The following is a 57671-nucleotide window of genomic DNA, read 5'->3' as shown; positions in this document are numbered from 1 at the left end:
CTTCATCTTCGTCCACTTTTTCGATGGTCGCTTCCCAGTCCTCCTCCCCATAGATCTCAGTCAGCTTCTCGGGGGTTAGACCGGTTGGAAGACCATCATACACAATTTCGCCAAAGCGGAGGCCGACGACGCGCGGAACAAACATCTGGGCAAGCGCCACGTCATGAATATTGATGATCGCCGCTAATCCCCGCTCCTGACATAGTTCGGTGATTAGCCGCATGATCTGACGGCTGGTTTTCGGGTCCAGCGATGCAGTCGGTTCATCGACCAACAACAATTTTGGATTTTGAATCAAGGCACGGCAAATGCCGACCCTTTGACGTTGACCCCCAGACAGTTCATCGGCCCGTTTGTCAGCCATATGTAACAGTCCCACTCGGTCAAGCAGGCGGAAGGCCTCGTCCACATCCGACTGCGGATACCGACGCAAAAAGCTGCGCCAGAACCCCACATACCCCAGCCGTCCAGATAACACGTTTTCCATAACCGTGAGACGTTCGACCAAGGCGTATTCCTGAAAGATCATGCCCATCTCGCGGCGTGCTTTGCGCAAGGCGCCCGACCCGAGATTGGTCAGGTCCACATCTTCCAAAAGGACGCCCCCGCTTGTGGGTTCAACCAACCGGTTGATACAGCGGATCATGGTCGATTTGCCCGCGCCCGAAGGCCCGATCAACGCAAGCACCTGTCCTTTAGGCACTGCGAGATCAATGGCCTTTAGTGCCTGATCCCCGGTTTTGTATGTTTTCGTCAGCTTTTGAAGACGCAGCATAAAAATGCCTCTGATACGGGTGAACAGCGGGCCCGTTCAGGCCCGCCGGATTATTGCAATATCACTGACAGGCGTAGGAAACGCCATTTGCTGCGTCGATCTTTCGAATGACGTCCCAGAATTCCTGATATGTCATTTCAAGGAATTGGCCCTCGTTCGACTTCGAGAACTCAGCCTCAAGTGTCGTGCCTTCCCAGTCAAAGCTGAAGAAAGCATTGCGGATTTTCTCCTGCAACTCGGGCGTGAGGTTGTAAACAGTGCCAAATCCCGTGGTTGGGAAGGTCTGCGATTTGTAGATCGTAATGACATCTTCTTCGTTGATCACGTCACGTAAAATCATCCGCGATTTTACCGAGTTCGCGATTGAAGCTGCCAGGTAGTCCTTGTTGGCAACCCCCAGGATCGAGTTGTCGTGCTTGCCCGAGTAAACAGGTTCGAAATCGCGTTCGGGCAGGAGATCAAAGTCGCTTTTTAGGATCGCCGATGGTGCCTTGAAGCCTGAATTGGATGTGGGCGATGTAAATGCCAGTTGCTTGCCCTTGATGTCTTCAACCTTTTCGATGCCCGAGCCTGGATAGGTTATGATCTCCATTTCATAGCCGAAATTTCCGTCTTGCGAGGCCATGATCGTAAACGGCCGGAACCCGGCGCAGTTCACCGCCAGTGGGTTGGAACCGGTGTTGAAACCCGCGATATGCAAACGCCCCGAGCGCATCGCTTCGATCTGGGCGGCGTTGTTCTGAACCGGGAAAAAGACGACGTCCTTGCCGGTTTCAGCTTTCAAATGCTCAAGAAAGTCCGACCACGCAGTTTTGTAAACGGCGGGGTCTTCGACAGGCGTATAAGCAAAAATCAAGGTGTCAGGATCCATTTGCTCGGAGGGGTCTGTGGGAATATCTGCGATCAAATCCCCGTCGGCGTCGCAAAACCGCTCGTCCAGGTCACCGCGTGGACAATCCTGCGCCGAGGCAGTCCCAGAAAGCGACAATAACGCAATTGCGGATGCCCCAACCAATAGTTTGATGTCGATCTTCATGTTTTCCTCCCAATTATATGCGGTTTATGTAAGCCGCTGTTAGTCATTCCTTTTCATTCTTACCCGGCGATGAGGATATCGACCTCGGCACCGTCAATTATATTAAGCAATTCTCCTGTCGGTTTTGTGTCGGTGACTATGGAATCCAGCCCGGTAAGATCCCCTACCTGAGCCAGGCCTCTGCGCCCAAATTTTCCTGAATCAATGAGAAGGTGGCGTTTCGCGGCACGTGTCAGCATCATCCTTTTTACTGCTGCAAAACCTCGCACTGTCTCAGAAGGACCTTCAGCTGAGAAACCTGATGAACCGATCATGCACCTGTCGACGTTGAAACGAGACAGGAATTCCAATGTCTCGGTTCCGATCGTTGCAGATTCAGTCGCCAAATATTCTCCGGGGCAGAGCAAGACTTGGGCGGGGCTATGCCCGAGGGTCATTGCTATGGGAATTGAATTGGTGATCACCGTGCACTGGATGCTCAGATACGCAAGCGCGCGCGCCATCTCGATGGTCGTCGAGCCGGAATCGACCATGACGGTTTCGCCGTCCTGAATAAGTCCTGCCGCGCTAATGCCGATCCTCTCGCGCTCTTCGATTTGCGCGCTGGTTCGTTCTTCCAGGCTTGGATAGTGGCCTTGCATTGGGGCTGATGCCCCGCCATGCGCGCGCGCGATCAGGCCTTCGTTAGACAGGGCGTCAAAGTCCCGGCGCACTGTCTCATTCGAGACATTGAAACGCTGTGCTAAATCGTTGATGCGGACGTGAGGACGAAGTTTCAATTCCAGCAGAATCTGCTGGCGCCTGTCGGACTTTTTGACCCGACCCTGACTCTTTTCAGATTTTTTGCCGCGCGTTTTTGTTTTGGACATTCAACGACTCGAATATTTTCAGAATTTAATTCTGTGGGATTTCGGGCATTTTGCAATAATTTTTGTTGCATAATCCTCAATCCGTTGTGAAAATTCACAAGACATCAAAGATTTCAAGGGACAGAGCAATATAGGCAGGCTGATAAATTTCTTAAAAAAGACCGGGAGCGTCGCTGGTTTCTCTTGGCGAAGTTGGCGGATGCAAAAGACCCGACGCATTATCCAAAGGTTTTGACAGACGATCAGGAAGCCCCGACTGTCAAAGAGAGATTTCGTAAGGCTGCACGAGGACGGGCATTGTAGAACCGGGAAACCCGGACGCATTAAACACTAAGGGAGGAAGAATAATGAAGAAAGTGACATCCACTGCCGTCGGATCGATGATTGCCCTGGCGGCGTCTTTGTCGGCGGCGCAGGCGGAAAAGTTGACCTTCTATTGCTCGGCTCAGGAGGATTGGTGTCAGCTTATGGCGCGCAGCTTCGAAGATGCGACAGGGATCGACGTAAATATGACCCGGAAGTCATCGGGCGAGACCTTTGCGCAAATCCGTGCCGAAAGTTCGAACCCAAAAGGTGACGTTTGGTGGGGTGGTACCGGTGACCCCCATTTGCAGGCGGCCGAAGAAGGCCTGACGATGGAATACGTGTCGCCAATGCGTGACCAACTTCATGATTGGGCGATTTCTCAGGCCGAAAGTGCTGGCAACAGGACGATCGGCATTTATTCGGGTGCGCTTGGATATGGCTACAATGCCGACCTTGTTGCCGCGAACAATCTGCCCGAACCTGCCTGCTGGAAAGACCTGTTAAAGCCGGAATACAAAGGTCACGTTCAGATGGCGAACCCGAACTCGTCAGGGACGGCATATACGACGCTGGCTTCAATGGTGCAGATATTCGGTGAGGATGAGGGCTTTGATTTCATGAAAGGTCTGCATTCGAACATCAACCAATACACCAAATCAGGCTCGGCTCCGATCAAGTCTGCCGGTCGTGGTGAGAACACCATCGGCATTGTCTTTATGCACGACGCGGTAAAACAAGCCGTCTCGGGGTTCCCGATCAAGGTTGTGGCACCTTGTGAGGGCACTGGTTACGAAATTGGCTCCATGTCGATTATCGAAGGTGCCCGCAACGAGGAAGAAGCCAAGAAGTTCTATGATTGGGCGCTTTCGCCCGAAGCTCAGAACCTTGCCTTGCAGGTCAATGCGTTCCAGGTGCCATCGAACAAAGGTGCTGAAACATCTGAAAGCGCCCCTGACATGAGTCAGATCAAACTGATTGACTATGATTTCAAGAAGTATGGCTCGTCTGATGAGCGCAAGCGGCTGCTGCAGAAATGGGATGAAGAGGTTTCGGTTCTGCCGCAATAAATGACTGACAAAGCAACAAAAATGACCCATCCGGTCCTGATATTCTGGATCATCGCCGGGTGGGTCGGATTCTGCCTGCTGCCTTGGTACATGGTCGACGGGGGCCTCTGGTCGTTTGAGTGGCTTGTGGACGGATATCCGTTTGACGAAGACTATGCGCCTGCGGCTTTTCTGATCGGACAAGGCGAGAAACTCTGGCTTGCTCCGCTTCTCATCACCCTGTCCCTGCCACTCTTGGTACTGCCGCGCGCCAAATCTGACCCATTTTTTGCCCGCATATTGATCCTGTCCGGCGCGCTCGGCTTCGGCTGGTTGATCGCTCAGGGATTCAGTATCGGTATCAGAGGCTTCAACTTCGCTTGGTTGGAGGCGGTGTTTGGCGAACTTGGCGACCGCCAATTTGGGATGGGCTACGGCGCGATGATCTGCGCAACCAGCTTCCTGTTCCTGCTGACCCAAGGCATCGCCGCGCGAGGTGCCATCAACGGAGACGTCTTTGTCGTCAGCGCGATCGGCGGCGTAATCACCATTGTCACAGCCTTTGTCTTTTTCCCCATCGCCAAGATGCTGTTTGCCGCCTTCGTGACCGAAGACGGGGCCTATTCCGTTGCGGTTTTCTTTTCAAAGTTCTTCGATGACAGGCTTTGGGGCCTGGGTTGTTTCTGGGGTGCCAAATGTGGGGCAGCCTGGAATTCACTGTTCCTCGCCATCCTTGTTGGCTTCATCACAACAGTTTTGGGGTTGTGCTTTGCGCTGGTCGTGACGCGTTCGGGTATCCGCTACAAGCGCGCGCTGCGGGCTTTGACCGTCCTGCCGATCATCACGCCACCTTTTGTAATTGGCCTTGCACTAATTCTGCTTTTTGGTCTGTCCGGTTCGGTCACCCAGTTCTTTGCCGAGCTTTTTGGCACGCAGCCAACGCGCTGGCTTTATGGTATGCCCGGTATTTTGATTGCTCAGACGCTGGCATTTACGCCTATCGCCTTCCTCGTTCTGATTGGCGTGGTTGAAGGTGTCTCACCTTCGATGGAAGAAGCAGCCCAGACGTTACGGGCTAGCAGATGGCAGACCTTCAAGACCGTTTCGTTGCCTTTGATGCGCCCAGGATTGGCCAATGCTTTTCTTCTGGGGTTCATCGAAAGCATGGCGGATTTCGGCAACCCCCTTGTGTTGGGGGGCAACTTCGATGTGTTGTCGACCGAGATTTTCTTTGCCATTGTCGGCGCTCAATACGATCAGGGGCGCGCTGCGGTTCTGGCCATGGTGCTTTTGTTCTTCACCCTTTCCGCTTTTTACGCGCAGCGCATTTGGCTGGGTAAGAAAAGTTACACCACCGTCACCGGTAAAGGCGACGCAGGCGTACACCCTCTGATGCCAAGCGGCCTTTCTGTGCCTGTGCTGGTTGTGGCCCTAGGTTGGGGTTTGTTCACGATTATCGTCTATGCGATGATCGTCTATGGCAGTGTCGTCGAGCTATGGGGCGTCAACAACTCACTTACGCTCAAACACTATGTCACGGCTTTCTCCGTTCGCTTCGAAGAAGAGGGCATTCGCTGGACCGGAGCAGCTTGGGACAGTTTCTGGACTACCATCACCATCGCTGCCATCGCCGCACCCTTGACCGCCGCCGTTGGGCTGGTAACGGCCTATCTGCTGACCCGGCAGAGTTTTGCCGGCAAGAACGCTTTTGAATTCGGCACCATGCTGTCATTCGCGATCCCCGGCACTGTGATCGGCGTCAGCTACATCCTTGCCTTCAACGTTCCGCCAATCGAAATCACTGGTACAGGCGTTATCCTGGTTGTCAGCTTTATCTTTCGCAACATGCCGGTCGGCGTCCGTGCGGGTATCGCCAGCATGTCGCAGCTTGACCGTAGCCTAGATGAATCTTCGCTGACCCTAGGTGCGAACTCGTGGCAGACGTTTCGAAATATCATCCTTCCACTTCTTCGTCCGGCGATACTGGCGGCGCTTGTCTACAGTTTTGTTCGCGCCATGACGGCGATTTCCGCCGTCATCTTTCTGGTCAGCGCGGAATACGACATGGCGACCAGCTATATTATCGGGCGGGTCGAGAATAATGATTACGGTCTGGCCATCGCCTATTCGACAACGCTGATCATTGTGATGCTGGCGGCCGTCGGACTATTGCAACTTCTCGTTGGCCGGGTCCAGATCGGCCGACGCACGCTGCTGGGAACGGAGACTTCGCCATGACCGACAGAAAAATCGGCTCAAAGGCCGCCCCGGTTCGCTTTGAAAATGTGTCGAAAGTGTTCGGCAAGGATGTCGTCGCGGTCGACAACATCAATCTTCATGTCGAAGCAGGAAAACTTGTCACGTTGCTTGGCCCCTCGGGCTGCGGGAAGACAACGACACTGCGTATGATCGCTGGGTTAGAGATGGCAAGTTCGGGCAAGATCTTGATTGGTGATCGTGACGTCACAAAGCTGCCCGCAACTGACCGGGACGTATCAATGGTGTTCCAGTCCTACGCACTGTTCCCGCACATGAGCGTACTGGAGAACGTGATGTATGGCCTCACGTTCTCGGGCTTCGCTAAGAACGAGGCCCGCAAGCGCGCTTCTGATGGGCTGGAGTTGGTTGGCCTTAAGGGGTTCGATAACCGTCTGCCGTCAGAGCTGTCCGGCGGCCAGCAACAGCGTGTAGCCGTCGCACGCGCACTGGTTCTTGAGCCGCAAGTACTGCTGTTTGATGAGCCGTTGTCCAACCTTGACGCCAAGCTTCGCCGTCAGGTTCGTGAGGATATTCGGGCAATCCAGCAAGACCTCGGTTTAACAGTTGTTTACGTGACCCACGATCAGGAGGAGGCACTGGCGGTCTCGGATGAGATTGTTGTCATGCGCAACGCAGCGATCGCTCAGATGGGCACTCCACGCCAACTTTATGATGCCCCGAATGACCGGTTTGTTGCCGATTTCATCGGTGAGGCGAATCTTTTGAACTGCCAAATCGTGGATACAGATGGCGACATGGCAACCATCGAAATCGAAGGCTACCGCCACTCGCTGCCACGCCGCGGCTTGTCCAAAGGGACCGCAACCATCGCCGTGCGACCCTCACGCCTGGTGATCGGTTCAGATCAAGGTATTCCAGCCAAAGTGGCTAAGGCGACCTATGTTGGCGTTCGGATGGAATACACGCTGATCGGTGCATTCGGTCAGGTTTTTGCCGTCCACGATGATGTCGATGCGCCGCTTGAACCTGGCACCGAAATCAGGATGGGCTTTGCTGACAAAGGGCCCGTGCTTTTGCCGGACTAAATGCCGAAACTTGTGCTCATCACACATCCCGAGGTTTATATCGATCGGGTCGTCCCGATAACAGAGTGGGGCTTGAGTGCGACGGGCCGCAAACGCGCTACTGAATTTGCATCCAATGAAGTCTTGTCGAAAGTCGCACAGATTTGGACCAGTGGCGAGCGAAAGGCCCGTGAAACAGGCGAGATCCTTGCAGCACCACGAACGCTACCCGTAAATTACCACTTGGGTCTTGGTGAAAACGACCGCAGCGCCACCGGTTATTTGCCTCGGGACGATTTCGAGGCAGCAGCTGATGCATTCTTTGCTCAGCCGGAAATGAGCTATCGCGGTTGGGAAACAGCTGTCGAGGCGCAGATACGCATTCATCGGGCAGTAACAGAGATTGTCCAGATGCATGGTGCCGGGGATCTTGCAATTGTTACGCACGGAGCGGTCGGCACGTTGTTGTGGTGCGCACTTTCGTATTGCTCGATTGACCGCAAATACGACCAGCCCTCACAAGGCCATTTCTGGCAGGCAGATTTTTCGACGCTCAAACCTGCTTCACATTGGATTTCGTTTGCGTAGACGTTAAGCGTTCCAGGCGTTTTCTGCGATTTCAAGCAACGTCTCGAAAACATCCGGAGTACCCACTATTACGCGCCCACCTTCTCGGATCATAGCATCGGCGTTCTGATCCTCAACAACGCCACCCGCTTCCGCGACCAGCAATTGTCCAGCCAGACAATCCCAGGCGTTCATGTGTTCCTCCACATAACCCAAGAGGCGTCCGGCAGCGACGTAGGCCAATGAAAGCGCTCCGCTGGCGTTTCTGTGAAACATAGCACCATGCTCGATCAGATTCTCGACTACAGGTAAAACATGGCGGGTCTTGACCCGGTTCGAATACCCTACGGCGACTGTTCCGTCCCGCAACGCCACCCCTGACGCGACTCGCATTGGTGATCCGTTGAGTGTCGCTGCTTCTCCGCGCGTTGCCACAAAAGTTTCATCCGCATTTGGATCACGGATCACGCCGACCGCTGTTTTCCCTTCGGTGACACCCGCCAGGACAATAGTCCATGCAGGTATGCCGTTGACGAAATTAGTCGTTCCATCGATAGGGTCAATCACCCAGTCAAAGCCACTCTCGCCTGCTACCGCGCCGTGCTCTTCACCAAAAACCCCATCTTTGGGCCACACCTCCGCAATCCTTTGACGAATGAATGTCTCGACATTCCTGTCCGCCTCGCTGACCCAGTCCTGAGCGCCTTTTTGATCAACGACAAGGTTACCCCGATCCGCGAAATACCTTTGGGCTAATACCCCAGCCTCCTCGCAGACCGCGACAGCAAAATCTTTGCGTTCTGAAAGTCGAGACATGGATGGTCCTCTTAGGATTGGAGAATTGCCATGCAACATTGCAGGCTAAGCGAATGCCTTGCAATCACAGAGTCGTACCGCTTCTGTCCGGGAGCTATTTAGGTGCCGCAAACTTGGAAAGTTTAGTCTTAACGATCTCTTCCGCAATCGATCTCCAAGTCGATAACTCAGTATTTTGTCTGCATTTAGGTTCAGAACCAACTGGCGCTGGGGCAATTTAACCTCTGAAATGCCCGCCGTTTGAATGTCGGCTTTCTTGCTGGCGCCTACATCGGTTCGCGCTCACAGCGAAGGTCAGCTTTGCCGCCCTTGCTGTTTTTCGCTGCTGTCGCAAAGCGTCCAAAGCGGCCTTTCGTTCTGAAAGGGCAAGGGCCGTTTTGTCTCGCATTGCCACCATTACAACTTGTCGCAGCGAAGGTCCGAGTCGCATCTTTCACGCCCAAAATATGTCTGATTAACCACCAGCCACCCAGCCTCACTCCCCGAACTCAAACTGAGACGATCTCGGTTCCACGTCTGCCCAATGCCTGTTTTCCGGCAGTTTTTTCGCCCGTCGCGCAACATCATCGAAGGTAACGGGTTTGAAGTCCCAGACATCAACGCAAACACTCACCGAGTTCCGCGTGCCACGCCAGTTGTTATGGACATGACCAAAGAACTGCAACGCCCCTCTGCGGGCGTGGTTCTATGTGACCATTGGGTAGTGGCAAAGTGTATTCAACTGGTTTTGCGGGCCGTCTCGAAGTTCCTTGTAGTTCGAAACGGAGTCCCAGGGTAAATCCAGTGTTGGCTCCAAATCATGGTTCCCAATCACCAGATGTCGCTCTGCTCCTGGAAGTTGAGTGAAGATTGTCTCGACGTATGCGCTGTCTTTCGCCTTCGCGCCAAAGGCAAAGTCTCCCAAAACGCATAGGTGATCGTCAGGTTTGACCAGATTCCACAGGTTTTCCAACAAGGCCGCATCTATCTGGGAGACGGATGAGAACGGACGATCGCAGAAGCGAATAATGTTCTCATGGCCAAAATGGGTACTGGCAACGAGGCATCGAACCGATCTGGGCAGTCGTCGGCACCAATGGAAAATGTCAGGGCAAAGCCTTTGTCGACTTCCAGCATGACGTCAAAATCAGCGACATCGACCAGGCCCACCTCGAAGGCTATGTATCGGTTGAGCACCTGAAACGGTACACTACGACGGGGATGGCGACCGACCAAGGCAAGCTTTCTAACGTCAATGCGCTGGCGCGTATGTCAGAGCTTCGGGGAAAGAAAATCCCAGAAGTCGGAACCACAACCTTCCGGCCTCCGTTTACTCCGATCTCAATGGCTTCTTTGGTTGGCCACGAACATGGAAAGCACTTCCAGCCAACGCGGCTTTCGCCAATACACCACTGGCATGTCGAGAATGGCGCCAAGATAACCGAAGCCGGGGCCTGGATGCGGCCTTGGTACTACGCGGAGGCAGGCGAAGGTCTCGACGAGGCCTATATTCGCGAAGCAACTCATGTGCGCGAGAATGTTGGGATGGTTGATGTCTCGACCCTCGGAAAAATCGCTGTTCAAGGCCCCGACGCTGCTGAATTCCTGAACCGGATGTATGTCAACGGATGGAAGACATTGCAGGTCGGACGCTTGCGCTACGGCGTGATGTTGCGTGAAGACGGTTTCGTCATGGACGACGGGGCCACGGCGCGTTTGGGTGAACATGACTACTTCATGTCGACCACCATAGCGAATGCCGCAAAGGTCCCGGCTTTTTCGGAACATCTTCTGCAAACCGCCTGGAAAGACCTGAAAGTCCATGTGACCACTGTAACGGATCAATGGGCTGCCATCGCTGTGGCAGGCCCAAAATCCCGCGACTTGTTGTCGAACGTCTTCAAGGGTGCTGATCTGAGCCGTGAAGCACTGCCCAACAATCACTTTACTTATGCCAAGCTTGATGGGGTCGAGGTCCGAATTCACCGGATGCCGTATTCTGGTGAGCTGGCTTATGAAGTGTACATCCCGTCGGGCTATGCTCGCGCAGTTTGGGAAACTCTTCATGAACAAAGCCAGAAGTATCGGATCAAGCCTTACGGCACGGAATCCATGAGCGCGCTGAGGATCGAAAAAGGGCACGTTGCCGGGCCCGAACTTGAAGGCCGGACAACGACGAAGGATCTTGGCCTCGAAGCGTTTGCATCATCGAAGAAGCCGTTTGTTGGCTTGATCTTGCGGAAACGTCCGGTCTTGAAAGATCCGGAACGTCCGACCTTGGTTGGTCTTGAAATCGACGGTGCTACGGGTACCAAATCCGGTTCCATTCTCTTCCCGGAGACGGGGGAGACAAAGGGGCATGGCGATGGGCGAGTCTCTTCCACCACCTACTCGCCTGCTCTGGGAAAAAACATCGCCCTTGCCCTGTTGAAAAACGGCTCATCCCGGAAAGGTGAAACTGTCCGTGTGGTGAACTTCGTTGGCGATGAGACACTGACTGCAAAGGTGGTGTCGCACCACTTCTTTGATCCGAAAGGAGAGCGGCAAAATGCTTGAGCTAAAATCCTCCCTTAACACAAAGCTTCAAGCAGGCCGCCTCGGCGCACAGGGCGACACCGGCATTACGCTGGGCGAGCGCCCTGTGCGCGATCTGTGGCAGATCGCCGGGTGGCAGGAGTTTGAGACCGCGGCTATCAAGGTCCTGTCGGATCTCGGTCTTGGCGGGCTTGGAAGCTATTCTCTTGCGTCAATGGCAAAGGGCCGAACCACATGGCGAATTGCGCCCGACAAAATCCTCATCGAAAATACCGGGAATCTGTCTGACTACATGTCCGCAGATCTCGCGACGCTTGATCTATCGCACGCTCGGACGGTGATCTCGCTTTCGGGACGTAAGTCTCGGGATGTTCTTTCGCAGCTGATTGCGGTCGACGTCTCAGATGATGCCTTTCCCGAAGGGCGGTTTTTGCAATCCGGCATTCATCATGTGGGCGAGCTGATCCAATGCGTCGGTGACAACGCATTCGAGATCTATGTCCCGGTTAGCTGGGCAGAAACGGTGTGGGAAGCCATCTGCGAAAACGCGATGCCCTACGGAATTGAGATTATCGCCGAATAAGTGATCTTGAATGGTCTCGCCCAACGGGCGGGGTCAATTTTCAATTTGTGGTTCTAACCACGCTGAATTTTTGAGGGGGCCGATATGGAAACCGTCGAACTGCGTCTGGATGAAATTGAAGACCTCGCCCGCTCGGTTTTTGAGCGGAATGGGTGTGATGCCGACAACGCAAACGCACTTGCGCGCACGGTAACGACTGCCGAAAGAGATGGCTCAGTTTCCCATGGGCTGATTCGCATTCCCGGATATGTTGCGTCATTGCGAAGCGGCAAGGTGAACGGAGCGGCAGTGCCCAAAATTTTTAACCGAACTCCCGCCATCATTTCCGCAAATGGGGACAACGGGTACGCGCCGCTGGCCATCGAACGGGGTATTCCGAAGCTTGCCAAAGCCGCAAAACAATTGGGTGTTGCGGTTATGGCACTTACTCATTCTCACCATTTTGCCGCGCTATGGCCTGAAGTTGAAGCTCTGGCCGATCACGGGTTGGTGGGTCTGGCCTGCGTGAATTACACACCTGCGGTCGGACCTTATGGATCGAGACAACCGTTATTTGGTACCAATCCGATGGCATTCGCCTGGTCACGTTTGAACAAGCCACCTGTTGTTTTTGACATGGCGACGGCGTCAATGGCGATCGGTGACGTAAAAATAGCGGCAAGGGATGGGCATGCCGTGCCATCGGGGACATGCCTGGACAAAGAGGGAAACGATACGACCGATCCGAACGCTATTTTGGATGGGGTACTCCTTCCGTTTGGCGGTCACAAAGGATCAGCTATCGCTCTCATGGTTGAGTTACTGGCCGCAGGTGCGATCGGGGAGCGCTTTAGCTATGAGGCTGCTGAAGCCGACAACGGTGATGGTGGCCATCCTCGCGGAGGGGAGATTTTCTTGGCTTTGTCACCAGATCTGCTCGCGGGACGCGATTGGCAAACCCATAGCGAAAAATTCTTACGCAAGTTTGAAGCGGCCGATGGCGCTCGCCTCCCCGGCCAAAGACGCCACCGCATGAGAATTTCAGATCAAATGCGTCTGGTGAACACGGCGCTTCTCGAAAATACTCATGCACTAAAGTGAGACAATCGGATAAGCAAGGATGCTCACAAACGGCTTCGCATCCGTTCTCGTCACCGAGCGCAACACTTGCCATGACTGCTGCGATATCCTTCTTGTTGTTGGCCTTGCGACAAAAAAAACCGTTCTCGACGACCAACCTCCCGATCTCGGCGTGCAGCTCTTTTACCTCCGCTTCGCTCGGGCCGTCAGGTTTGCCGCCCCGAGCGAACACATCCGCCATGCCTTCGACTGCCTGGCGCTTCCATGTGCTCACCTGGTTCGGATGCACCTGTTGCCGCGCTGCGATCTCCTGGATCGTCTTGTCGTCACGCAGCGCCTCAAGCGCGACCTTGGCTTTGAACTGATCTTTAAACTTCCGGCGTTTCACCATCTCGTATCCCTCCAAAAGGTACGGGATACACCCTAGCCAACTGTCCGGATTTCCAAGACTATTTCATTCCGAGATATCGGACAGCCAGCAACCCATTCTCAGTCCCACAAGCTGAGGTGTCAGTCAGATCAAGTCTGAAGTTTTACAGCTCAGCTACTGCTCTGCGATTCTGCCGAACCCTAAGTAAATCGCCGGCACTTTGTCAGTGAGCCAAACGCCATTGTCGGCACAAAAGAATTCAAAACCGTCCTCGAACATGCGTTGCGCATCAACACGCAATACGATGGGTCTTCCGTGTCGTTGCCCAACGCGTTCAGCTGTATCCGGGTCCAGCGAAAGATGAACCTGCTTGCGGCGTCCGGGGTTCAACCCGTCGGAAAATATCGCATCCAAATTTGCGCTGGCCGTGCCGTTGTATAGTTCGTCCGGCGGACATTGAGGTTCTAGTCCCAGATCCACATCAACTGAATGGCCCTGAGCTGCTCTGATGCGCTGGCCATCATCAGACAGGGTGAAGCGTTTCTTATCGTTACTCTCGACAAGCTGAGTGAGTTCGTCGCGGCTTAGCTTGCGATTGGCTTTTTTCAGTTTCCGCAGCAAATCATCAACACGGGCCCACCCGTGCTTATCAAGCTGGAGACCGATCTCTTCAGGTTTGTGCCGAAGCACCAGACTCAGAAATTTGCTTTCTCTGCTCATCTCAACACCTTCACAACTCCGGCCAGGCAATTTCATCATGCGAGAGCGGCAGGCGATTGGCCAGTTCTTCCATGCCGAAGAGCACCTCACTCCGCCTGAATATGCGTCCACCACACTCTTCCGGCATTTGGATAAACGGAACTCGCTCAATTGTGAGTTGGTCGCCGACTTTCCGCGTGCTGCCCCCAAGAAACTCAGCATAGTGCTTTGCAGGAACATAGCGCTCAATAAACTGATCGACGGCGTCATACGACACCACCTGCACCGACTTCCGGGACACCGGATGACGCGCTCAAAACAGTTTCAGATGACCTGTATCCACCAGATAGCGGAGGGCAGATGCGTTGACACCAAGGAACCCCGCCAGAGTCGATCGCAGATAGGTTAAGCCTGTCCGCTTTGGGCTGCGACCTGCCGAATGCGTACGCAGCGACCTGTCGGATCAGAAATGACGGCTCAGGGCTCAATGCAGACATTGCCTCCCTGCCCTTCCTGTATCAAAGTTGGCGGAACAGGCTTCCAAGAATGGTGCCAATGACGGCTTTGCGGACTTTCCGGTTATTCAGTCTAAACGTATGAAGGCAGAAGAATGGAACAAATCGTAAGATGGGCAATTTGCTCGCAGTCACAATGGGTGTTGCAAGAGCGAACCAGGCTGAACCTGTTCAATACACGTAACCATCGAACTGAAGCTTGTCACACGAACCATAAATAGTGGCCTCAGCAATTCTCAGAGCTTAAGCGCCACTATCAATCCAAATAATACTCGACCAGTGACCACCAATTCGTGTCTGGATCATAGGCAGAAATTTCAGCTACAATTCAGAGTGTCTCCGGACCAAAATCTGCCTTATAAACTATGCCGTTTTCGCCAACCAGAAAGGAATGAATACCAGTTTCTCCGTATTCTACCGTTATTGCCAGCAAGGCATGTCCTGCAACGAAGTGATCCCCGACATAATAGGGGTAGGCAACGGGCGCAACCTTGGTCATCGTTTCACCTTGTATTCAAGGTCCACTAGCCCGGACGGGAATGGGGTCGACGTCACCAGCTCCAGATCAATGTCCGTGTCATTGGAGTCAAATATCCGAATGCCGTCGCCGAGAAGGATCGGGACGACGGTTATTTTCATTTCCTCGACAAGACCCGCCTGAATAAATGATCGAATAACCGCGCCGCCATCGACATATGCCCGTTTCAAACCACGCTTATCCAGCGAGCCCATCAGGGCTTTGGGCTCAAGTTTTGAAACCTCGACCCTGCCGCGCAGATCCTCCGGAATATCTTCGTCAGTCATTGTGCGGCTCATCACGATGCAGGGAATAGTATACGGCCAGTCTCCGAAACCCAGCACGGTACGAAGCGAACCGGATCCCATGATGATCACATCCATGCGGCCCTGAAACGCGGCAAAGCCGTGATCTTCGCCCTGTGTCGCTTGCTTGTTCAGCCAGTCGAGCGAGTGGTCGGGTCTTGCAACAAAACCGTCCAGGCTCATGGCCATCATGATGTGTCCGGTTGTCATATCGGTGTCTCCGTGACTCTATGTTATACGCCGCATAAAAATCGAGTCGATGATGTTACAGCCAAATGTGGTCAGGATTGGTTGGTCAGCCATTCCGAGAAGGCGGCCACGGCCTCCGTCGCAACGGTGTTATGTGGCTGAACAAGAAAGTATCCGTAGTCGGGCAGTTCGATGTCGGACAACCGGAACAGCCGTTGCGCCTCTAGATCAGCAGACACGAGGTCATCCATCAAGGCGATGCCCTGCCCGTCGATGACGGCTTGCACGCGAACATTGGGGTCGAGGACGATCAACACATCTTGACGCACATGCTGAGGCAAATGTGCGGAGATCAGCCATTCGGACCAGGCGTTGCCGTTGTCCCGATCCCTAAGAAACGTAAGCTGTGATATGGCGACATCCATTCCCAACTCCGCAACTATTCGAACCACGGAGGCATTTCCAACGGGATAGGGCGGCAATGGCATGAACGGGGTCACCTTGCCCTCGCTCCAATCCCCTTTTCCCCATCTGATCGCCAGATCAACATCCTGCATCTCGTGATTAGAAAACTGGATCATCGGCTGAATGCGCAACTGCACATCCGGGTGGCGTTGCATGAACGTCATCAGGCGCGGAGAAAGCCAGCGCGCCGCAAAATAGGTCGACACGCCAACGGTCAGGGATCGCGAGGTTCTCCCCTTCAACTCCAGAATACCGGCTTCAATTTCTTCATACCTAGACTGGCATGCCACCAACAGTTTCAGCCCTTCCTCCGTCAGGGTAACACCATGCGTCGTTCGGCGGAACAGGACCATCCCCAGGTCAGATTCAAGCGTCTTAATCTGATAACTGATCGCGCCCTTGGTCATGTTCAGCGCTGCGGCAGCGTCCGAGAAACTTGGATGTCGGGCAATCTCGGCGAACAGCCGCAGGAGATCGTGATGATGAAAGTGATGGCGCATATCCCTGTTGTATAAAACATTTGAACGCGACGGCCAGAATTCTTCATTTCCAAACACGCACGAACCACCAATCCTGTCAGGGAACAGATAATTTGGAGCTACGCATTTGAGTGCTTTGAACGTCACCATGGAAACGCAAATACCGACAGTGCGCCGCAGCCGGTCCCGTTGTGATCGGTCGTCGTGTCTTGACACGATGTCCCCAGGCGCTCCGTTCACGACGCGAAAGATACTTGCACACGAATTGCTGAACGACGCGGTCTTGACGCGGATCGAAGACCAGGCGGACTAGATTCTAACAAAGATAGGCGTCGAATTCCGGGGCGATCACGAAGCGCTCGAATTGTTTGCCGCGCCCGGCGCCCGTGTCGACGGGGAGCGCGTCCGTTTTGAACCGGGCCATGCGCGCGCGCTTTGTGCCACGGCACCGCCCGAATTCAGACTGCACAGCCAGGATCCGGCCAAAACTGTGACCCTTGGCGGCGACAACGTTGTTCTGATGCCGGGATACGGGTCGCCCTTTGTCAGCGATCTGTCCAAGGGCAGGCGATACGCAACGCTCGAAGATTTCCGTAACGTTGTGAAACTCACTTACAGCTCCCCTGCCCTGCATCATTCACGTGGAACCGTAGTTGAGCCGACGGATGTACCCGTGAACAAGCGACATCTGGATATGGTGTCGGCCCACCTCACTATGTCGACCAAGCCCTTTATGGGATCGGTCACCGCGCCAGACCGCGCGCAGGACAGTATCGAAATGGCGCGATTGGTCTTTGGGCACGATGTGATGGAGCGCGACGCCGTGATGCAAGCCAATATCAACGTCAATTCGCCGCTGGTGTTCGATGACACCATGTCGTCGGCACTCCACATCTATGCAAATGCGGGTCAGTGCGTATGCGTCTCTCCAGCGATCTTTACAGGGGCCAAGGCAGCCTACCTCTGCGCTCTGATCGATCAGGGCAGGATCGCCGACGATGCCATCGTGTCGAACAATGGCGACAATGAATGGATGATTGTGCACTGCTCCGGCGACACCATGGCGCTGCTGGAAGCCTCAGCGGCAGGGCGCGACGTCCAGATCAACTTTATCGACGATCTGCATGACCTTTCGGTGCATGGCCCTGCTTCTTTGGAGATCCTGAACGCCCACACGGATATCGACCTGGCCGAATTGGCTTATTTCGATCACACACCGGCAACACTTTTTGACCATCCCTGCCGCATCTCGCGCACCGGCTATTCTGGCGAACGTGGTTATGAGATTTTTGCAGATGGAACGGTGATCACGGACATCTGGGGCAAGCTCGTGCAGGTGGGCGTCATGCCCTGTTCCTTTGCTGCTCTGGACAAGGTGCGTATCGAAGCCGGGCTGTTGTTTTACGGCTATGACATGACCGCGGAGAATACTCCATGGGAGGTCGGCCTCGGCTTCACCGTCAGCACAACCAAGGCCGATTATCGCGGAAAAGCAGCTGTCGTGGCGGCAAAGGGGGCCGAAAAAGTAAACAATGTGTGCTTGGACATAGATCACCCCGACATGGTGCCCGGTGGTGAAACGCTGTCACTGGATGGTGAACCTGTCGGCGTAATCAACAGCCCCTGCTACTCACACCGGATGGGTAAATCCCTTGCCCTTGCGCATGTTGTTCCAGGACTGGCCGTTGGAACGAAGCTGACCATGTCAGGCGGCGGCCTGAACACGCAAGCAACCATCGCAGCACTCCCTATCTACAATCCAACGAAACTTCGCACCCACGAGTAAGACGATCGTTGCGAGTTGCTGTAGAGCGCGGCCCATTCCGGACATTCAGCGCACGCCAAATCTGGCAACCCCGGCATCCCGAAATCGGCCATTCACGCGCGGCGCAGCAATTTCGAGAAGTTAACGGCTGTAACGCAGGACTAACGGCCATTACCTTTTAAAACATTAACGTCCATATTACCCTAGAACGTCACAGAAAAGCCCTGCTAGAATGTTGCTCTATTCAACTTTAAGAAAATGGGCTGGCGAAGAACGCCAGCTCTACGCAATTGGTGCGAGGATCGTGAGAATTAGCCAAGCGGTTTGTATACGACCGCGTCAATCTCGACCTTGGCGTCTACCATGATTTGTGAACGAACCGTGGAGCGTGCTGGGCCTCCGTTGGGAAAATAGCTCGCATAGACCCGGTTGAACGTCCAAAAGTCGCGTGGATCATCCAGCCAGACACCGACTTTTGCGATGTCATCCAGGGTGCAGTCAGCCAGCGCCAGAGCCGCCATCAGGTTCTCCATCGTTTTCCGGGTTTGCGCTTCAATACCGCCCGCTTCGATTTCGCCGTTTTCTTTCATCGCAACCTGTCCGGAAATGAACACAAAATCTCCGGCTCTTACCGCAGGTGCAAAGGGAAGCGGTTGCCCGCCTGCTCCAGTTCTGTCATCGCCCAAACGCGCGATCTTTTTCTCAATCATTGAAGTGCCTTCCTTCTGTTAGGGTTTTCCGTAAGGAATTGGATCCACGGCGCCATAGCCCGTGGTTGATAGGGCTGCTCCCCGGTTCGCGAGCTCAGCTGATTTCAGGACATCTTTGCTTTTCAGGTAGGCAGACAGGAATATTCCGTTGAAACAATCTCCGGCACCGGTGGCGTCAACCGCTCGAACCACTACACCGGAGATAGTGTGTATGCCTTGCCCCTCAGACACAGAAACGCCGTCCGCGCCAAGTGAAAGAGCAACAACTTCAGGACCCAGATCATGGTAGAAGCTGATGATTTCCTCAGGGCTGTGAAGACCCGTCAATTGGCGGGCATCATCGAGCCCTGGCAAGACAATGCTGCACTTGCGCATTGCTTCGTGGGTTATCTGTCGCGCCTTGTCCAACGGCCATAGAGCCGTGCGTAAATTGGGGTCGAAGGCAATTTGAATACCTGACGCTTGCGCGGTTTGGATTGCATGTTGGGTTGCTGACTTTAACTCAGGACTTACCCCCAAGCTGATCCCAGAAGTATAGAACATCCGGGCATTGAGGATCACATCATCTGGAACCTGAGCAGGCAGCATCCGGCTCGCGGCAGAGCCTTTCCTACGATAAACAAAATGGTGCCCACGTTCATCATGAAAGACAAAGTATAGCCCGGTATCTTCGCCTAAAGCGGACTGCACATGTTCGTGGTTTACGCCTTCTCGGGACCACAAACCCCTGAGTTTCTCACCGAAATGATCACCTCCGATGCATGCGATCAAAGCGACGTTTGTCCCTTGTCTTGCAGCAGCCACAGCAACGTTAGAGACATCGCCACCGAACCCGCCTTTGAACGAGCCATTCGGGCAAGCGGTCAACTCGAAGAGGGGCTCTCCCAAACATATGAGGTCAGCCATAGTGCACCTTATTGATACCCGTCGCCTTCAGAAACTATGGGCAGTGTTTGCGTCAGCTATTGAACTTTGCCACGTGCCGCGACGGGAACTTGTCCCAACGCGTGATCTCCACGAATGGTTTCAATCTGGTCCACCATGTTAGTGACGACACAGGCATGATTGGGAACGATCCGGACACGCTCGCCAACTTTCAGGTCGATTTTATCTGCCACCAGCACGCCGTGCTCCTCGGACAGGCCCTGAACCAAAATATCCGGCCGACCAATCACGTATCCATGGCCTTCCAGTCCCAACAGGTCAGAGGTCAGCACCTTTGATCCCGCATCGATAACGGCACGATTGTTTGCCGGGACCGAGATCACCGTGGCAAGAACGCTCAATGCACAGTCCTCCCAGGTGCAAACACCCCGTGCCTGCAATGAACGGTCGTTATAGATGTAAGTGCCAATCCTGTATTCGGTTGCAACGGGAGCATCCTGCGCTTGCCACATGCCCGGCGAACCACCATGGGAAACGACGCGTACAGGCAGCCCGACCTCTTCGATTTCATGTTTGGCCTGGGTGAGCCATTCCTGTACCTTCGCCTCCTGTTCTACAGGCGGATAGGTCATAAGGCCGAGAAACGAGACGCCCGGCTGGGCATCGATGTAGCGCGCGAGATCCCTTGCCTGCTCAGGCGTGGTTACGCCACATCGTTCCGCGCCTGTGTCACATTCAACCAACACTCCGAGCGGGTTTGGAGCATCCGCAAAGAACCGCGCTAACCCGTCTACAGTTTCTTCGTTGTCCGCGACAACAGAAAGGCTCACCTTTTCGGAGAGGGTGCGCAATCGCGCCAGTTTGGCGTCGCCGAGAATGTTAAAAGTAATCAGCACGTCATCAATGCCGCCGTCAGCAATCATTGCCTCGGCCTCACTCACTTTCTGGCATGTTATGCCAATTGCACCAGCCTCTAGCTGCAGTCGCGCCAGCATAGGAAGTTTGTGGGTTTTGATGTGCGGTCGAACGCTGAGTCCGTGTTTCGCACAATGCTGTTGAAAGCGGTCGATGTTTGCTTCGGCAATATCTAGATCGACCAGGACAGCCGGTGTGTCGATACCGGCAAAAATCATTCCACAACCTCCTTGTGAGGGTTTTTGACGATGGGCCAAATTGGACGTGTCAGGTTCTTGTAATGTGTTTTGGTGGGATCATTCGGATAGGGGCCTTCGACGGCGGCATAGATAATCTCAGAAGCGACGTCGGAGAACGCGCCGTGGAAGTGGTTTGTGGACTTTACGACCAGTATCTTCTTGTCAGTGATATCGATGCCGAGGTTGGTGAACAGGTCTGGCGAAAATGCCTGACTTCGGTTTGAATTCAGAACAACCTCGATCCCACCCAAACGTATGACAGAGCAGTCTCCCATCGGAACAACGGATGCACCAAAACTCTGAACCGCATTGCGCTGGTTGCGAACCACCGTAACCGTAGCGTCAATTGGCTTCCCCGCCAGAGCTGATGTCTTACCGCCAAAGCGAAGGTCGAACACTGCACCTTCACCGGCTGCATGGCAAAGGCGAACCGCCATAGGATCCCAAATCGTGCCGAATGCAACGGATGTGAGTTTCTGAGCAATAGCTTCTTCAATAATGAGCGTTGAATCCCCTGCTACGCCTCCACCGGGATTGTCCCAAACGTCCGCTACGACCACTGGTCCGCGCGCAGTTTTCTGAGCCTCACACAATGCCTCAGTGGGGGTCAGATAGTTCGGCTTTGTCTGCCCGCGAAAAGAGAACAACTCAGCCCCCAGTCTCTGAGCAATGCGATCTGCCTTGGTCTGGTCATTGTCGGTCAGTACGACGATCTTGGCACCAAGGTCGGGGGAATCCCCTGCCATGAACCCATGAATGACGGAAGCAGAGAGAACCTCACCATTTGCCTCCATATGCTTCAGTAGATCGACAAATCCGCGCATGGGTTCCTGACTGGTCGGCAGAATATCCAACATGCGCACGTCAAAAACCGAAGTGACGGGCCGGATTTCGCCTTTGATAGTTCGCAACGTCAGGTCGACGCAGGCCTCTCCTGCTTCGACAAAATCAGTATGTGGAAACTCTTTGAACACAGTGATCACGTCAGCGTTGGCTACTCGTCTGTCGCTGAGGTGGCTGTGAGGATCGAAGCTCGCTCCGATGACAGATTCCGGCCCGACAATTGCTCGAATTGCTTCGATCAATTCGCCTTCGCAATCCAGACAATCCTCGGAGATCATCGCTCCATGCAGGCCTAGGACAACGCCGTCCAAGGGCATAGCAGTCGTTACCTGATCCAGCACCTCTTGTTTCAAGCGTGCCCATGTCTCGCGATTCAACAACCCACCGGGCTCTGCCCATGCAGCGGTTCCCTCAATCAACTCCAGCTCATTCGACTGCGCCCTTTTCCTCAATGCAGGAAATACTGCACTGCAAAGCGTTGGGGTTACGGGGTGCTTGCCTGGAGGTGCATAAAAGCTCTGCTCAAAATCGGAAAAGTCCGTACGCAGGGGAGAAAAGGTATTCGTTTCGGTTGCGAGGGACGCACAGAAGACCCGCATGTTCAATCCAATTTGTTGCTTGGGTCGGAGACCAAAAGTTGGTCTCCGACGAGTTGTGCTGCCAGTTGGTTCCAGCAGTCAGGGAGGATCAATCGAGGTAGGACGCGTTATTGGCGTTCTCTACCGCGGCCTTGAAGCTTGCTAGAAGCTCGGCCGACTTTTCATCAAGGTTTTCCTGAACATGTGCTTCAAATGCAGGCTGCGTTGCAGCTGCCATGGAGCTTCGCTGTTCGTCAGTTAGAGCAGTGACCTCAATCTGATCCATCAAGCCCGCAAGGCCGCGATCTGACGCCTCAATGATACGCGACAAGCCACGGCTGGCCGTAACGCAGTTTTCAGCGGCTGTGCGGATCGTCGCTTGCTCTGCCTCTGACAGGCTTTCATAAAAGGCACGATTCATCATGAAGGTGTAGGGTGAGAACAGGTGATTGGTCAGCGTCATGTATTGCTGAACCTCTGCAAAATTAGCGAATGAGATGATCGGTACAGGATTCATCTGACCGTCAATCACTCCGGTTTGCAGCCCGGAATACACTTCACCCCAGGACAGTGGATAGGCTTCCGCACCCAACGCCTGAATGATCTTCTGATGTGACGGCAAGGTCATTGTGCGAATGCGAATGCCATCAAAATCCTTCAAGTCTGCGATGGGGCGTTGCGAGTTGGTTACCGCAAAGAAACCACCGGTGTCCGGGAAGCCCAGAACCACCACATCGCTCAACTCTGCCTCGATATCAGCGGCCAGTGCCTCACCGAACTCGCCATCAAAGACCTTGTAAGTTGATGCGTTGCCGTTAAATGCAAAGGGCAGGTTCAGCACGTCGATACGCGGGTAGTAGCTGGCCAAGGCACCAGTTGAGGTCAGGGTTGCCTGAATGATCCCGTCCCGCATCTGTTGAACGTGTTCTGCTGCGGAACCCAATTGGTTGGACCCGAAGACCTCAACAGAAACACTACCATTGGTGCCCGAGTTTACAAGATTTGCAAAGACAGCCGTGCAGGCATGAGCTGGGTTTTCAAACGGGTCAGTTTTGTTGTCGTGGCCAAATTTTATCACCCCACCTTCAGCCAATGCGCTGCTAGCAAGCATGGTCGCAGTCAGCGCCGCACCTGTCAGAATTTTTTTCATGATACTTCTCCTGTTGATTTGGTTTTTGTGGCGAAACTACTGGGCAAAGCCCAACATCCGGGGAAGCCACAGCGCTGCGTTCTCCCAGAAAGCAAAGACGAAAAGGATCGCAATTTCTGCTATTAGAAACGGGAACAGTTTGATTGAAATCCGTTCCAGCTTTTCGCCGGTCACGGAGGATAGAACAAACAGGCAGGCACCCACCGGCGGCGTCATCAATGAGATGTTCAGAGCCAGCACAAATATGATGCCGGCGTGGATCGGCTCCAGTCCGACTTGCTCTGTCAACGGTACAAGGACAGGGGCAAGGATGATCAGAATGGCTGTGATATCCATCACCATACCGACTACCAGCAGCAAACCAATGATGATCGCGATTACAGCATAGCGGTTGTCAGAAAGACCCAGAACGGTTTCGGCAATCAGTTGCGGAATGCGTTCAAAGCTCATCCACCAACCGAGGATTCCGGCAAAGGCGATTATTACGAAAATTACCCCGGTGATGCGCGCGGTACGCACCAGCATCGCGTAGAAACCTTTGAAGGTCAGCGAACGATAGACGAAAACCCCGATAAACATGGCATAGGCCACAGCAATCGATGCTGCCTCCGTCGGGGTGACGATACCGCCCAAGATGCCACCCAAAATGATCACAGGCATTGCCAGGGCGGTCAGAGAGGAAACGAACGTATCCCAGATCTCGCGCGGGGTCGCTCCGCGCAACGCTTTGGGTAGGTTTTCCCGTTTGCCGCCAATTGCGATCACCGCCATGCAGACCATGCAGATCACTAGGCCTGGCAGAACTCCGGCTGCGAACAGGCCTGCAATGGAAACGCCCATTAGCGACCCGTAGACAACCATTAGCCCCGATGGCGGAATGGTCGGGCCGATGATGGACCCCGCGGCCGTGACCGCGCAGGCATAGTCGCGTTTGTAGCCCTCTTTCACCATTGCTGGCACAAGCGTCCGGCCAAAGGCCGCCGCGTCCGCTGTCGCCGAGCCTGTTAATCCGGCAAAGAACACTGACGCCAACATGTTAGTATGGGCCAGCCCACCCCGAAACCGTCCGACCAAAACCTGCGCAAGTTTCACCAAACGACTGGTGATACCGATATCATTCATGATCTCACCGGCCAGAATGAAGAACGGCATGGCGAGAAAGGGAAAGATGTTGAGGCCGTTGAATATCTTACTGGGACCAATCGCAAGAAACTGCGTTCCTCCCATATCGATCAACCCAACAACGCCGGCAAGGCCAATAGCAAAACCAATAGGCATTCCACACAGAATGAGTGCAACAAATACGATTGCGACAATCACAGTGTTTCCTCCGCCTTTACGGCAAAGGGCGGTTCGTCAATGTGCGTACCCAAGTCACGAAACAGGACAAGTATCAGCTGCACAGATGACAAGGCCGCTGCGACGGGAATGGCCGCGTAGAACGGTGCAAGGCTTGCCCCAAATATCATTGCTTGCCTTGGCGCTCCGCTTTCCACGAAACTGATCCCAAAGAACGCAACATACAAAAACAAAGCCAACGCCAATACATCCATCGCGATAAGAAGAGCTCGCCGTAAGCGAATTGGGAGCATCATGACGAATGCCGTGAGACCGATGTGATCTCTGCGCGCAATACCAGATGAAACCGCGAGCAGCGCGGCCCAGATCATCAAATAGCGGGCCAACACTTCTGGCCACGGGAGTTGCCAGTGGAAATAATAACGGTCAATAACGCCAAGCCAGACATCCAGAACCAGAGACAGCATCAAAGCTGCGACAATGCCTTCAACGACTGAGTTTATCCTTGAACTTGCGCTGGCGAACCAGTCCGACATTCGTATTCCTCCCCAGGATCCGAATCTGTAACTTGGTTACACAATGCGTGATACTTGGTGAAATATCAACGACAAAATGTAACTTAGTTTCTCTTTACACCGCAAATAGGGGATTTCATGACGAACTTCTTGCCCATATACATCAATTTATGTAACTAAGTTTCATGACCAGTCATAAGGAAATTACCAACTTGCCGAACGAATCTCGCCCCGTATCAGATGGTAGTGCCCCTCCACTTAAAGGCAGAATTGGAGCAGTCGATTTGATTCCGGCACTGCACAATTCAGAAACTAAACTGGCAGTTCAGGAGCAGAAGGTCGCCGATTACGTAAAGGACCACCTCAACGAAATCAGCGCCATGACCATCGGGGATCTCGCGCAACGCTGCTCGGTCAGCAAGCCAACCGTGGTTCGGTTCTGCCGCAGCCTCGGCTGTGAGGGATTTCGAGATTTCAAACTCCGCTTGGCTCAAAATGTCGCTGTAAGCGCACAATATCTGTATAGAAACGCCAATGACGAAAGCCCTGACGCAGATACCGCGATTGACCAAGTCCTTGGGGCTTTGTTTGCGACCTTGGACGTAATGCGCGGTCAAATCGATACGGCAAAACTCGAAGAAGCGAAGAACGCCTGCCTGGGTCGACGACAAATCCTGTTCTCAGGAATAGGTGGGGGCTCATCGCTCGTCGCCCAGGAAGCTTCTAACCGTTTTTTTAGACTTGGGATTCCATCATTCTTTGTGAATGACAGCTATGTCCTACAGATGCGTGCCGCCGCGCTCGGAACCGAAGACGTACTCTTCCTTGTTTCGGCGAGTGGTGAAGCCGACGCAATCGTTAGTGCGACCGAAGTCGCCAATGGTTATGGCGCCACCACAATCTGCATCACAAAGCCCAATACGAGGCTATCCGACATATCCAAAATTGCTCTTCTCACGGAATTGCCTGAGGACAGTGACATTTACAAGCCTACAGCCTCGCGATATGCCCACCTCGCCATTGTAGATGCATTAGCCATGACCGTGGCGCAGGAGATGACCGGTGAAACAAAAGAGAATCTGCGGCGAATTCGAGCATCGTTGACGGCTTACCACGGAAGAACTGGCCCACAGCCTTTGGGTGACTAATCTAAGAACGATTAACTTCAGATCAGAGCAGACCAGACATTGGTGCAGCCCGCAGCACCGGTCAAAATGGGTTTTCCGATAACCTTGGGGGCAGCGCAGCATCAAGCGAAACCACTGGCCGCCTCGCCATCATGCACGGCCCAAAGCGGAACTTGGCTGTCCGCCCGAATGCTGCGGTGCGGCTTCTGCTTAGCAGACTTTCATGAGTTCTAAGTCAACACGCAAAACAGGTATCACTGACGCATCAGCAGGGAATTCAGAATAAAATCTTCAGTACACCCAATGACCCTGGTCATTGGTATTTCTGACAGCACACTACGGTATGCGCTGCCTTCCAGAACCTCTATCACCAGCTGTGACGCCTGAAGCGGATCAGGAACAGCGCGCAAATCACCGTCTGTAATCCCTCGTCTAACAACCGTCTCCAGAGCGTCAGTCAAGCTGGAGCGGTTCTCGACAAACAGCCGCGCGATGTCCGGTTGTCGAACGGCTTCACTCGAAATCTCCAACGTGAGAATAACATTTTCCGGCGCAGCCAGGTATTTGGCGTAGGCCCTGATGAACTTTTTCAACACTTTGGGAGCGGGCGTATTTGAGTTCAGGATTTTCAAAAACGGTTCCATCTCGCGGCGTTCAAGCATTGCGATTTCCACAAGCACGTCATGTTTTCCGCGAAAATGGTTATAGAGGTTTCCAAGGCTCACGCCCGCCCGCGTTGCGATATCGCGGACACCAGTCTGATGATAGCCGCGCTCAAGGAAACACATCACCGCGGCCTCCAGAATCTGGTTGCGACGCTTGGCTGTTGCCTTTTCCCGGATTGAACCCGGCTTTTTGGTGTCTTCGGACATTTTATTTTTTCATATTGAACGAACGATCGTTCATAATATATGACACTTTACCGCATACCACAAGGCGCAATGGATTCGGCGGCACGGGAAAGACAGGACTATGACGGACAAAACCCTGGACACTAAGCAAAGGCCAGCCCGACGATGGCTCTGGATTGGACTATCGCTGGCACTGTTTGTCGCAATCGTCGTCCTGTTGTTTGACACCGAAGATACAATTGCTGTTCAGGCAACAAACACCTCACCTCCGCCACCGACCGTCTCTGTCGTCAGTGTTGCCCCGGAAACCGCGCAGGCGCGGGTTTCGGCGTTTGCCGAAGTGCTCCCTCGGTGGGACGCCGAGCTACGATCTGCCGTGTCCGGGCGCATAACCGCAGTGCATGCTGCCGCTTTGGCCGGCACACAGGTGGAACGGGGCGATCCTTTGTTTTCAATCGAAAATGCACCTTATCAAAGTGCTGTTGCTACGGCCGAGATGGAGCTTGAGCAAGCGGAACTGGCATTATTGCGCGCGCAGAACAACGTAACCGTTGCACGACGACAGTTCGAACGGGATGAAACAGAACCGCCAAACGAGCTGGCTGTGAACCTGCCGCAATTGCGCATCGCCGAAAAAACCGTTGCGGCGGCGCAGGCACGCCTGAACGCAGCGCGCAATGAGCTGAAGGACGCGGAAGTTGTTGCCCCGTTTTCGGGATTTGTCACCCATCGCTTCGCCAGCCTTGGCCAGACGGTCAACCCGGGCGATGCCCTGATACACCTCTCGGACGACTGGCAATTCGAGCTGGTTGCAGAGTTCAGTCAGGCGGATTGGGCGCTTTTGGATCACCCGATTTCTGGCGCCACTGCTGATCTGATACAGCGCTCGGGCGGATCCTTAGGGCAGGCTCAAGTCCGACGTGGAGGAGGGTTTCTGGACCAAAACACACGGCAAGTGCGCGTCTTTTTGGACATCAAAAACCCCGGTGAAGGCATTCTCGCCGGAGATTTCCTGCGGGTTCATATTCCCGGACGCCGGATTGCAGACACCGTGACCCTGCCGGAAAGCGCCCTGACCCGTGCGGGGTACATCTGGTTGGTGGATGATGAGGACCACTTGCAAAGGCTCAGCCCGAACATCCTGTTCCGCAGGGAAGGTACAGTCACAATCGTAGCCCCCGATGGGACCGGCCCGTGGCGCGTGGCCAGAACACCGCTGGCTTCATTTCTGCCGGGTCAGCGCGTGACACCGCAAACGAATGAGGGCTGAGCTATGCAAGCGCTGACATCCTGGTTTATCCGTAATCCAGTCGCAGCCAATCTGATGATGGCGCTGATCCTGCTCCTCGGGGTGCAGACGCTGCTGAACATCAGGATCGAAGGCTTCCCGCGCATTCCGCCGGAAAGCGTCACAATCGCGATCGAGTTCCCTGACGCAACAGCGGAGCAGGTCGACGAACTGGTGACGCAGAAGGTCGAGCAGGCGCTTGAGGGACTGGAAGGGGTGCGCAGTGTCACCTCGCAGTCGCGAAACGACCTGAGCGTGGTCACAGTCCGCCGTGCGGGTGGTCAGAAACTGCAGGCCGTTCTGGACCGGGTGCGCATTCGGATCGACGGGTTGACCGATCTGCCTGAAACCGCGCGCCGACCGGTGATCGAAGCTTCGGGGTTTAATTTTCCGGCGCTCTATCTGAACCTTTATGGCGAAACGGACCCGGCCACGTTGCAGAGCCTGGCACAACGCCTCAAGGAAGAGTTGTTGGCACAACCAGAACTGTCACGACTGCAGATTTGGGGTCTGATCCCGCGGGAATTGCGCATCGAAATCGATCCGGCGCTGCTGCGCCACTATGGTCTGACCGTGTCGGATGTGACCCGCGCCATCGAAGGGAATTCGTTGTCATTTCAGGCAGGTCGCCTGCAGACCGAGGGCGGCACGATCTATCTGCGGGCTGATGATCGGGCAAAATACACGCCTGAATACGCGGCCCTGCCGATCATTGAACGCGACGACGGGTCCTTTGTGCCTTTGGGCGACATCGCCAAAATCGAAGACGCATTTCAGGACGGCGAATACCTGTTCCGCCTGAACGGCAAACCAACCGTCGGGATGGAGGTTCTGGTCGGGCAGAAAGAGAACCTGCTGGAAATCAGTGATGTTGTGCGCAGCACGGTTGATGAGTTCGACCGCCAGTTGCCGTCGCAGGTTCAAGTCGAGGTCTGGGGGGACAGCGCTGGCTATATCTCGGATCGTCTGGCGCTGTTGCGGTCGAATGGAGTGCAGGGGTTGATCCTTGTGACTTTGATGCTGTCGGTGTTCTTGAACGTGCGCTTGGCCTTCTGGGTCGCTATGGGCATTCCCGTTTCGGTCATGGGGGCGATTGCGGTCTCGGGCTCGAAATGGGTGGATTATTCGCTGAACGATGTGACGACTTTTGGCCTGATCATCGCCTTGGGTATTCTGGTCGATGACGCCGTTGTGGTCGGCGAAAGCGTTTTCGAAGAACGCCGCAAGGGTAAAGAGCCGATCAAAGACACGGAACGTGGCGTGCATCGCGTGGCCGTCGCCACCGTCTTTGGCGTGCTGACCACAATTGCGGCTTTCGCTCCAATGCTGCTGATCGACAACCCGTTGGGCAAAGTGCTGGCCGGGTTCTCTGGTATCGTGATCCTGACGCTGATCTTCTCGCTTATCGAAAGCAAACTCATTCTGCCCGCCCACTTGGCACAGGTGGCGATGCGGCAAGAGCGCAGCTATCTGCTGACCCGGCTCTGGGGTCGGGTCCAGGACGCGGCTCAAGGTGGGTTGTATTGGGTCCGGGACCACATTTACCAACCGATGCTCCTTGCAGCAGTGCGCCAGCGCTACGCCGTCCTGATCCTGTTCATTGCCGCTGCAACGCTGGGGCTTGGCCTGATGTACAAAGGCAAGGTCAGGACCGTATTCTTCCCCGAAGTACCCGGGCAAGTCATCACCATGAACCTTGAAATGGACGCCCGTGCGCCTTTCGCGCTGACCCGCTCGAACGTGAACCGGATTGAACGCGTTCTGAAGGATCTGAACGCAGAGCTTGCCGATAACGCAGGCATGGCCACGCCGCCCGTTCCGACGGTGTTCACAATCATAAACAGCGCAGGTAGCGCACAAGTATATGCGGAGATGATTCCGGTGGCCGAGCGCCCGGATGTCCCGATCCTCTCCGTTGTCCGCGAATGGCGCGACCGGGTCGGTGAGGTCGAAGGCGCGACCGAGTTGGAGTTCACAGGGTCAGAGACACTTGCCGGGGGGTTCCGCATTCGACTGGCGTCAAGGGACGAAGACCTGCTGCAACAAGCCAGCGCCGAAATGAAAGACTTTCTGTCGAGTATCGAAGGCGTGGCGAATGTTCGGGATGGGCTGGCGGGCGGCCAACCCGAACTGAAACTCCGCCTGCGCCCGGACGCGCGGCACCTTGGGTTCAACGCCGAGGCCCTGGCCAGACAGATTGGCTATGGGTTTGGCGGGGCCGAGGTGACCAAGGTCCGGCGTGATGGGTCCGAAGTCCGCGTGGTCGTGCAGAACGCGCGGGAAAACCGCGATACGCTCGCCGATCTGATGCAAACCCAGTTGCGCAGCGCGTCTGGCGCTTGGGTGCCGCTCGAAACGGTTGCCGAAATCGAAGGCGCGTACACCTCTGACACCATCGATCGCCGCGACGGCAAGCGTATGAACCTCGTGGCCGCGTCCATCAACCGCGATCGCATCGCACCCGAAGAGGTTGGACAGGCGGTATTTGAACAACTGGTCCCGAACTTCCGCGCCAAATACCCAAGCGTAACAGTCCTGCCCGCCGGTGAACTGGAAGAGATGGCCGATATCAGCGATGGCCTGAAACGTGCGTTGCTGCTTGCGGCTGTGCTGATTTATGTCCTGATGGCCGTGCCACTGAAAAGCTATTGGCAGCCCTTCGTCATTCTGGCCATAGTGCCCTTTGGTTTTATCGCGGCTGCGGTCGGGCACCTGATCATGGGTGTCTCTCTGTCGCTGTTTTCGTTCTTCGGCATGCTGGCTCTGACCGGTGTAATTGTGAACGACAGTCTGGTCATGATCACCCGCTACAATCAGGCGCGCGAGGAAGGTCGGCCCGTGAATCTGGCGCTGAACAGCGCAGGCATCGGACGTTTCAAGGCGATCTTTCTGACCACCGCGACAACGGTGATCGGTTTACTGCCTTTGCTGACCGAAACCTCTGAACAAGCGCAGTATCTGATCCCTGCGGCAATCTCTCTGGCTTTTGGGGAACTGTTCGGCACAGCCCTCATGCTGCTACTGGTGCCTGTGCTGATCGCCATCACCGAGGATGTTCTCGCCGTTTTCAAGCCACCCCTTCCGCAGCCCTCTGAAGAAAGAACAAAGCTATGACAAGGACCCTTCTGGCCCCCGCCTTCGCCCTGATGGCGCTGGCGACGCCTGCCGCTGCCGATGGTCTGAACGTGACCGTGGATGGCATTCGCAATGCCAAAGGAAACATCGTGATCCTTGTGTTTGATGATGCGCGCGGCTTTGACAGTTTGGATGTCTGGAGCGCCATTGACTACGTCCAGGTACCGTCACGCAAGGGCAGCGTCAGCCACGAGTTTGCTGACCTGAACGAAGGCCCATATGCAGTGCTGTTGTTTCATGACGAAAACAAGGATGAAGACCTGAACATGACTGCAACGAAACTGTTGGAAGGTCTCGGATCAACCGGTGCTCCAAACCCTCAGGATGAGCCTGATTTCACGGCCGCCTCGGTCTGGCCGGGCGATGTCCGCGTTCGTATCCACTATGATCAGTGATGTTGCATGCTAAGGGGCAGAAAACTGACAATAGGCACGTTGCTGAACGTGTTTCGGTGGCGGGTCGGAATCACCTGGTTTCTGATCCTGGCGGAAACGGCATTAACTGTGTTGATCCCGCTGTTTATCGGCTTCGCCATAGATGGACTATTGAGCAGAGAGTTTCAGCCCCTTGTGCATTTAGGCACGCTCATGGTCGCCCTCACACTGATCGGTGTGATCCGGCGGATTTACGACACGCGTGTCTACGGAACGATCCGCGTCGAACTGGGCAAGGCGCTTGCCGCGCGGTTTTCGAACCTGCCAATTTCAACTCTGAACGCCCGGATCGGAATGGGGCGTGAACTGGCCGACTTTCTGGAGGAGATCCTGCCTTCGGCAATTTCGGGGGTCGTGCAATTCGTCGTATCGGCAGTTTTGCTGTTCTACTTCTCGCCGGCACTGGCATTGTCAGCCTGCGGGGTTCTTGTCGGAATGATATCCGTCTACGCCCTGTTTCATTCGACGTTTTGGCGCTGGAACCGTGCGCTGAACGAGCAAATGGAGCATCAGGTCAGCGTACTGGAGCAGCGCCGCGACCGCCCGGTGCTTGCCCACTTGAAAAAACTGCGTCGGTTCGAAGTAAAGCTCTCGGATACCGAAGCCATTCTGTACGGCGTGATCTTCGTTTTGTTGATCGGTCTGATCCTGTTCAACCTGTGGTTCGCAACGCAAAACTTGGATGCGACACCGGGAATGATCTTTTCGATTGTCAGCTATTCATGGGAGTTTGCTGAAGCCGCGCTTGCTCTGCCAGTCACATTCCAATCCTGGTCTCGGCTGTCCGAAATCACGGTCCGATTGCAGAGCAGTTGATCAGAATGCCAAACCATTCACTGATTGGAATGGTATTGGTCTATCAAGAATAAGTCGGCCCATAAGAGACATTCACCACCTAGCCTCGATGCTGTGATCGTAACCCGCATTCCGACCGTTCGCTACGGGAGCAAATTCGAGCCATTGGTGAACGGGAAGTGTGCGGACAATGCGGCCGCTCAATGGTAACCGGCGCAACGACCGCTTTCTTTCGAATGCAATCTTGGCCTTCTTTCCAACATAGATTGTCCAGACGGAGACTTTCCACAAAATTGGACCGTGCCTCAGCGACCCGCTACAGTGGCCTGATAAGCGTCAAGCTCAGTGATCAGCTCAGTACCTGTAGGCGCGCCGTTTCTGGCGCAAAATTCAGACCACACCGCTCCGTAGGGCAGGTCCTTCAGTTCCTCTGTCACAACAAACCGGCTTGTGAAATCCAGCGCGTCCTCCGCCGCTCGCAAGCGATCCCAGGGCCTCAGAAGCGCCTGTAGAAGCGCCTTTTGCATGTTGCGCGTGCCGATCACCCAAGCGGCCGTACGACTGATCGTGGCGTCGAAGAAATCAAGCCCGATATGGGTCTTGCCCAACAGGTCGCCGCTGACCAGTTCATGTGCCATCGCCAGGATGTCATCGTTCAGCATGATCACATGGTCGCTGTCCCAACGCACAGGACGCGACACGTGCAGCAGAAGCTCATCCAGAGACAGGGCCACGGCGCTCAGTTTGTCGGCGATATTCTCGGTCGGGTGGAAGTGCCCCATGTCGAGGCACAGCAGTGTCTTGTTGCGGATCGCATAGCCCATGTAGAACTCATGGCTGCCCACCGTGCAGGCCTCGACCCCGATGCCAAAAAGCTTGGATTCGACCGCATCCAGCATATCCGTTTTCGCCTCGGCCATCATGGTGTCGAGCGAGGCCTCAAGCCGGGTCCGTGCCGCCATACGGTCGATAGGAAGATCCTTGAACCCATCCGGAACCCAAATGTTGTTGATGCAGGGTGAACCAAGCGCGGCTCCCATCTGCGCCGCAATGTCCCGCGTGCGTTTCCCATGTTCGATCCAAAAGTCCCTGATGCCCTTGTCGGGGTGCGCCAACGTCAGGTTGTCGTCGGCCTTTTTATGGGCAAAGAAGGTCGGGTTGAAATCCAGCCCGATGCCGATGCCTTTGGCCCAGTCGACCCATGGCGCGAAATGGCGGTACTCGATCTCATCCCGGTCCGGGGTATCGTCTGTGTCCATGTACATCGCGTGCAGGTTCAACCGATGTGACCCGGGGATTTTTGCATAGGCAAACTCAAGATCCGCCCGCAGTTCGTCGGGATTGCGGGCTCGGCCCGGATGGTTTCCGGTTGCCTGAATGCCCCCGCCCGAGGTGCCGGTCTGGTTTTCGAACCCGACCACGTCATCGCCTTGCCAACAGTGAACGGAAATCGGGATGTCCTTCAGAGCCTTGATCGCAGCATCAGTGTCGACGCCCCAGTCAGCGAATTGCGCTTTGGCGCTCTCATAGCTCATGGACCGTCTCCCTATCGCGTGAAGGCCTGAACGTTGCCCGCATCAACGTTCAGAATGTTGCCCGTGGATTTGGCCGAAATCTCGGCGGCGAAGAAATAACAGGCCTCAGCGATATCTTCCGGCAGGACTGAGCGTTTCAGCATGGATCGGTTGCGGTACATCTCTTCCAGCCCCTCCTTGTCCGTGCCGTAGGTCGAAGCCCGCTGATCCAGCCAATCGCCTTCCCAGATCTTGGAACCCCGCAACACCGCATCCGGGTTCACAACGTTCACCCTGATCCCGGCCTCAGCGCCTTCCAGCGCAAGGCAACGGGCCAAGTGGATTTCCGAGGCCTTCGCCGTGCAATAGGCCGCGGCATTGGGCGAGGCGGCAAGCCCGTTTTTCGAGGCTACGAAAACGATAGATCCGCCCATGTCCTGCACCCGCATGATCTTGAAAGTTTCCCGGCTGACGAGGAAATACCCCGTGGACAAGATGTCCATGTTCTTGTTCCAAAGGTCGAGGGACGTTTCCTCAACCGGGGCAGAGGATGCGATCCCGGCGTTCGAGACAAGGATGTCGATGCCGCCAAATTCGACGGATGCTTCAGCCAACGCGTGGGCCACGGCATTTTCATCCGTGACGTCCATCAGGACGGTGCACACGACGTCCTTGCCGAACTGCTGGGTCAGGACCCCTTCCGTCGCGGTGAGGCTTTCGGGATTGACGTCGGCCAGCATGACACAGGCGCCCTCGGACAAGAAACGTTCTGCCGTTGCCGACCCTATGCCACCGCCGCCGCCGGTGACCAGCGCGACGCGACCAACCAGCGATTTTGGTTTCGGCATGCGCTGCAACTTGGCTTCTTCCAAAAGCCAGTATTCAATGTCAAAAGCTTCCTGCTCTGGCAGGCCGCAGTATTCGCTGACGGCACTTGCCCCGCGCATAACATTGATCGCGTTGACGTAGAATTCGCCGGAAATGCGGGCTGTGCCCTTGTCCTTGGCAAAGGTGATCATGCCGACCCCGGGGATCAGGTAGACAACCGCGTTGGGGTCCCTAAGCGCAGGCGAGTTATCGTGTTTGCAACGGTTGTAGTAGGCCGTGTAGTCCTCACGATAGGCCGCGACTTGCGCGGGCAGGCCTTCGAGCACTGCGTCGATGTTGTCCTGGGCCGGGTCGAAGCCGGCGACCAAAGGCCGGATCTTTGTGCGCAGGAAATGGTCGGGGCAGGACGTACCAAGGGCCGCCAGCGCCTCCATGTCCTTAGAATTCACAAACTCAAGCACCGAGTCGCTGTCGTTGAAATGCCCGACCATGTGCTGGTTGCCACTGACAAAGCCACGGATCGCGGGCATCAGCCGGGCGGCAACGGCCCGCCTACCTTCCGGGGCGTGGCTCTCGTGGACCGCTCCGCCAAAGGCCGGAACATCGGCGGTCTTTTCGGCCAACCACTTGGTCGCGACGTTGATCACGTCGATGGTGCTGTAATAGCAGTCTTTCGCCGTGTCAGCCCATGTGAACAATCCGTGACTTTCAAGGACAACGCCATCGGCATCCGGATTTTCCAGGCAGAACTTTTCAAGCCACAGGCCCAGTTCATACCCCGGCCGTTTCCACGGCAGCCAACCGATCCGGTCACCGAAAATTTCCTGGGTCAGCTCCTTCGAATTCTTCGACGCTGCGATCGCAATAATCGCGTCGGCGTGGACGTGATCGACATGTTTGCGCGGCACATAGGCGTGCAAAGGCGTGTCAATTGAGGCCGCGCACGGGTTCAGTTTGAAGGTGCAGTGGGGCAAATAGCCGACCATTTCATCTTCAAACTCGACCCCGCGATAAAGCCCCTTCAGCGCGTTCAGCTTGTCCATGTATAGCGTGGCGAAGCCGTCAAGCTTCATGGACCCGATGTCACTGCCGGAACCCTTGACCCAGAGCACCTCGACCTCTTTGCCGGACAGTGGGTCGGTTTCCATGACCTTCGCAGAAGTATTGCCACCGCCATAGTTTGTGACGCGCTTATCCGATCCCAGCGTGTTGGAGCGATAGAGAAGCAGTTCCGATTCGGACATGCCTCCTGCCACAGCGTCATCCCAGCGGTTCTCAAGAAGCTGATTTTCGATGGATTTCAACGTTCTGCCCTCCTCACGATGCAGCGGTCGGTACTGCACCATCGCGTTTAGGCTTAGTAGTGTGCATCGTTATGTCAATCAAAAACAATCACAAACAGTCATTCTGCAATGCAGAATGATTGAAAGTGATCGAAAATGATTGACAGCTGCGACGAATATGCGCAGCGTGGAGTGAATGGGAGGTGGCTTTGCACGAAAAAGAACGCCATAGGATCATCATTTCAGCGGTGCAGGATCGCCCCGTCGTGACGGTTGGGGACCTGTGCACCTTGACCGGCGTGTCCGAAGCAACCATCCGACGCGACATTTCAACACTTCACATGAAACAGAAGGTACGCCGTGTTAGAGGCGGCGCTGAGGCCATAACGCCACCGCAGTTCGCCGGGCTGGCGGGCCGTCCGTTCGTCGTCAACGAAACCATGAATATCGCAGCGAAGCAGGCGATTGCGCGCGCGGCGGTTGAGATGTGTGGCGAAGGTGACAGCATCATCATCAACGGGGGCACAACGACCTTTCAGATGGTGCATCCGCTGGCCAACCGCAGGATGCAGGTCTTTACCAATTCGTTCCCGATTGCCGAGCACCTGCTGAAGCATTCGAAGAACACGATCATGTTGTCAGGCGGCGCGATCTACCGGGAACAGAACATAATCCTGTCGCCCTTTGACAACGACGTGACCCGCAACTTCTATGCAAAGCGCATGTTCATGGGGGCGCAGGGGCTGGGCCCCATCGGCCTGATGGAGGCCGATCCCCTTCTGATCCAAGCAGAACAGAAACTGATCGGACAGGCGGATGAGCTTGTCGTTCTGGTAGACAGTTCGAAATTCGCGCAGCGCTCCAGCCTGGTGCTTTGCCAGTTGGACCGGATCACGACCGTGATCACCGACGAAGGAATTCCTGACAAAGCGGCGGCCATGCTTGAGGCTGCCGATGTGAATCTAATCGTTGCCCAGTCGGGCAGCGTTCAAGAAAACGAGGTGGCCTCTTGACCGCCTCCGAAACCCGAGACCCAAAGATGACTTTCTGGGAGGAACCATCATGAAACGTCGTACTTTCACATCTCTTGTCGCAGGGATGAGCCTTGCCGCCAGCATGTTTGGCTCCACGGCGATGGCGCAGGACAACATGCGCATCGCTCTGGTCGTAAAAGCGCTTGGTATCGGCTTCTTTGAAGCAGCCGCCGAAGGCGCTGAAGAGGCCGCCGGAGAGCTTGGCAATGTCGAGATCATCTACACCGGCCCGACCGACACCACCGCGGAAGGTCAGATCGAGGTCATCAACTCCCTGATCGCGCAGGGTGTCGACGCCATCGCGATTTCGGCAAACGATCCTGATGCACTTGTGCCGGCACTGAAACGCGCGATGGACCGCGGGATCACCGTGATTTCCTGGGACTCAGGTGTGGCTGAAGGCGGACGCCAGATGCACCTGAACCCATCCTCGACCCCGCTGATCGGCAACACGATCATCAAGCTTGCCGCGGATCACATGCCGGATGGTGGTGAAGTTGCGATCCTGTCCGCGTCGGCCACGGCAACCAACCAGAACGCCTGGATCGAGGCCGCTAAAGAGGTTCTTCCGAAGTATGACGGCGTCGATCTTGTGGCCACCGTCTATGGCGACGACCTCAGCGACAAATCCTACCGTGAAGCACAGGGCCTCATGGCATCCTACCCTAACCTCAAGGCGATCATCGCGCCAACGACCGTTGGTATCCTGGCGTCCTGCCAGGCGGTGACCGACGCGGGCAAGATCGGTGAGATCAACGTGACCGGTCTGGGCCTCCCGTCCGAGATGGCAGGCTGTGTTGATAGCGGTGCAACCAAGAGCTTCGCGATCTGGAACCCGATTGACCTTGGCTACTCGGCCACCATGCTGGCGCATGCAATCGCCAACGGTGCTGAAACCGGTGCCGGTGCCGAAATCCCGATGGGCCGCATGGGCTCGGTGACGCTGGATGACACCGGCTCGGCAGCCATGGCTGATCCGTTCACCTACGACAGCTCGAACATCGAACAGTTCAAGTCGATCTTCTAATCTGCACGACGTGTCGGGGCGCGGGCGATGACCCGCGCCCCGACACCCTACTCTTCCCACATCCAGAAACAATGTCCATGCAGTTGGAATTGAGATCAGACGTGTCGAACGCCGCCCCTATTCCGCTTCTGAGCCTGTCCGGCGTGACCAAGACATTTCCCGGCGTGCGGGCCCTGTCAGATGTTTCGCTGAACCTCTACCCGGGCAAGGTCACGGCATTGGTGGGCGAAAACGGTGCAGGCAAGTCCACCGTGGTGAAGGTTCTGACGGGCATTTATCAACCCGACGAGGGTGACATCCGGATCGATGGCGAGGCTCTCAGTTTCCCGACACCGCAATCCGCCGAAACCGCTGGCGTAACCGCCATCCATCAGGAAACCGTCCTTTTCGACGAACTGACTGTGGCGGAAAACATCTTTCTCGGTCATGCGCCAAAGGGGCGATTTGGCCTGATCGACAAACCCGCCATGGCGACCCGCGCGCGCGAGATTCTGGATGGAATCGGGGCCAAGATTGATCCGGGCGCGACGCTCAAGGACCTTGGAACCGCAAACAAGCACCTGGTTGCCATTTCCCGGGCGCTGTCCATCGACGCGCGCGTTGTGATAATGGACGAACCGACCGCAGCCCTCAGCCAGAAGGAAATCGAAGAGCTTTACGAACTCGTCGAAAGCCTTAAGGCGCAAGGCAAGGCGATCCTCTTCATCAGCCACAAGTTTGACGAGATCTTCCGCATCGCCGATTTCTACACCGTCTATCGCGACGGCCAGATGGTCGGCGAAGGGGCGATTGTAGATGTCAGCAAGCCGGAGCTGGTCAAGCTTATGGTGGGCCGCGACGTCAGGCAGATTTTCCCCGAACGCGACCACAACGTCGGCCACGATATCCTCGAAGTCGCCGGGTACGACCACCCGACCGAATTCGCGGACATCGGTTTCACGCTCAGGCGCGGCGAAATCCTCGGGTTCTACGGGCTGGTCGGCGCAGGTCGGTCCGAATTCATGCAGGCCCTTTTCGGGATCACCCGCCTCTCGGGCGGAGCCGTGAGGATCGACGGGGCACCAGTTTCAATTGCATCGCCCGCCGACGCGGTCGCAAGTGGCATCGTCTATGTCCCGGAGGACCGGGGCAAACAAGGCACAATCGGCGCGCTGCCGATTTTTCAGAACGTGTCGCTGCCGTCACTCGCTCGCACCTCGCGCAAGGGGTTCATCAAGCTGGCCGAGGAATTCAAGCTGGCACGGGAGTATACCGAACGTCTCGACCTGCGCGCCGCTTCGCTGGACACCGATGTCCGCAACCTTTCGGGCGGCAACCAGCAGAAGGTCGTGATCGCCAAATGGCTCGCCACCAAGCCCAAGGTCATCATCCTGGACGAACCCACCAAGGGCATCGACATCGGGTCCAAGGCCGCCGTACATGAATTCATGGCGGAGCTTGCCGCGCAAGGGCTCGCCGTCATCATGGTCAGTTCCGAAATCCCCGAGATCGTGGGCATGTCGGATCGTGTGATCGTCATGCGCGAGGGGCGCATCGTGGCGGAACTGGCCCGCGACCAGATCACGCCCGAAACGCTTGTCAGCCACGCCGCAGGGATCAGGGAGGCCGCGCAATGAAACGTATCCTCGCCTCCCGCGAACTTTTGCTGCTGGTCGCCATCGCATTGGTGCTTGGCATCATCTCAAGCCGCTTCCCGGCGTTCATCACGCTGTCGAACCTGGCTGCCGTCTTCAACGACACCTCGCCGCTGATACTGCTGGCCATCGGCCAGATGATCGTGATCTTGACGAAGTGCATCGACCTCTCGGTCACCGCCAACCTCGCGCTGACCGGCATGGTCGTGTCCCTGATCAATATCTCGGCACCAGGTCTGCCGATTGTCGTAACGCTGGTCGTGGCCACCGGGTTCGGGGCGTGCCTTGGAATGTTCAACGGTATCCTTGTGTGGAAACTGGACATCCCGCCTATCGTGGTGACGCTTGGCACCATGACCATCTTCCGGGGTACCATCTTCCTTCTGACCGAGGGCAAATGGGTCAACAGCCACGAGATGAGCGACACTTTCAAGGCATTCCCGCGCACCGAGCTTCTTGGCCTTCCGGTGCTAAGCTGGTTTGCCATCGCGGCGGTGATCCTTTTCACCATCGTCATGACCCGCACCACCCTGGGCCGCGCCTTCTACGCTGCCGGGGGCAACCCCCATGCCGCGACCTATGCCGGGATCAACGTGGGCCGGACCCAGTTCTGGGCCTTCACGATCTCTGGCGCGCTGGCCGGTCTGACCGGCTACCTCTGGGTCTCTCGCTTCGCGGTTGCTTACGTCGATGTTGCCGGTGGGTTTGAATTGACTGTCGTGGCGGCCTGCGTCATTGGGGGCGTGTCGATCATGGGTGGCATCGGTTCGGTCCCCGGCGCGCTGCTGGGCGCGCTGTTCCTCGGCATTATTGCCAATGCCCTGCCGGTCGTGAACATCTCTCCCTTCTGGCAGATGGCCATCTCGGGCGGCGCGATCATCATCGCGGTTGTTCTGAACGCCCAGGCCAACCGGACGAAAGGTCGCATCATCCTCAAACGCGCGGAGCACGCGACATGACCACGACGACACGCTCGATCCCCGATCGCCTGCGCTCGCCGCTGGAGCGGAACCTGAAAAGCTGGGAAAGCCTTCTGATGCTGGTCGCAATCGGCATCTTCATCGCCAACAGCTTCGCCTCACCCTATTTCCTGAACGCCTGGAACCTCTCCGACGCGACCTTCAACTTCACCGAAAAGGCGATGATCGCCTTTGCCATGGCCCTGCTTATCATCTCTGGCGAAATCGACCTCAGCGTCGCCGCGATCATCGCACTGGCCTCGACCGCCATGGGCGCCGCCGTGCAGGCGGGTGTCGGGACAGAGGGGCTGGTCCTGATCGGTCTGGCCGTCGGTCTGGCCTGTGGGGCGGTCAACGGTTTCCTCGTCACCGGCCTTGGCCTGCCATCCATCGTCGTCACCATCGGCACGATGAGCCTTTTCCGCGGGATCAGTTTCATCGTGTTGGGCGATCAAGTCTACAAGGGCTATCCAGCCGATTTCGCCTTCTTCGGACAGGGCTATGTCTGGTGGGTGATTTCCTTCGAATTCGTCCTCTTCGCCATCATTGCGGTGATCTACGCGGTCATCCTGCACATGACCAATTTCGGCCGCGCGGTCTATGCCATTGGAAACAATGCCACTGGAGCGCTGTTTTCGGGCATTCGGGTGGGCCGGGTGAAGTTCACCCTGTTCCTGCTGACAGGCCTGATGTCCGGGGTCGCCGCCGTCTGCCTGACATCCCGCCTCGGCTCGACCCGACCCTCCATCGCCTTCGGGTGGGAACTTGAGATCGTGACCATGGTCGTCCTTGGCGGGGTCAACATCCTCGGCGGCTTCGGCTCCATCCCCGGCGTTGTGATCGCGGCCTTTGTCATGGGGCTTGTGACTTTCGGACTTGGCTTGCTGAACGTGCCCGGTATCGTGATGTCGATTGTTATCGGGGCGTTGCTGATCTCGGTCATCGCGCTGCCCCGGCTCTGGTCGATGTGGAGGGGCTGACATGGAAAAATACGCCTTCAAGATGAAACTCAACCCGGGCTGCAGGGATGAATACGAAAAGCGCCACGATGAGATCTGGCCAGAGCTTGCCACGCTGCTGAAAGACGCAGGCGTGTCTGACTATTCGATCCATCTGGACGAAGAAACGAACATTCTTTTTGGCGTCCTCTGGCGCACCGACGACCACAAAATGGATGCCTTGCCCCGCCACGAGATCATGCAGCGATGGTGGGCGCATATGGCGGACATCATGGAAACCAAGCCCGACAACGAACCCGTGGCGGTGCCGCTGACGCCCGTCTTCCACATGCCATGACCCCCCGGCACGTCGCCGTCATCGACATCGGCAAGACCAATGCCAAGCTTGCGCTGGTCAATGCGACTGACATGTCCGAAGTGGAGGTGCTGACTCGGCCTAACATGGTTCTCGCCGCTCCACCCTATCCGCACTTTGATGTTGAGGCGATCTGGCGCTTCCTTCTGGACGGGTTGGAGCAGTTTCAGAAGGCGCACGGCGTAGATGCCATTTCCATCACGACCCACGGGGCGTCTTGCGCCCTGATCGCGCCAGACGGCGCGCTTGCTGCCCCGATCCTCGACTATGAGCACACGGGCCCTGATGATCTGGCCGCGGCCTACGACGCCATCCGCCCGCCCTTTGAGGAAACCGGATCGCCAAGGTTGCCGATGGGTCTGAACCTGGGCGCGCAGTTGCATTGGCAATTTGAGCAGGACCCCGCGCTTCGCGAACGCACCGCCACCATTGTCACCTATCCGCAGTACTGGGGGCGTCGCCTGACAGGCGTGCCGGCCAGCGACGTGTCGTCCCTTGGTTGTCACACGGATCTGTGGAATCCGTCCATGGCGCACTATTCTTCGTTGGTCGAACGGTTGGGCATATCTGAAAAAATGGCGCCCGCGCGCAAATCTGCGGAGGTCCTCGGACCCGTGTTGCCGCAGGTCGCATCGCAAACCGGCCTGCGCTTTGACACGCCGGTGCACTGCGGCATCCACGATTCAAACGCATCGCTTTTGCCACATGTACTGACCCGAACCGGGCCGTTTTCCGTCGTTTCGACCGGGACATGGGTCATTGCAATGACCATCGGCGGCGAAGAAGTAACTCTGGAACCTTCGCGTGACACGCTTCTTAACGTCAACGCACTGGGTGCCCCGGTACCCTCCGCCCGTTTCATGGGGGGACGCGAGTTCGAGTTGGCGATGAACGGTCAAACCACTCAATGTGCAGAGCAATTCCTTGACCTGGTCGCGAAAGACGGCCCCATGCTCTTGCCCGCAATGGTCCCGGACAGCGGACCGCTTCAGGGGCAAAAACACAGCTGGATGGGGTCAGAGCCTTTGCCCGGAACCCAGGAACGCGCGGCGGCGGTGAGTTTTTACCTCGGATTGATGACCGCGGAATGCCTGTCGCTGACCGGACACAAGGGCCCCATTATCGTCGAAGGTCCATTTGCCAGGAACAAAGGCTTCGCCAGTATGCTCGCCGCGGCGACAAACTGCAGGGTCGACGCGACCGTCACCGCAACAGGGACGAGCCAGGGAGCCGCCCTCTTGGCAACAGGCGCACTCCCCGAGCGCGCGGCCTTCGACGTCGAAACCTATTTTCACAAGACCTACGTGAGCTACCAACGTTACGCGAACAGTTGGCACAGAGCCGCAAAAGCAGGCCTGGAAGCACGCCCATAGGATACCCTATAGCGCCGCGAGTTCAGGGTGGTGATAGGCCTCAGGGTACGACATTGGCTTGAATGGCCCGTTGGGCACAACGCTATTCCAACTGCGCCCAAAATACCCCTGGCGGCAGTGTACAAGAGACCCTGCCTCCGCAATTCCGGGCAGCGCATATACACGGCAAAGCCAACGCCACAAGTATGGGTAATCCAGGATCCTCGCACCGTTGAGCTTCATCCGCACATAGTAGACGGGATCGTGGCGATAGAGCGTCGGGAACAGGCGAAGATCTACTTCTGAAAAGTGGTTGCCTGTCATATAGCGCCTGCCATCTGAGAGATGCTCCTCCAAATATTCGAGTGTCTCAAAATAGGCGTCAAAGGCCGTTTTGTAGATCGTTTGATCAGACGAAAACCCGGCCTTGTAGGCACCATTGTTAATCGTCGTGTAGATCCGTTCGTTCAAGTCGTGGAATTGTTGATGCAACTCTTCGTCTGGATAAAGCCTGACGCGTTCCGCTGCCGGGATTGTGCTGCCAAGAGAATCCGCTGCGGCGTCCAGCATTCGAACAATTTCAGCGCTTTCGTTATTAACAATAAGTCCTTGTATTTTGTCATAAAGGATTGGAAGGGATTGCTCTTCAGAGCCTTTGGCACGATAGATCTCTTTGGCAAGGCGCAGCCCTTTGCCGGTGCCGGTTTCACTGGTGCATTCCGGCAAAGTCTCACCAGTGAGAGATGCAATCCGGTGGGGTGCAAACTCCCACAGGTTTGGCGCCTCTGGATCGTCGTCGCTGGTGCGGTTTGGAAATGCAACATCCATTGTAATGCTGGTTTGCAGACCCAGCACATTGCGCGCCAGCGTGACCCTGTGACACCACGGGCAATTCAGTGCCACGAACAGGTGATAGCGATCAGGTTCTGTCGGAAACAATGGATCGCCAATGGCGTGGCGAAAACCGCTGACACCGCGCACGAATTCACCCCGTGCGCGGCGCTCGTTGACAGCAGTTTGGTCTTCTTCTGTAGATGTGTCTGTCATGACTTCAGCATCATCCTCTGAGCCGGTGATGCAAGATGATTGGCACCGCCAATTCTTCTTCATCGCTGAGATGCCGCTTCAGGAACGCTTCAATCGTATTACTTGTCGCATGGAGATCTCCGGCCTCATCGTAAGCTTGCGCCTCATCAAGCGCGGATAGCTTAATCACACGGTTCGCTGTCCGGGTGAAGTCACTCAGTACCTTATCCAGATTGAAGTGGTCCTGTTCCAGTAACTCAAGTCCCAGATCAAAGCGTGGATCCGCAGCTGACAGTTCAGGGAAATAACTGTGATCTTCCCAGCCGTGATGACCTTGCAGGTTCCCAACCAGGTTGCCGCCATAGTAAGACAGCCGCCCCACGTAGTCGTCCAACCCCACCTCCTTGCTCAAAACCCCTTCTGTATCCAGGCGAATACGTTCCGCAATACGACGGAACATCTCATGCGCGCCGAGCCAATGCTTGGTTTTTTCTTTGAAACATGGATGGGCTTCCCAACTGTCGCGGGGGTATTGGTCCAAGAGAAACCGCATTTCCTGAGGCATGTCGTCTTGGCGGATGGCATATGTGTCGAGCATCGGTGGTCTCCTTTCAGGCCAAAGATGGGAGGTCGGACATCTGCTCGCCAGTAGCGAGAATGCACAGTCACTATGCGGCAGCGAACCCCCGCGAAGTCGATGCTACGCAAACCAGCTGTCGCGCGATTCAAAGTTGGGACGTCTTGTCGATTGAACCCGGGCAGGCTGTCACGACCAAAGGAGCGAGTTAGGCCTGTAGCAGCCGAACACTTGCGTATGCATCGCGTAAGAGCGCGGGCGATACTCCCAGCATCGCGCATGAGTGGCTGCTCGGCTGCCCCGAAGCAGACTTTGTACCCAGACTGCATTTGCTGTCTCGTTTGCTCCGAGCCGCAGATTTCAGAGAACGCGGTTGTAATTCGGTTTCAAAGTCTCCGCCACTAGGGTTCGCTCCAGATTTGCCGATTCCGTTCCCAAATTTTCTCACCTATCAAGCAGTCATAGGCATTGGTCGAATTGTATTGCGCAGATCTGACGTATTCGAACGCCGGTGCCGACGCGATTTCCAGCACCAATTTTCGGCGCACAGCCTCTGCGAAATCCTGCCAGTCAAGCACCGGAATCACAAAAGAGCCAGGCCCGCCCGTCACGCAATTCTTGTAATAGACATCGAGGTCGTCGAGATGCCATTGGCTGCCCAAACCCTCGCGGGTCATCAGCGGTAACCCGTTTATGGTGATCAACTTTGATAGCACGGTTTCACGGGCTCGGAGTACCGGGCGCCCCAGATTGTTAGGCCCGTCGCCTGAAACGTCGATCACCTTGCGCAGGCCTTGGAATTCGTTCTCTTCAATCATCGCGGCACCAAAGATCAGCGCTTCAGAGATTGAAGTTCTGCGCAGTGCGGGATCGAAACGCGTGGTAAGGGCGCGCGCAAACCCTTCAAGATCAGCTCGCATTTCCACAAGTCGCCAGTCAACAACCACTTTTTGCGTGCCGGCCCACTCTACATATGTCACAGCGATCCTTTGCAATAGGCCCGACTGAACGGCCGCGAAAACCTCGTCAGACTGCAAGGCTGCGGCATAGCCCTGTCTCTGAATCTCGAGTTCTCGCTTGGTCATGGATCGAGAGACGTCGACTAGAAGAACAAGCTCTAAATCAACTTCCGTCGCCTGTGAGACGGCAGGTATGCCTAAGAGAAATGCAGATGCGAAAATAGTCAGGAGTGTCTTTCGTAGCATCTTTCAACGGGTGGTGCGCTGGATCTTTAAGTCAAGCCACAAACGCATGAGGACGTGGTTGATTAGGAAAAGTAGATTCAAAACTTGAGGGAAAACGTCTGCCATAACAAGCATCAAAGCCAATCACGGCGAAACTACGATCTCAGCCCCAACCGGACATTCAAAGCAAGACTTTGCAATTCCGGCTTCGCGGACAAACCGGTCGTTCAAAAATGGTAGGTGAGCGTCCGGATTAACGCGTCGATGATAACGTGATTTGCCGGCGGAAGCCAGCAGGTGAGAGGCCAATTTCCCTCTTGAAAACGCGTGCAAAAGCAGAATCCGATGCGTACCCAGCACGTTCTGCGGCATCCGAAACAGAACTTGATGGGTCAGTAAGACACTGCTTGGCGATCTCCAGCCGCCAAGCTGTAACATACTGCATTGGCGACATCGCCATCTTTTTCTGAAACTGAACCGCAAAGTTTGTTCGTGACATGCCTGCAATGCGCGCCATTGTTTCTATTGTCCAGGTTGCGCTTGGATCCTTGTGAAACGCGTCAAGAGCCCGGGCCAGATGGTGATCAGAGAAACCGTTCAAACCCCATTTCGCGGATTCGTCACTTTCCACAAACGAGCGTATGGCCTGCGCAAGAATGGCTTCTGACATCTTCAAAGCAATGAGATCGCCGCCCAGTCGAAGACCCCCTGCCTCATCTCCGATCATGCGCAGTGTCGCCTCCATCCATTTTCCAGCGGTTTCCCCGTAATTCCTGAGGTGAATGATCGGTGGCAGGCGTTCTAACAGTATATGTTTTGCATGAGGGTCGAATGAAAAATGGCCGCATATAAGTTGCGTGTCACGTTCATCCCCGTCGCCGCCGTAAACCAGAACCCCAGTGCCTGTGTATCCCGACCGTTCGATGACCGTGTCCAGAGGCAAAACCGCATCTCTTGTTTCAGCCGCGCAGTACAACTTGTGTGACGTGCCATGCGGAATAATCAACAAATCGCCCTGTTCCAGCGCCACCACTTTTTCATATCCCTTAACTTCGACCAGGCAATTGCCTCTATGGGCAAAATGAAATCGGGCGACGTTTTCGAACTTGGGAACTTCAATCCCCCAAGGGGTGGTCAGCGAAGTTCGAAAATAGAGCGCGCCTCGAACAGACAGTTTCGTGAGGATATCGCTAAGCAGGTCAAGCATACATTTCCATGGCAGTATTTAGCGCTTTTGTACAGTAGCTTGAACGATCTGCACGACAAATCGTACGTCCCCGCATATATCTCACTTCCCGGTTCGGATTACTCCTATTGCCATCGTAACACTCAGTGGAGTCTCCGAAATGAAGAAACTGATTTCCGCATTTGCTGTGGCACTTGCCATGACTGGCGCTCAAGCCTCTGCGCAGGACGTCGCCGAGATGAGCGATCTTGAATACGCTCACATTGCCTATACGGCCGACAACATCGACATTCGATATGCCTATCTGGCGCTGGCTTTGTCGTCGAACCCAGACATCCATGAATTCGCAAACACGATGATCCGCGACCATACTGCCGTGAACGAAGCGGCCCTGGGCTTGCTCGACAAATTGGGCGCGTCAGCACAGGACAACGCGTTCAGCCAGACGCTGAATGCCAATGCCGAAGAGATCATCGATGGCTTCGTCAAGCTGCGTGGCGCAGAATTTGATGCCGCTTATGCAGCCAATGAATTGGCCTATCATCAGGCGGTGAATGATCTGGTGGAGAACACAATGATCCCCAACATCGACAATGCCGAGGTGAAGGCTCTGTTCGAGCAGGGTCTTGAAATATTTAAAGCCCATGAAGGCCACGCCGAAATGATGGTCGAGGCGCTACAGTGATGGGAAAAACCCATTCACGCCGTCGTGTGATGGTTGGAGCGGCTGCATCGGCAGCCGCTTTCGCTTTAACTCGAACACGGGCCCGGGCGGCAGAACCCGTAGTCCACGAAGTCAGGATCAAGGCATTCGCATTCACGCCAAAGCTTCTGAACGTTTCTGTTGGTGATACCATTCTATGGACCAATGAGGATCTGGCGCCCCACACCGCGACAGCCGATGAGTTCGGGTGGGACACTGGGGAGATAGTGAACGGTGTCAGCGCCAAAATTGAGGTTACTAAAGACATGGAAACAAAATATTTCTGTGTTTTTCATCCACACATGAAGGGAGCAATTGTGATTATGTGATTTGGCTCAATGGATCGGAATATGAACGAAAGCGGACATTGATGCAGATCGCAGCATATGGCACATCGGGCTCTTTCCAGACCTCAGGGACGGCGCAGAATCTTGCTATTATGTGATCGGGTCAACGTCGGGTTGTCGCTCCGGGAGGGAATGGCGGATCGGAGGATCAGTCATGGAAACACCAAACTTACCGGCCATTCGCGCTCTTCGTCTGGCCTGGAACCAAGGCCGCATTGTCGGCCAGAAGTGACCGCTTAAACCGAAACATGTCTGGGCGATCCGGGTCCGACTTGAGTTAGCCGAAAACCATCGCGACCTCGCACTGTTCAATATGGCAATCGATAGTAAGCTATGCGGGTGCGATCTGGTAAAGATGAAAGTCATCGATGTCATGGCGTCAGGTCAAATCAAGGAGCGCGCTTCGGTTCTGCAAAGCAAGACACAGAAGCCGGTGCGTTTCGAGATCTCCGAAGGAACGCGGGCTTCTGTCAAAAGATGGATGGAGGACGAGATCATGGTCGGTTCGGAATACTTGTGGCCAGGACGTTTCCATGAACGACTGCACATCTCTACCCGTCAGTATGCCCGGATTGTTCGGGATTGGGTGACGTCCATCGGTTTAGAGGCGAGTGCGTATGGCACGCACTCGATGCGGCGGACTAAGGTTACACAGGTTTACAAGAGGACCGGAAATCTGCGCGCGGTTCAGCTCCTTCTTGGACACACTAATATGGACAGCATTGTTCGGTATCTCGGCGTCGAGCTTGAGGACGCCTTGGCTATTGCTGAAGCCATTGAAATCTAAAACTAATGGGCCGCATTCACTGGCGGCCTACAGCCGACATTCAGCAGCCAACCGAGATGCTGCAGGTGCCCCCGCTTTGCCGCCATTCGCTGCACCGGCAAGTTGGGAGGCCTGTCAAACTCAAAGATTGCGGAACCAAGCAGCTGTTTATCGCGGCCCTGCTAATGGCCGCTTTGGTGAAATCTTGGATACATGAAGTAGATTCAGCGTTGAAACTCACCGTCGGACAATTCTCGAACGCAGCTCAGTAAGGCGATCGAGTATCGCGAGGTTTCGTCTTTCAACCGAAACAACGGCACGGATACGCTGACTGCGGCAATTGGTTGGGCGTTTTCATCAAGGATGGGCGCGCCAAAACATGCAATTCCGGTTTCGTTCTCCTGACTGTCAAAAACGAACCCCTGCGCACGACATTGCTCGATTTGGTCGCGCAGTTTGATTGGATCCGTGGTTGTGAACGGGGTGATAGGCTCCAGAGTCGCATTTTTCAGGAAGGCGGCAAGTTTTTCTTCCGGCAAAGCCGAAAGGTAGGCTTTGCCGACTCCGCTGGAGTGAAGCGGGACAAACGTGCCTATGGTCGAGTTCATGCGCACTGTCTCAAGGCTTTCGATCTTGTCAATATAAACAAGCCCCTCACCACTTGGCACGGCGAGATGTACGGTTTCGCACGTCTGATCCCTGACGCGAACCAAGGCATCCCGCGCCCTGTCACGAATGTCAGACTTGGTCAGCGCAGAACGGGCAAGATTGATCAGGCGCGGGCCGGGTTTGTAGCTTTTGTCCTTTTGCTGCACGATCAGCCCTTCGGCTTCCAAGCCATTTAACAACCGATAGAGCGTTGGGCGCGTAAAGGCGCATTCATCCAGAAGTTCGGCCATAGTTGGCGGGTTTCTGCGGTCGCAAATATGCTGCAACAGTCCGATGCTGCGCGCAAAGCTTTGGGTTCCCTGGACCGGTTTTGCCATTCTTACCTCTCCGATTGACGGGGCGTCTTGACAGTGTATCTTCCATATGTTGAGCACAGTGTCCATATTGTGGAATTGATAAAATGATCGCAATGGGTAGGAGTCGAAATGCCACTGACCGAAACTGACGAAAATCCGCGCGTGCCATACAAGCATCCGATGCCGCAGGATGCCTTACCCGAGATTGTGATCCCTGACGCGCTGGCCGAAGATGATCCGCGCATGTGGGTACAACAGGCTGAGCACGTTTTTTTCCGCCCGCTCTGCCTGAATGTCTCGCAAGGTTACTGGATGAACTTGCTGAAAGTCACCAAATCCGGTGTTTTGTCGCGCCACCGCCATGCCTGCCCGGTGCATGGTTTCGTGCTGAAGGGGCGCTGGCACTATCTTGAGCATGATTGGTTTGCCGAAGAGGGCAGTTATGTATTCGAACCGCCCGGAGAGACCCACACGCTTGTTGTGCCCGATGATGTCGAGGAAATGATCACCTATTTTCAGGTTAACGGGGTGATGTACTACTGCGATCCCGACGGAAATCACCTGGGCTATGAGGACGTGTTCACTAAGATCGATATGTGCCGTGCGCATTTCGAAAAGGTTGGCCTTGGCGCTGACTACGTGAAAAATTTTATCCGGTAAGACATCATGAGCAATGTAACCTATGACTTCGCAGGCTGTACCGCCGTTATCACCGGCGGGGCAGCCGGGATCGGAGCCGAAATCGCACGCCACTATGCAGCTGCCGGCGCCAACGTGGCGATCTGGGATCTTTCAGAACCAAATGACGCCCCCGAAGGTGCAATCGCTTGCAAAGTGGATATCAGCCAACCAGACCAGATTGCCTCAGCAGTTGCAGAGACCAGAAAAGCCTTCGATGGCATTGATTTTCTGTCTCACAATGCGGGTTTCTCCGGTCCAACACTTCCGGTCGTGGAAAACGATCCGGCGGTCTGGGCCCGCGTAATTGAGGTCAATCTGACCGGAACTTTTTACTTGGCTCATGCCATCGTTCCCGTGATGCAGGAGACTGGCTTTGGTCGGATCGTCAATATGGCCTCGCTAGCAGGCAAAGAAGGCACGCCTAACGCCTCGGCCTATTCGGCGTCCAAGGCAGGCGTCATCGGTTTCACCAAGTCGCTTGCCAAGGAGTTGGCGCAGACTGATATTCGCGTCAATTGCATCGCTCCTGCTGCCATCAAGACGTCGATCCTGGATCAGATGACGCCAGATTTCGTGCAGATCATGATCGACAAATCCCCGATGAAACGCCTCGGTTGGGTTGAAGAGGCCGCGCGCATAGTGATGTGGCTAAGTTCCGAAGATTGCACATTCAACACTGGCGCAGTCTTTGATCTCTCAGGTGGAAGAGCGACCTACTGATGGCGCACGTTCGCAATTTTACGCCTGGCCCCGTGGAAGTGGCTGCAAATGTGTTGGCGGCACAGCATGGCCCCCAGGGCCTGCATGTTGGTCCCGAGTTTTCACGAGCTTACGTGCGCGCGACTGAAAATCTGAAGCCTGTTTTTGGAACCAGCGGGTATGTCGGGATCATCCCGGGCTCTGGCACATTGGCCAATGAAATGGCGATCCGGGCGATGCTTGACGAGGGACAGACGGCATTGATCCTGGATGCGGGCTATTTCAGCAATATCCTGAAAAAATCTGTTGAATGCGGTGGGGCGACCGCCGTGTTGATGCCTGTGCCCGAAGGGCAGCCGGCGGACCCAGAGGCCGTGCGTGCGGCGCTGTCTCAGCGGAAATACGACCTCCTCTGTTTTACCCATGTGGAAACTTCAACCGGATTGCAGCAACCGGTCGAGGCCCTCGCCAAAGTCGCCTCAGATGCGGGCGTACCCGTTATGGTCGATAGTGTCAGCGCACTTGGCACATCTTCTGCCCAAATAGATGACTGGGGGGTGTCGGTGATGACGGCGGCCTCGCAGAAAGGGTTGGGCTCTGTACCGGGGGTCGGGTTGATCGCCGTTGCAGATGAAGCCTGGGATCGGATCGAAGCGAAACAGTCGCCGCGCGGTGGCTTCACGGATGTAATCCGATGGCGGGATCAATACGACGCCGCAAGAAATTGGCATCCAAGCCTGACAACCATGCCTGTGGCGGTTGTTCATGCGCTGGACGTCGCGCTGGATGACATGCTGAACACCCGCTACGCCCGTCACGCCGAGGCACGCGATTTCTTATGCAACGGTTTGAAACGTCTCGGTCTGCGAGCGCAGATCCAAGCAAACGCCCGCGCCGCAGGAGTCACCGCGATCAAAACCGGCGACCGCTTCGCGTCATCCGAACTGGTGACCTATCTGATCGCCGAACATCAACTCCGCATTGCCGGAGGTTTTGGCACAAATAGAGAAGAAGTGTTCCGAGTGGCGCATATGGGCGAAAACGCACAGATCGACGCGATGAAATCTGTGATTTTGGGCATCGAAAGCTTTTTGTCTCAGCAGGTTTAGAGACGACGTAGAAATCGGCGAAAGCCTCTTTAACCCTTCCATGATGTACACTGAAGCCGTTATTCACACACACTGCGGCGTTGGTTGCTCTGGGCCCGTTACGGCTATCGAGTACATTGCAGTATCGACCGAAAGGTCGACCCGCGCAATTGTTAACGACGGCCCAGAGCCGACCTCGAGCACGGTCTTCAAATGCTGCGGTCGCAGCCCGCATTCCGGATTTTAGCTGCAACCGCAAAATCGCGATCAATTTGGAGGTCTGGACCGCGGACAATGCTGACGTCTTTCGGCCCAGATGAATTATGTAGAAATGGTCAAACCGAGAACTCTACTGGTTTCAGCGCCAAGCCTTGTAGCAACTAACTTCATTGAGCTGTCCGGCGCTCTTTTTCCGGCCAGAATTCATCCACCACGACATATGCGATGATTACAAAGAAGGCGGCGCTGGCAACTTGCAATACTCGAGTGATGCTCTTGACGTCAGCCTCGTCTGAAAACGGTGCAACCGACCCGCCATATACGATCAGGGCTGTTGTAATAGCAGAGCCGGCAGCGGCGGCGAGCGGGGCTTGAGATTTACCGAGTGCTCCGAGTGTCAGGCAAAAGAAAAAACACAGCAATATGGGCGTCAGAATAACCGGAGCTATTACGTTTATTTCATAGCAAATGATGGATACTGCCGCCCCAAGCAGGTTTGCCGTCAGCATAGCTTTTGCAACCGTTTTACCCGCGGCAGGCATCGCTGCAAGTTGTTGGCTCAGCAGCGCGACAAAGAACAGAACAAGCAATGCAGACGCGCCGGAAACAAAAAACGCCATAGCAAAAGGCACTGTGACAAGAGACATCCTGACTATTCGGCGATGTGGGTCGAAACTCGGCTGTGATACAGCTTTTTTTTGAGCCGCCGTTTGAGGCTCAGCGGGTATCAACACGAACATCAGTGTCGATGCGAAGCCTGCGAACAGCAGGTTCAACGGTATCCAATACACGAGCACCAAAGCCAGGTCCTGTGATTGCAAAACCAGGTTCGGAATCATCAATGCGCCCATGAGAGCTATGACACCGGGTAAAACTCCGGCGCCCGAAACGGACCATATGAAAGACAGGATTATTCCAATGGCCACCAGAATGAGAAACACAAGCGGATATGGTGAGAAAATTGACGACAACAGGAACGAAATGAACATCAATCCAATAGAGAAGACAAACAGCTTAGCAAATGCTGCCATAGGCAATGCAGCAGGTGCTTGTAGGAAAAGGGCGGCGAACACTGCCCCAATGACGGCGAGGGGCCACCCAAGAAACAGGCCCAGTGAAAAGACGCCGGTAACACCCAGCGCAAGCCGGGTAACAGAGCGTTGGTCCTCAATACGCATAGGACAGAATTGAAACCATGCGGATGTAGGTACGGCCTACGAGGTTCAGCAACGAGTTGTCGCTTAGGTACATGATCACATCGGCTTGTCCATTCAGTTGAAAGCGAAGGTCATCTTCGGTGCTTCCGGCTTCATAGCCAGGTAAAACGATCCTGACTGGGAACCTCTCAGGCTCGCGCAAAAAACCTTTAGTGCTTGGCGGGCTCGCCAATTGCCCTGGCACATCACCGCCGCTTAAGGATACGGCAGCACTAAAGCTCTCAATGACGCCCGGAACAATTTGACCTGGATGCATATCTAACACCACGTCAACCGGAGAACCTATCGAGGCTCTTCCAAGGTTGTTCTCGGTAAAATAGGCCTCGATCCAGACGTCAGTTGCGTCCAGAAACGTCAACAGATCCTGACCAGATCGCGCATATGTTCCGGGTGCTATCAGCAAATTAGAGATGACACCTGTCGCCGGAGCACGCAGTTCAGTCCACTCAAGGTTAAGCTCTGCATCCGCCAAGGCTGCCAACGCGCGCTGGATTTTAGGGTTTTCAATCCCGTCGTCACCAAGCCTCTGTTTTGCTTTTTCTAGATCCGCTTTTGCGTTCTCATAGTTTGCCTCGGACTCTGCCAGTTGCCCTCGGGCGTCATCGGCCTTTGAGACGGCAATCAATCCTTTCTTTTCAAGCGCAAATACCCGTTCCGTTTGGATGCGCATCGTATCCAGATCGCTCTGCGCCCTTGCGAGCTTGGCTTGTGCCGCTCTCACCTCTGCCGAAGATGCGCCCACTTCTTGAGTAGCTGCTTCCAGGTCAGCTTCCGCCTTGTCGCGCTGAATCTCATAGGGTCGAGGGTCGATCCGAACGAGGACATCTCCGGCTGAGACAATCTGACCATTTTCGACCAAGACTTCTGTCACAGTTCCGGTCACCTGCGGAACGATCTGGGTCGCCACGGCTTTCACTCTGGCATTTCCCGTAAACGGCGTTTTTCGATCAGCAACTAAATACCACACAAGAAAAACCAGAATGACAGCCAGTGTCGACCAAATCGTTTTCCTCATTTTGCCGCTCCTTCAACGGCGTCATCGGCTTCTGGTGAAACGTCGATCCAGACCTTGAACAATTCATAGAAGACGGCAAACAGAACCGGGCCCATGAAAATTCCGATCAAACCATAGGCCATCATGCCTCCGAGAACACCAATGAGGATTACAAGCATGGGTGTCTCAAGGCCCTTCGAGATGAATACAGGTCTTAGGAAGCTATCCATTATGGTCACTGGAATTGCCAGTATGGTGAATATCAACGCTGCACCACCGGACATGGAGCTCCAAGCGTAGATGATCACCGGCAATAGAACCAAGCCTGGCCCGATCTGGATAATTGAAAGGATCAGGCAGATGAAAGCGAGCGTGGCGGCCGAGTTAATCCCGAACAGCACCAGCAAGATCCAAACGACGACCGCCTGAATGGCAGCCACCCCAATCACGCCTTTTGTCACATTGCGGATAGTGGCACCCGCCAACGTGACGAATTCACCACCGCGAGGAGCAAATACGCGATTGGCGAATCGTTGGAGGCCTTGGACCAGGCTTGGCCCGGGGCTGAACAAGGCACCCATTATCAATACGGACAGAGCAAGGCCGAGCAGCCCAATTCCGATTCCGAGTACCTTTCCAAAGAGGGATTTGGTGATCTCAAGAATTTGCGCGCCGTATTTTGCTAGCGCACCATCCAGGTTCCGTTCAAACATTCCCCACACGTCGGAAATCTTGCTTCCGATCAGCGGTAATTCCTTGAGACCCTCGGGCGCGGGTGGAATTTTCAGTTCACCCTTGTCTGCCTGTTCCGCAAACTCGGCACCTAATTCTGCAGCTCCAGACACCGCAGTTGCGACTGGCCCCAGGGTCAGAACAAGGCCCAACAAAACGATAATTGTTGTGGCAAGTTTCTTTCGTCCTCCCAGCTTGGATTGCAGCCAATCAAATGCCGGGTAAAGCGCGACGCTGAGTATCGTTGCCCAGATAACCACACTTGCAAGCGGGGCCACCATGACCAAGGCGCTGTAGAGGAATAATCCGAGAAAGAGCAATCGTATCGCAAGGTCGACAATCTTCGCGTCTTGGGTCTTTTCCATTCCATCCCTCCACTACATGCTTTCCGAACATTACACTCAAGAAACGCAATATGTATATACTCTAGAACTTATGGCGGTCATCTATCAGCTTGAAGACACGAATGAATCCGGGCTAAGTTTTGTGGTGCCCAGCCAAATCAATGCCTGTACATGGCCTCAGTTGGCTCAATTGGGTAATAACTATTTGTCCGCTTTTTTGTCGTCTTGGGACAAGATTGTATCTGCCACTGTGGTCGCGGCGGTCACGAATACGCCGAGCCCCACAATGATGTATACCATCGTAAAGATCTTCCCCGCCGCGGTTTCAGGTGAGAAGTCACCAAACCCCACGGTCGAAATGGTCACGACAGAAAAGTAGATTGAGTCGAGCCAACTCCAACCCTCGACGAAGTGGTAAAAAACCGAGGCCCACAAGATCATTCCAATTGTGAAGGCAAGAATGCCTTTCACTCTACCGTCTTTGAAAGCGATGCCCATCCCACGTGTTATTCTGGTTAGTGAGTTCATCGTGTCCTCATCATTTAAAGAATTCACATATAGCAGTAATTGTATGAATGTAGGAAATCGAAAAATTCGGGCCACCAGTAGTTCGAGAAGTGCTCAATGCCGAATAGTTCACCGCAACCGAGCAAGCCCAGATCGTCATCAACCGCTGGCTCAAGCTGCACAATCATACCCGCCCTCACCAGGCACTCAACATGCGTCCACCAGTATCGGGAACCATATTAGAAAAACGCCAAACCAGTGGCGCAGATACAGGGGGCTAGACAACTATGCTTCCGAAAAGCGGCTTCTGCTTTGGGCTCGGGATATGCTCATTACCCCTGTACGTGACTGTCGCTTGTAGTGTCGCTAAGAATTGTCATTTTAGATGAGTCGGGTTTTTTACCTCGGGAGGTGACATGTCGAAGAACAAACAAGAAGAGCCGTTAATTCTGTTAATTGACAAGTGTTGGTATGACAGACCTATTGGGGGTTGACCTGCCCCCCGAAACTTCCCTCGCTCTGATGTAGAGTTTGCTCAACTTTTCGAAGGAGCAAACGAATGCGAAAG

53 protein-coding genes and 2 pseudogenes (1 of these 55 running past the window's edge) are annotated in these 57671 nt (G+C 55.1%); 27 read left to right on the top strand and 28 right to left on the bottom strand.

All coding sequences use genetic code 11. From position 1 onward, the window contains the following. From phnC to Q0816_RS17685, 3 genes are all read right to left on the bottom strand, one after another. Positions 1-775, bottom strand: the 5' portion of a protein-coding gene (gene phnC, locus Q0816_RS17695) for a phosphonate ABC transporter ATP-binding protein (protein WP_298853053.1). It extends 20 nt beyond the left edge of the window; only the first 775 of its 795 coding nucleotides appear in the window; it begins with the start codon at positions 773-775; the stop codon falls past the left edge of the window. Between the two features lie 61 nt (positions 776-836). Beyond that, on the bottom strand, positions 837-1811 hold the full coding sequence (gene phnD, locus Q0816_RS17690; protein WP_298853051.1) for a phosphate/phosphite/phosphonate ABC transporter substrate-binding protein: 975 nt from the start codon (positions 1809-1811) through the stop codon (positions 837-839). 59 nt (positions 1812-1870) lie between these two features. Beyond that, the gene (locus tag Q0816_RS17685; RefSeq protein ID WP_298853049.1) at positions 1871-2680 is read right to left on the bottom strand and encodes a DeoR/GlpR family DNA-binding transcription regulator; all 810 of its coding nucleotides are present in this window, start codon (positions 2678-2680) and stop codon (positions 1871-1873) included. 347 nt (positions 2681-3027) lie between these two features. Here Q0816_RS17685 and Q0816_RS17680 point away from each other — a divergent pair, with 347 nt between their 5' ends. Genes Q0816_RS17680 through Q0816_RS17665 form a run of 4 tightly spaced genes read left to right on the top strand, consistent with a single transcriptional unit; the run spans position 3028 to position 7904 of the window. After that, positions 3028-4053, top strand: coding sequence for an ABC transporter substrate-binding protein (locus Q0816_RS17680; RefSeq protein ID WP_298853047.1), 1026 nt, complete (start codon positions 3028-3030; stop codon positions 4051-4053). Further along, positions 4054-6270: an iron ABC transporter permease gene (locus Q0816_RS17675; protein WP_298853045.1), complete on the top strand. Its 2217-nt coding sequence runs from the start codon at positions 4054-4056 to the stop codon at positions 6268-6270. Beyond that, positions 6267-7337, top strand: a complete 1071-nt coding sequence (locus Q0816_RS17670; protein WP_298853043.1) for an ABC transporter ATP-binding protein — start codon at positions 6267-6269, stop codon at positions 7335-7337. Before Q0816_RS17675 ends, Q0816_RS17670 begins: the two co-directional genes overlap by 4 nt. Next, positions 7338-7904: a histidine phosphatase family protein gene (locus Q0816_RS17665; protein ID WP_298853041.1), complete on the top strand. Its 567-nt coding sequence runs from the start codon at positions 7338-7340 to the stop codon at positions 7902-7904. Between the two features lie 3 nt (positions 7905-7907). On the opposite strand, the gene Q0816_RS17660 is transcribed toward Q0816_RS17665, so the two are convergent. Continuing rightward, positions 7908-8699: an inositol monophosphatase family protein gene (locus Q0816_RS17660; RefSeq protein WP_298853038.1), complete on the bottom strand. Its 792-nt coding sequence runs from the start codon at positions 8697-8699 to the stop codon at positions 7908-7910. 1044 nt (positions 8700-9743) lie between these two features. Between Q0816_RS17660 and Q0816_RS17655 the strand changes: the two genes are divergently transcribed. The 3 genes from Q0816_RS17655 (at position 9744) to Q0816_RS17645 (ending at position 12876) form a co-directional block, all read left to right on the top strand. Next, positions 9744-11234 carry a glycine cleavage T C-terminal barrel domain-containing protein gene (locus Q0816_RS17655; protein ID WP_367180531.1) on the top strand — a complete coding sequence of 497 codons (1491 nt, stop codon included), beginning with the start codon at positions 9744-9746 and terminating at the stop codon, positions 11232-11234. Continuing rightward, positions 11227-11796 (top strand): sarcosine oxidase subunit gamma, encoded by a 570-nt coding sequence (locus tag Q0816_RS17650; protein WP_298853035.1) that lies wholly within the window; start codon positions 11227-11229, stop codon positions 11794-11796. Before Q0816_RS17655 ends, Q0816_RS17650 begins: the two co-directional genes overlap by 8 nt. A gap of 84 nt (positions 11797-11880) precedes the next feature. Further along, a complete protein-coding gene (locus Q0816_RS17645) occupies positions 11881-12876 on the top strand; it encodes an Ldh family oxidoreductase (protein ID WP_298853033.1) in 996 nt (331 codons plus the stop codon). 184 nt (positions 12877-13060) lie between these two features. Here the strand turns inward: Q0816_RS17645 and Q0816_RS17640 are convergent. The 5 genes and pseudogenes from Q0816_RS17640 to Q0816_RS17620 all read right to left on the bottom strand — a co-directional run. Beyond that, a pseudogene (locus Q0816_RS17640) lies at positions 13061-13246 on the bottom strand (transposase); the annotation flags it as partial. A 153-nt stretch (positions 13247-13399) separates the two neighbouring features. Next, a complete protein-coding gene (locus Q0816_RS17635; RefSeq protein WP_298853031.1) occupies positions 13400-14194 on the bottom strand; it encodes an RNA 2'-phosphotransferase in 795 nt (264 codons plus the stop codon). Between the two features lie 573 nt (positions 14195-14767). Further along, positions 14768-14938, bottom strand: a complete 171-nt coding sequence (locus tag Q0816_RS17630) for a DUF2950 family protein (protein WP_298853030.1) — start codon at positions 14936-14938, stop codon at positions 14768-14770. Continuing rightward, on the bottom strand, positions 14935-15471 hold the full coding sequence (locus Q0816_RS17625; protein WP_298853028.1) for a dihydrofolate reductase family protein: 537 nt from the start codon (positions 15469-15471) through the stop codon (positions 14935-14937). Before Q0816_RS17625 ends, Q0816_RS17630 begins: the two co-directional genes overlap by 4 nt. A gap of 71 nt (positions 15472-15542) precedes the next feature. Further along, on the bottom strand, positions 15543-16415 hold the full coding sequence (locus Q0816_RS17620) for a LysR substrate-binding domain-containing protein (protein ID WP_298853026.1): 873 nt from the start codon (positions 16413-16415) through the stop codon (positions 15543-15545). Positions 16416-16707: 292 nt separating this feature from the next. Between Q0816_RS17620 and Q0816_RS17615 the strand changes: the two genes are divergently transcribed. Then, positions 16708-18180, top strand: a complete 1473-nt coding sequence (locus tag Q0816_RS17615; protein WP_367180530.1) for a trimethylamine methyltransferase family protein — start codon at positions 16708-16710, stop codon at positions 18178-18180. Between the two features lie 290 nt (positions 18181-18470). Here Q0816_RS17615 and Q0816_RS17610 read toward each other — a convergent pair whose 3' ends face one another. The 7 genes from Q0816_RS17610 to Q0816_RS17580 all read right to left on the bottom strand — a co-directional run bounded on the left by Q0816_RS17610 (position 18471) and on the right by Q0816_RS17580 (position 25314). Continuing rightward, on the bottom strand, positions 18471-18869 hold the full coding sequence (locus Q0816_RS17610) for a RidA family protein (RefSeq protein WP_298853025.1): 399 nt from the start codon (positions 18867-18869) through the stop codon (positions 18471-18473). Positions 18870-18887: 18 nt separating this feature from the next. Further along, positions 18888-19775: a sugar kinase gene (locus Q0816_RS17605; RefSeq protein ID WP_298853023.1), complete on the bottom strand. Its 888-nt coding sequence runs from the start codon at positions 19773-19775 to the stop codon at positions 18888-18890. Positions 19776-19831: 56 nt separating this feature from the next. Then, on the bottom strand, positions 19832-20887 hold the full coding sequence (locus Q0816_RS17600; RefSeq protein ID WP_298853021.1) for a D-TA family PLP-dependent enzyme: 1056 nt from the start codon (positions 20885-20887) through the stop codon (positions 19832-19834). Continuing rightward, entirely contained in the window at positions 20884-22350 is a 1467-nt protein-coding gene (locus Q0816_RS17595) for a M81 family metallopeptidase (RefSeq protein WP_298853019.1), read from the bottom strand. Before Q0816_RS17595 ends, Q0816_RS17600 begins: the two co-directional genes overlap by 4 nt. 88 nt (positions 22351-22438) lie before the next feature. Next, positions 22439-23479, bottom strand: a complete 1041-nt coding sequence (locus Q0816_RS17590) for a DctP family TRAP transporter solute-binding subunit (protein WP_298853017.1) — start codon at positions 23477-23479, stop codon at positions 22439-22441. A gap of 36 nt (positions 23480-23515) precedes the next feature. Beyond that, on the bottom strand, positions 23516-24799 hold the full coding sequence (locus tag Q0816_RS17585) for a TRAP transporter large permease (protein ID WP_298853015.1): 1284 nt from the start codon (positions 24797-24799) through the stop codon (positions 23516-23518). Continuing rightward, entirely contained in the window at positions 24796-25314 is a 519-nt protein-coding gene (locus Q0816_RS17580) for a TRAP transporter small permease (protein WP_298853013.1), read from the bottom strand. Before Q0816_RS17580 ends, Q0816_RS17585 begins: the two co-directional genes overlap by 4 nt. A 164-nt stretch (positions 25315-25478) precedes the next feature. On the opposite strand from Q0816_RS17580, the gene Q0816_RS17575 reads away from it, so the two are divergent. After that, positions 25479-26441, top strand: a complete 963-nt coding sequence (locus Q0816_RS17575; RefSeq protein WP_298853011.1) for a MurR/RpiR family transcriptional regulator — start codon at positions 25479-25481, stop codon at positions 26439-26441. A 233-nt stretch (positions 26442-26674) separates the two neighbouring features. Here Q0816_RS17575 and Q0816_RS17570 read toward each other — a convergent pair whose 3' ends face one another. Then, complete coding sequence (locus Q0816_RS17570; protein ID WP_298853009.1) at positions 26675-27292, bottom strand: TetR/AcrR family transcriptional regulator; 618 nt, start codon at positions 27290-27292, stop codon at positions 26675-26677. A gap of 100 nt (positions 27293-27392) precedes the next feature. On the opposite strand from Q0816_RS17570, the gene Q0816_RS17565 reads away from it, so the two are divergent. The 4 genes from Q0816_RS17565 to Q0816_RS17550 are packed head-to-tail and all read left to right on the top strand — an operon-like array spanning position 27393 to position 32944. After that, entirely contained in the window at positions 27393-28541 is a 1149-nt protein-coding gene (locus tag Q0816_RS17565) for an efflux RND transporter periplasmic adaptor subunit (protein WP_298853007.1), read from the top strand. A gap of 3 nt (positions 28542-28544) precedes the next feature. Continuing rightward, positions 28545-31673 (top strand): efflux RND transporter permease subunit, encoded by a 3129-nt coding sequence (locus Q0816_RS17560; protein ID WP_298853004.1) that lies wholly within the window; start codon positions 28545-28547, stop codon positions 31671-31673. Continuing rightward, positions 31670-32089, top strand: coding sequence for a DUF2141 domain-containing protein (locus Q0816_RS17555; protein ID WP_298853003.1), 420 nt, complete (start codon positions 31670-31672; stop codon positions 32087-32089). The genes Q0816_RS17560 and Q0816_RS17555 overlap by 4 nt, the downstream gene beginning before the upstream one ends. A gap of 6 nt (positions 32090-32095) precedes the next feature. Next, positions 32096-32944 carry an ABC transporter six-transmembrane domain-containing protein gene (locus Q0816_RS17550; protein WP_298853002.1) on the top strand — a complete coding sequence of 283 codons (849 nt, stop codon included), beginning with the start codon at positions 32096-32098 and terminating at the stop codon, positions 32942-32944. A gap of 284 nt (positions 32945-33228) precedes the next feature. On the opposite strand, the gene Q0816_RS17545 is transcribed toward Q0816_RS17550, so the two are convergent. Further along, positions 33229-34458, bottom strand: coding sequence for an L-rhamnose isomerase (locus Q0816_RS17545; protein WP_298853000.1), 1230 nt, complete (start codon positions 34456-34458; stop codon positions 33229-33231). A gap of 11 nt (positions 34459-34469) precedes the next feature. Then, positions 34470-36611, bottom strand: coding sequence for a bifunctional rhamnulose-1-phosphate aldolase/short-chain dehydrogenase (locus Q0816_RS17540; RefSeq protein ID WP_298852999.1), 2142 nt, complete (start codon positions 36609-36611; stop codon positions 34470-34472). 146 nt (positions 36612-36757) lie between these two features. Between Q0816_RS17540 and Q0816_RS17535 the strand changes: the two genes are divergently transcribed. From Q0816_RS17535 to Q0816_RS17505, 7 genes are all read left to right on the top strand, one after another. Continuing rightward, positions 36758-37561, top strand: a complete 804-nt coding sequence (locus tag Q0816_RS17535; protein ID WP_298852995.1) for a DeoR/GlpR family DNA-binding transcription regulator — start codon at positions 36758-36760, stop codon at positions 37559-37561. A gap of 49 nt (positions 37562-37610) precedes the next feature. Beyond that, positions 37611-38609: a rhamnose ABC transporter substrate-binding protein gene (gene rhaS, locus Q0816_RS17530; RefSeq protein ID WP_298852992.1), complete on the top strand. Its 999-nt coding sequence runs from the start codon at positions 37611-37613 to the stop codon at positions 38607-38609. Positions 38610-38680: 71 nt separating this feature from the next. Next, complete coding sequence (locus Q0816_RS17525; protein ID WP_298852989.1) at positions 38681-40225, top strand: sugar ABC transporter ATP-binding protein; 1545 nt, start codon at positions 38681-38683, stop codon at positions 40223-40225. Continuing rightward, a complete protein-coding gene (locus Q0816_RS17520; protein WP_298852988.1) occupies positions 40222-41202 on the top strand; it encodes an ABC transporter permease in 981 nt (326 codons plus the stop codon). The genes Q0816_RS17525 and Q0816_RS17520 overlap by 4 nt, the downstream gene beginning before the upstream one ends. Then, a complete protein-coding gene (locus Q0816_RS17515; RefSeq protein ID WP_298852986.1) occupies positions 41199-42182 on the top strand; it encodes an ABC transporter permease in 984 nt (327 codons plus the stop codon). Before Q0816_RS17520 ends, Q0816_RS17515 begins: the two co-directional genes overlap by 4 nt. A 1-nt stretch (position 42183) precedes the next feature. After that, a complete protein-coding gene (gene rhaM, locus Q0816_RS17510) occupies positions 42184-42498 on the top strand; it encodes an L-rhamnose mutarotase (protein WP_170682743.1) in 315 nt (104 codons plus the stop codon). After that, a complete protein-coding gene (locus Q0816_RS17505; RefSeq protein ID WP_298852978.1) occupies positions 42495-43889 on the top strand; it encodes an FGGY-family carbohydrate kinase in 1395 nt (464 codons plus the stop codon). The genes rhaM and Q0816_RS17505 overlap by 4 nt, the downstream gene beginning before the upstream one ends. Positions 43890-43895: 6 nt before the next feature. Here the strand turns inward: Q0816_RS17505 and Q0816_RS17500 are convergent, their stop codons facing one another. The 4 genes from Q0816_RS17500 to Q0816_RS17485 form a co-directional block, all read right to left on the bottom strand. Next, positions 43896-44915: a glutathione S-transferase C-terminal domain-containing protein gene (locus Q0816_RS17500; RefSeq protein ID WP_298852976.1), complete on the bottom strand. Its 1020-nt coding sequence runs from the start codon at positions 44913-44915 to the stop codon at positions 43896-43898. Between the two features lie 10 nt (positions 44916-44925). After that, complete coding sequence (locus Q0816_RS17495) at positions 44926-45492, bottom strand: hemerythrin domain-containing protein (protein WP_298852974.1); 567 nt, start codon at positions 45490-45492, stop codon at positions 44926-44928. Between the two features lie 380 nt (positions 45493-45872). Beyond that, a complete protein-coding gene (locus Q0816_RS17490) occupies positions 45873-46676 on the bottom strand; it encodes a DUF1194 domain-containing protein (RefSeq protein WP_298852969.1) in 804 nt (267 codons plus the stop codon). A 232-nt stretch (positions 46677-46908) separates the two neighbouring features. Next, complete coding sequence (locus Q0816_RS17485; RefSeq protein WP_298852967.1) at positions 46909-47862, bottom strand: AraC family transcriptional regulator; 954 nt, start codon at positions 47860-47862, stop codon at positions 46909-46911. Between the two features lie 139 nt (positions 47863-48001). On the opposite strand from Q0816_RS17485, the gene Q0816_RS17480 reads away from it, so the two are divergent. The 3 genes from Q0816_RS17480 (at position 48002) to Q0816_RS17470 (ending at position 49678) form a co-directional block, all read left to right on the top strand. After that, a complete protein-coding gene (locus Q0816_RS17480) occupies positions 48002-48526 on the top strand; it encodes a DUF4142 domain-containing protein (RefSeq protein ID WP_298852965.1) in 525 nt (174 codons plus the stop codon). Next, positions 48526-48873, top strand: coding sequence for a cupredoxin domain-containing protein (locus Q0816_RS17475; protein ID WP_298852963.1), 348 nt, complete (start codon positions 48526-48528; stop codon positions 48871-48873). The genes Q0816_RS17480 and Q0816_RS17475 overlap by 1 nt, the downstream gene beginning before the upstream one ends. A 277-nt stretch (positions 48874-49150) precedes the next feature. Continuing rightward, positions 49151-49678: a tyrosine-type recombinase/integrase gene (locus Q0816_RS17470; protein WP_298853209.1), complete on the top strand. Its 528-nt coding sequence runs from the start codon at positions 49151-49153 to the stop codon at positions 49676-49678. A gap of 203 nt (positions 49679-49881) precedes the next feature. On the opposite strand, the gene Q0816_RS17465 is transcribed toward Q0816_RS17470, so the two are convergent. Continuing rightward, entirely contained in the window at positions 49882-50643 is a 762-nt protein-coding gene (locus tag Q0816_RS17465) for an IclR family transcriptional regulator (RefSeq protein WP_298852961.1), read from the bottom strand. Positions 50644-50751: 108 nt separating this feature from the next. Between Q0816_RS17465 and Q0816_RS17460 the strand changes: the two genes are divergently transcribed. From Q0816_RS17460 to Q0816_RS17450, 3 genes are read left to right on the top strand one after another with little or no spacing between them, the layout of a single operon-like run. Next, positions 50752-51282, top strand: a complete 531-nt coding sequence (locus Q0816_RS17460; protein WP_298852959.1) for a 2,4'-dihydroxyacetophenone dioxygenase family protein — start codon at positions 50752-50754, stop codon at positions 51280-51282. A 6-nt stretch (positions 51283-51288) separates the two neighbouring features. Further along, positions 51289-52023, top strand: a complete 735-nt coding sequence (locus Q0816_RS17455; RefSeq protein ID WP_298852958.1) for an SDR family NAD(P)-dependent oxidoreductase — start codon at positions 51289-51291, stop codon at positions 52021-52023. Continuing rightward, positions 52023-53111 carry an aminotransferase class V-fold PLP-dependent enzyme gene (locus Q0816_RS17450; protein ID WP_298852956.1) on the top strand — a complete coding sequence of 363 codons (1089 nt, stop codon included), beginning with the start codon at positions 52023-52025 and terminating at the stop codon, positions 53109-53111. Before Q0816_RS17455 ends, Q0816_RS17450 begins: the two co-directional genes overlap by 1 nt. Positions 53112-53476: 365 nt before the next feature. Here Q0816_RS17450 and Q0816_RS17445 read toward each other — a convergent pair whose 3' ends face one another. From Q0816_RS17445 to Q0816_RS17430, 4 genes are all read right to left on the bottom strand, one after another. Continuing rightward, positions 53477-54487, bottom strand: coding sequence for a DUF2955 domain-containing protein (locus Q0816_RS17445; RefSeq protein ID WP_298852954.1), 1011 nt, complete (start codon positions 54485-54487; stop codon positions 53477-53479). Then, positions 54477-55541, bottom strand: coding sequence for an HlyD family secretion protein (locus tag Q0816_RS17440; RefSeq protein ID WP_298852951.1), 1065 nt, complete (start codon positions 55539-55541; stop codon positions 54477-54479). The genes Q0816_RS17445 and Q0816_RS17440 overlap by 11 nt, the downstream gene beginning before the upstream one ends. Continuing rightward, a complete protein-coding gene (locus tag Q0816_RS17435) occupies positions 55538-56617 on the bottom strand; it encodes an AI-2E family transporter (protein WP_298852949.1) in 1080 nt (359 codons plus the stop codon). Before Q0816_RS17435 ends, Q0816_RS17440 begins: the two co-directional genes overlap by 4 nt. 180 nt (positions 56618-56797) lie before the next feature. Beyond that, the gene (locus tag Q0816_RS17430) at positions 56798-57124 is read right to left on the bottom strand and encodes a potassium channel family protein (protein ID WP_298852946.1); all 327 of its coding nucleotides are present in this window, start codon (positions 57122-57124) and stop codon (positions 56798-56800) included. Between the two features lie 119 nt (positions 57125-57243). Here Q0816_RS17430 and Q0816_RS26120 point away from each other — a divergent pair. After that, positions 57244-57384: pseudogene (locus tag Q0816_RS26120) on the top strand (integrase core domain-containing protein); the annotation flags it as partial. Between the last annotated feature and the right edge of the window lie 287 nt (positions 57385-57671).

Origin of the sequence: uncultured Ruegeria sp., assembly GCF_947497005.1 — a bacterium.
Lineage (GTDB): Bacteria > Pseudomonadota > Alphaproteobacteria > Rhodobacterales > Rhodobacteraceae > Ruegeria.
The sequence above is the reverse complement of the archived record's forward strand: the minus strand, read 5'-3'. Positions and strand labels throughout refer to the sequence as shown.

What these genes read in the sequence shown, in the direction of transcription:
- Q0816_RS17665 (WP_298853041.1), top strand. Translation starts at nt 7,338, where the DNA reads ATGCCGAAACTTGTGCTCATCACACATCCCGAGGTTTATATCGATCGG.
- Q0816_RS17620 (WP_298853026.1), bottom strand. Translation starts at nt 16,415, where the DNA reads ATGCGCCATCACTTTCATCATCACGATCTCCTGCGGCTGTTCGCCGAG.
- Q0816_RS17540 (WP_298852999.1), bottom strand. Translation starts at nt 36,611, where the DNA reads ATGGTGCAGTACCGACCGCTGCATCGTGAGGAGGGCAGAACGTTGAAA.
- Q0816_RS17680 (WP_298853047.1), top strand. Translation starts at nt 3,028, where the DNA reads ATGAAGAAAGTGACATCCACTGCCGTCGGATCGATGATTGCCCTGGCG.
- Q0816_RS17430 (WP_298852946.1), bottom strand. Translation starts at nt 57,124, where the DNA reads ATGAACTCACTAACCAGAATAACACGTGGGATGGGCATCGCTTTCAAA.
- Q0816_RS17435 (WP_298852949.1), bottom strand. Translation starts at nt 56,617, where the DNA reads ATGGAAAAGACCCAAGACGCGAAGATTGTCGACCTTGCGATACGATTG.
- Q0816_RS17525 (WP_298852989.1), top strand. Translation starts at nt 38,681, where the DNA reads ATGTCCATGCAGTTGGAATTGAGATCAGACGTGTCGAACGCCGCCCCT.
- Q0816_RS17675 (WP_298853045.1), top strand. Translation starts at nt 4,054, where the DNA reads ATGACTGACAAAGCAACAAAAATGACCCATCCGGTCCTGATATTCTGG.
- Q0816_RS17505 (WP_298852978.1), top strand. Translation starts at nt 42,495, where the DNA reads ATGACCCCCCGGCACGTCGCCGTCATCGACATCGGCAAGACCAATGCC.
- Q0816_RS17590 (WP_298853017.1), bottom strand. Translation starts at nt 23,479, where the DNA reads ATGAAAAAAATTCTGACAGGTGCGGCGCTGACTGCGACCATGCTTGCT.
- rhaS (WP_298852992.1), top strand. Translation starts at nt 37,611, where the DNA reads ATGAAACGTCGTACTTTCACATCTCTTGTCGCAGGGATGAGCCTTGCC.
- Q0816_RS17685 (WP_298853049.1), bottom strand. Translation starts at nt 2,680, where the DNA reads ATGTCCAAAACAAAAACGCGCGGCAAAAAATCTGAAAAGAGTCAGGGT.
- Q0816_RS17660 (WP_298853038.1), bottom strand. Translation starts at nt 8,699, where the DNA reads ATGTCTCGACTTTCAGAACGCAAAGATTTTGCTGTCGCGGTCTGCGAG.
- Q0816_RS17485 (WP_298852967.1), bottom strand. Translation starts at nt 47,862, where the DNA reads ATGCTTGACCTGCTTAGCGATATCCTCACGAAACTGTCTGTTCGAGGC.
- Q0816_RS17560 (WP_298853004.1), top strand. Translation starts at nt 28,545, where the DNA reads ATGCAAGCGCTGACATCCTGGTTTATCCGTAATCCAGTCGCAGCCAAT.
- Q0816_RS17670 (WP_298853043.1), top strand. Translation starts at nt 6,267, where the DNA reads ATGACCGACAGAAAAATCGGCTCAAAGGCCGCCCCGGTTCGCTTTGAA.
- Q0816_RS17625 (WP_298853028.1), bottom strand. Translation starts at nt 15,471, where the DNA reads ATGACAACCGGACACATCATGATGGCCATGAGCCTGGACGGTTTTGTT.
- Q0816_RS17600 (WP_298853021.1), bottom strand. Translation starts at nt 20,887, where the DNA reads ATGATTTTTGCCGGTATCGACACACCGGCTGTCCTGGTCGATCTAGAT.
- Q0816_RS17500 (WP_298852976.1), bottom strand. Translation starts at nt 44,915, where the DNA reads ATGACAGACACATCTACAGAAGAAGACCAAACTGCTGTCAACGAGCGC.
- Q0816_RS17570 (WP_298853009.1), bottom strand. Translation starts at nt 27,292, where the DNA reads ATGTCCGAAGACACCAAAAAGCCGGGTTCAATCCGGGAAAAGGCAACA.
- Q0816_RS17460 (WP_298852959.1), top strand. Translation starts at nt 50,752, where the DNA reads ATGCCACTGACCGAAACTGACGAAAATCCGCGCGTGCCATACAAGCAT.
- Q0816_RS17595 (WP_298853019.1), bottom strand. Translation starts at nt 22,350, where the DNA reads ATGCGGGTCTTCTGTGCGTCCCTCGCAACCGAAACGAATACCTTTTCT.
- Q0816_RS17455 (WP_298852958.1), top strand. Translation starts at nt 51,289, where the DNA reads ATGAGCAATGTAACCTATGACTTCGCAGGCTGTACCGCCGTTATCACC.
- Q0816_RS17515 (WP_298852986.1), top strand. Translation starts at nt 41,199, where the DNA reads ATGACCACGACGACACGCTCGATCCCCGATCGCCTGCGCTCGCCGCTG.
- Q0816_RS17545 (WP_298853000.1), bottom strand. Translation starts at nt 34,458, where the DNA reads ATGAGCTATGAGAGCGCCAAAGCGCAATTCGCTGACTGGGGCGTCGAC.
- Q0816_RS17610 (WP_298853025.1), bottom strand. Translation starts at nt 18,869, where the DNA reads ATGATTGAGAAAAAGATCGCGCGTTTGGGCGATGACAGAACTGGAGCA.
- Q0816_RS17440 (WP_298852951.1), bottom strand. Translation starts at nt 55,541, where the DNA reads ATGAGGAAAACGATTTGGTCGACACTGGCTGTCATTCTGGTTTTTCTT.
- Q0816_RS17520 (WP_298852988.1), top strand. Translation starts at nt 40,222, where the DNA reads ATGAAACGTATCCTCGCCTCCCGCGAACTTTTGCTGCTGGTCGCCATC.
- Q0816_RS17575 (WP_298853011.1), top strand. Translation starts at nt 25,479, where the DNA reads ATGACCAGTCATAAGGAAATTACCAACTTGCCGAACGAATCTCGCCCC.
- Q0816_RS17475 (WP_298852963.1), top strand. Translation starts at nt 48,526, where the DNA reads ATGGGAAAAACCCATTCACGCCGTCGTGTGATGGTTGGAGCGGCTGCA.
- Q0816_RS17635 (WP_298853031.1), bottom strand. Translation starts at nt 14,194, where the DNA reads ATGACGCCGTCGATCAGTTTATTGAGCGCTATGTTCCTGCAAAGCACT.
- Q0816_RS17555 (WP_298853003.1), top strand. Translation starts at nt 31,670, where the DNA reads ATGACAAGGACCCTTCTGGCCCCCGCCTTCGCCCTGATGGCGCTGGCG.
- Q0816_RS17490 (WP_298852969.1), bottom strand. Translation starts at nt 46,676, where the DNA reads ATGCTACGAAAGACACTCCTGACTATTTTCGCATCTGCATTTCTCTTA.
- phnD (WP_298853051.1), bottom strand. Translation starts at nt 1,811, where the DNA reads ATGAAGATCGACATCAAACTATTGGTTGGGGCATCCGCAATTGCGTTA.
- rhaM (WP_170682743.1), top strand. Translation starts at nt 42,184, where the DNA reads ATGGAAAAATACGCCTTCAAGATGAAACTCAACCCGGGCTGCAGGGAT.
- Q0816_RS17450 (WP_298852956.1), top strand. Translation starts at nt 52,023, where the DNA reads ATGGCGCACGTTCGCAATTTTACGCCTGGCCCCGTGGAAGTGGCTGCA.
- Q0816_RS17445 (WP_298852954.1), bottom strand. Translation starts at nt 54,487, where the DNA reads ATGCGTATTGAGGACCAACGCTCTGTTACCCGGCTTGCGCTGGGTGTT.
- Q0816_RS17580 (WP_298853013.1), bottom strand. Translation starts at nt 25,314, where the DNA reads ATGTCGGACTGGTTCGCCAGCGCAAGTTCAAGGATAAACTCAGTCGTT.
- Q0816_RS17605 (WP_298853023.1), bottom strand. Translation starts at nt 19,775, where the DNA reads ATGGCTGACCTCATATGTTTGGGAGAGCCCCTCTTCGAGTTGACCGCT.
- Q0816_RS17645 (WP_298853033.1), top strand. Translation starts at nt 11,881, where the DNA reads ATGGAAACCGTCGAACTGCGTCTGGATGAAATTGAAGACCTCGCCCGC.
- Q0816_RS17495 (WP_298852974.1), bottom strand. Translation starts at nt 45,492, where the DNA reads ATGCTCGACACATATGCCATCCGCCAAGACGACATGCCTCAGGAAATG.
- Q0816_RS17465 (WP_298852961.1), bottom strand. Translation starts at nt 50,643, where the DNA reads ATGGCAAAACCGGTCCAGGGAACCCAAAGCTTTGCGCGCAGCATCGGA.
- Q0816_RS17550 (WP_298853002.1), top strand. Translation starts at nt 32,096, where the DNA reads ATGCTAAGGGGCAGAAAACTGACAATAGGCACGTTGCTGAACGTGTTT.
- Q0816_RS17565 (WP_298853007.1), top strand. Translation starts at nt 27,393, where the DNA reads ATGACGGACAAAACCCTGGACACTAAGCAAAGGCCAGCCCGACGATGG.
- Q0816_RS17630 (WP_298853030.1), bottom strand. Translation starts at nt 14,938, where the DNA reads ATGACCAAGGTTGCGCCCGTTGCCTACCCCTATTATGTCGGGGATCAC.
- Q0816_RS17650 (WP_298853035.1), top strand. Translation starts at nt 11,227, where the DNA reads ATGCTTGAGCTAAAATCCTCCCTTAACACAAAGCTTCAAGCAGGCCGC.
- Q0816_RS17480 (WP_298852965.1), top strand. Translation starts at nt 48,002, where the DNA reads ATGAAGAAACTGATTTCCGCATTTGCTGTGGCACTTGCCATGACTGGC.